Origin of the sequence: Streptomyces sp. ADI95-17 (assembly GCF_003846175.1) — a bacterium.
In the GTDB taxonomy this organism is placed as follows: Bacteria; Actinomycetota; Actinomycetes; order Streptomycetales; family Streptomycetaceae; genus Streptomyces; species Streptomyces sanglieri.
In genome coordinates this window covers 301,705-358,680 of the sequence record NZ_ML123045.1, presented here as the reverse complement: position 1 = coordinate 358,680, position 56,976 = coordinate 301,705, and the positions used below count along the sequence as shown (strand labels likewise).

The following is a 56,976-nucleotide window of genomic DNA, read 5'->3' as shown; positions in this document are numbered from 1 at the left end:
GAGCCGACCCGGCGGTCGCCGCGCGAGAGCAGGCCCTCGACGATGCCGGGCTTGCCGTCGTGGTAGCGGAAGCCGATGGAGCGGCCGTACTTCTTGTCGCCGCGGATCTTGTCGCGGAGCTTGGTCAGCCGGGCGTCGGTCTCCTCGGCGCTCAGCTGCGGGGCCCACTGGAACGGGGTGTGCGGCTTGGGCACGAAGCCGCCGATGGAGACGGTGCAGCGGATGTCGTTCTGTCCGGAGACCTCGCGGCCCTTGGCGATCACGTTGACCGCCATGTCGCCGATCTGGAGGACGTCCTCGTCGGTCTCGGTGGGCAGGCCGCACATGAAGTACAGCTTCACCTGGCGCCAGCCGTTGCCGTACGCGGTGGCGACGGTACGGATGAGGTCCTCTTCCGAGACCATCTTGTTGATGACCTTGCGCATCCGCTCGGAGCCGCCCTCGGGGGCGAAGGTGAGACCGGAGCGGCGGCCGTTGCGGGTCAGCTCGTTGGCCAGGTCCACGTTGAACGCGTCGACGCGGGTGGAGGGCAGCGAGAGGCCGATCTTGTCCTCGGTGTACCGGTCGGCGAGGCCCTTGGCGATCTCACCGATCTCGGTGTGGTCGGCGGAGGAGAGCGAGAGCAGGCCGACCTCCTCGAAGCCGGTCGCCTTGAGACCCTTCTCGACCATCTCGCCGATGCCGGTGATGCTTCGCTCCCGCACGGGGCGCGTGATCATGCCGGCCTGGCAGAAACGGCAGCCGCGGGTGCAGCCGCGGAAGATCTCGACGGACATCCGCTCGTGGACGGTCTCGGCGAGGGGAACGAGGGGCTGCTTCGGGTACGGCCACTCGTCGAGGTCCATGACGGTGTGCTTGGAGACCCGCCACGGCACGCCCGACCTGTTCGGTACGACGCGGCCGATGCGGCCGTCCGGGAGGTACTCGACGTCGTAGAAGCCCGGGACGTAGACGCCGCCGGTCTTCGCGAGGCGGAAGAGCACCTCCTCGCGGCCGCCGGGGCGGCCCTCGGCCTTCCAGGCGCGGATGATCTCGGTGATCTCCAGGACGGCCTGCTCGCCGTCGCCGATGACCGCGCAGTCGATGAACTCGGCGATCGGCTCGGGGTTGAACGCGGCGTGGCCGCCCGCGAGGACGATCGGGTCGTCGATCGTGCGGTTCTTGGCCTCCAGCGGGATGCCCGCGAGGTCGAGTGCGGTGAGCATGTTGGTGTAGCCGAGCTCGGTGGAGAAGCTCAGCCCGAAGACGTCGAACGCCTTGACCGGGCGGTGGCTGTCCACGGTGAACTGCGGGACCCGGTGCTCGCGCATCAGCTCTTCGAGGTCCGGCCACACGCTGTAGGTGCGCTCCGCGAGCACGCCCGGGCGCTCGTTGAGTACCTCGTAGAGGATCATGACGCCCTGGTTGGGGAGCCCGACCTCGTAGGCGTCCGGGTACATCAGCGCCCAGCGGACGTCGCATTCGTCCCACGGCTTGACGGTGGAGTTCAGTTCACCGCCGACATACTGGATGGGCTTCTGCACATGCGGGAGCAGAGCTTCGAGCTGTGGGAAGACCGAATCGACAGACATCGCGAACTTTCGAGAGCCGGCAAGGGTGACCATCAAGCGTACCCCGATGCTCAGCCTCCCAGTGCCGCCCGGAGTTCCGCCCGCGACGCCCGCTCCCAGACCTCCGGCAGCTCCCGCTCACGGGCGGCGGCGGCCGCTTCCTCCCACCCGTACAGCAGTCCCCAGGTGAAGGCCGGCTCCCCCGCCGCGTGCGCCTGGACGGCCAGGGCGCGCAGTGCCTCGCGGGCCACCACGCTGTCCTGGTGGTCGCCGAGGAGGCTCTGGACGGCCTTCATCCGTTTGGCGAACCGCTTGGCGGGCCTGCCGAGCGCGGGCCGGGCCGCCTCCGCCGCGTACCGGGCTCGTTTGGCGGCCTTGCGGGCCTCGTGCACGGCCAGGTCCCGGCCGTGGCCGGGCGGCAGCTCCAGGGCGCGGCCGATCCGGGCCGCGAGGCGCCGGTACTCCTTCAGCACCGCGCGGGGCAGGGCCCGCTCCGGGGCGCGGGACGCGGCGGGCAGCAGGGGCGGGGCGGCGAGGAGGGCGTCGAGGCTCTCCAGGAGGGCCAGGTACCGCTCCCCGTCGAGCAGGGCGAGGGTGCGGCGGCGGGAGCCGTTGCGGCGGGCCACCGACCAGATGCGCAGCCTGCCACGCACCGGGCCGAGGGCCAGAGTGCGGGGCAGGGCGTCGAGGCCGGAGCGCAGCCGGGCGTCGAGCACCTCCTGGTCGCGGTCGATGCCCAGCTCGGCGGCCAGCCATTTCAGCTCGGCCCCCACCGGGTCGGTGACGTCGCGGTCGAGGATCTTCCGGTACGTCCGCAGCGCGCTGCGCAGCCTGCGGGTGGCGACCCGCAGCTGGTGCACGGAGTCGGGGAGGTCGCGGCGCACGGCGGGGTCCAGGGCGACGATCGCCTCGGCCTGCCGGCGGACGTACGCGAGGACGTGATCGCCCGCGGTGGGCTTCTGCCGGGGCTTGCCCGCTGGGCTCTTCTTCCGGCCCGTGGGGGCTTCCTCCCGGCCCGCCCGGCTCTTCCTCCGCTTCGGCGCGGTCTCGGCGAGCGCCCTGGACAGCTTGGACGGGGACGCGGACGGGCGGATCCCGGCCTTGCGCAGCCGGCGTTCCACGGCGTCGAGGAACGCGGGGTCGCCGTCGTCCGCGAGTTCCGCCTCGATCTCGGTCCAGGCGGCCGTGCCGACGCCGCCCGTCAGCCGTTCGGCCCGCACCCGGTCGACGCTGACCTCGGCGAGCAGGGCGCCCTCCGCGTCGAGCAGGTGGTGGACGTCGCGGGCGGAGACCAGCCGGACGACGGGGACGAGGGCGCGGTCACGGACCCGGGAGCGCAGCAGCCCCGCGAAGGAGCGGGGCAGGGCCTCGGAGAGGGGTTCTCGCAGCTCGTCCCGGATGCCGGAGGCGACCGGGAACTTGAGGTGCCAGCCGGCGTCGCTCCCGCCGGTGCGGCGGCGCAGGGTGAGGGAGGCCGCCGCGAGCCGGAGGTCCTCGGTGTCGTAGTAGACGGCGTCCAGTTCGGTGACGCCCCGGTGGGCGACGGCGACGACCCCGGCCACCCGGCTCAGGTCCGGGAGCCGGGTGGCCGCGGTGGCCTCGTACTTCCGCTCGATCTCACGCTTCGAGTCCGCCATGACCCGAATCTAGACGTGATGTGCGCGAATGGGCAGTGCTGCGGTACCGGCTCAGGCGCTTATCGGCCGTTGCACCCTGATCGACTGGAGCAGTCCGACGGCCACCCAGACGGCGAACATCGAGGATCCTCCGTACGACACGAACGGCAGCGGGAGCCCGGCGACCGGCATGATGCCGAGCGTCATCCCGATGTTCTCGAAGGCCTGGAAGGCGAACCAGGCGATGATTCCGGCGGCGACGATCGTGCCGTACAGCTCGCTCGTCTCGCGGGCGATCCGGCAGGCGCGCCACAGGACGACTCCGAGCAGTACGAGGATCAGGCCGGCGCCGAGGAAGCCGAGTTCCTCGCCCGCGACGGTGAAGACGAAGTCGGTCTGCTGCTCGGGGACGAACTGGCCGGTGGTCTGGGTGCCGTGGAAGAGGCCCGTTCCGGAGAGTCCGCCGGAGCCGATCGCGATGCGTGCCTGGTTGGTGTTGTAGCCGACGCCCGCCGGGTCGAGCGCGGGGTTGGCGAAGGCGGCGAAGCGGGCGATCTGGTACTCGTCGAGCAGGCCGAGCTGCCAGATCGCGATCGCGCCGGCCACGCCCGCGCCGAGCAGTCCGGCGATCCAGCGGTTGGAGGCGCCGGAGGCGAGGAGCACGCCGAGCACGATGACGACCATGACCATCACGGAGCCGAGGTCCGGCATTCCCATGACGACGGCCATCGGGACGGCCGCCAGGCCGAGGGCCTTGGCGACGGTCCGGTGGTCGGGGTGGAGCTGGTCGCCGGCGTCGACGCGCTCGGCGAGCAGCATCGCCATGACCAGGATGATGGTGATCTTGGTGAACTCGGACGGCTGGAGCGAGAATCCGCCGCCGATGATGATCCAGGCGTGGGCGCCGTTGACCGTGGCGCCGAGCGGGGTGAGCACCGCCAGCACCAGCAGCACCGAGAGGCCGTAGAGGATCGGGACGGCGCCGCGCAGGGTGCGGTGGCCGAGCCAGATCGTGCCGACCATCAGGGCGAAGCCGATGCCGGTGTTCAGAGCGTGCCGGAAGAGGAAGTAGTACGGGTCGCCGTGGGTGAGCGAGTCGCGCCCCCGGGTCGCCGAGTAGACCAGCAGCGAACCGATGAAGGAGAGCGCGATCGCGGACCCGAGCAGCGGCCAGTCGAGTTTGCGTACGACGGAGTCGCGGGCGGTGAGCTTGCCCCAGGCGGACCGCTCGGGGGCGTACCGCTGGACGGAGAAGCCGGCCATCAGTCACGCCTCCCCAGGATCGCGGCGAGGGTCTGTTCTTCCGGGGCCTTCTGCGAGGCCGGGTTGTACGGCTTGATCTCCGGGGCGTCGATCGAGCCGTCCTGCTGGATCTTCGGCAGGGACTTCTGCGGGGTGGGCAGCAGCGCCTTCTTCAGGTCCTGCTTGCCGGAGTCGTCGAGACCGTAGAGGGAGTCGTAGATGTTGCGCACGGCGGGCCCGGACGCGCCGGAGCCCGTACCGCCCTGGGAGATCGTCATGACGATCGAGTAGTCCTTGGTGTACGTGGCGAACCAGGAGGTCGTCTGCTTGCCGTAGACCTCGGCCGTACCCGTCTTGGCGTGCATCGGGATCTTGTCCTGCGGCCAGCCGCCGAATCGCCAGGCGGCCGAACCGCGGGTCGCGACACCCGCGAGGGCGCCGTCTATCTCGTTGCGGGTCTTGCGGCTGAAGGGCAGCTTGCCGTGCGACTTGGGCTCGATCTCCTGGACGGTCTTGCCGTCGCCGCTGACGACCGCCTTGCCGACGGTGGGGTCGTAGAGGGTGCCGCCGTTGGAGATCGCGGCGTAGATGGTGGCCATCTGGATCGGGGTGACGAGGGTGTCGCCCTGTCCGATCGAGTAGTTGACGGAGTCACCGGCGCGCATCTTGTCGCCTTCGAGGCAGTTCTCGTACGCGATCTGCTCGACGTACGTGCCGCCCTTCTTGCCCTGCTTGCACCAGGCGTCCTTGTTCGCCTTGTAGAAGTCCTGCTTCCACTTGCGGTCGGGGACCCGGCCGCTGACCTCGTTGGGGAGGTCGATGCCGGTCTCCTTGCCGAGGCCGAACTGGTGGGCGGTCCTGTAGAACCAGTCCTTGGCGTTCTTCTTGGGGCTCATCCCGCCGTCCTTCAGCCACTCCTTGTGCGCGATGCCGTAGTACACGGTGTCGCAGGAGACTTCGAGGGCCCGGCCGATGGTGATGTCGCCGTAGCCCTGGGACTCGAAGTTCTTGAAGGTCTGCCCGCCGACGTTGTACGAGCTGGGGCAGGGGTAGTGGCCGTCGAAGGGGTATCCGGCGTTGACCGCGGCCGTCGAGGAGATGACCTTGAAGATCGAGCCGGGGGCGGCCTGGCCCTGGATGGCCCGGTTCAGCAGCGGGAAGTTGGAGTTCTTGCCGGTGAGCTTGGCGTAGTCCTTGGCGGAGATGCCGCCGACCCAGGAGTTGGGGTCGTAGTTCGGCAGGGAGGCCATCGCGACGACGCGGCCGGTCTTGGCCTCCATGACGACGACGGCGCCGGAGTCGGCCTTGTAGTTCTCTCCGGTGTTCTTGTCGAAGGACTTGCGGGCCTCCTTCATGGCCCCGTTGAGCTCGTACTCGGCGACGGCCTGGACCCGGGCGTCGATCGAGGTGACGACGCTGGAGCCGGGCTCCGCCTTGTCGTTCTTGGCCTGGCCGATGACCCGGCCAAGGTTGTCGACCTCGTAGCGGGTGACCCCGGCCTTGCCGCGCAGTTCCTTGTCGTAGGTGCGCTCCAGGCCGGAGCGGCCGACCTGGTCGGAGCGCAGGTACGGCGAGTCGGTGTCCTGGGCCTTGGTGATCTCGTTGTCGGTGACCGGCGAGAGGTAGCCGAGGACCTGGGCGGTGTTGGCCTTGCCGGGTGCTCCGTACCGGCGTACGGCGGTGGGCTCGGCGGTGATGCCGGGGAAGTCCTCGGCGCGTTCGCGGATCGTCAGGGCCTGCTGGGTGGTGGCCTCGTCGGTGACCGGGATCGGCTGGTACGGCGAGCCGTTCCAGCAGGGCTGCGGGGTCTTGGAGTCGCAGAGCCGGACCTTGTCGAGGACTTCCTTGGGCTTCATGCCGAGGACGCCGGCGAGCCGGGTCAGGACGCTCTTGCCGTCGTCCTTCATCTTCATCAGCTCGGTGCGGCTCGCGGAGACGACGAGACGGGTCTCGTTGTCGGCGAGCGGCACACCGCGCGCGTCGAGGATGGAGCCGCGGACGGCGGGCTGGACGACCTGCTGTACGTGGTTGTTCTTCGCCTCGTCGCTGTACTCCTGGCCGTTGCGGATCTGGAGGTACCAGAGGCGCCCGCCGAGGGTGAGCAGCAGGGAGAAGACGAGGACCTGGATGACGATGAGCCGGATCTGGACCCGCTGGGTCCGGCCGGTCTCGGGGATGTTGGTCACGGGGCGCCCCCGGTGGTGGTCGGGCCGGGGGTACGCGCGGTGTCCCGCCTGCGGTGCGGCCTCACAGTCGCTTGACCCCCTTGATCCGTCCGGCGCGGGAGGCGCGGTTGCGGGCGGCCTTGACGCGCAGTCCGCCGCGCTGGCTGCCGATCCGCAGTCCGGTGCCGGAGGCGAGCCAGCCCGCGGCCACGTCGCCGCCGCCGGAGGAGTCGGCGAGCGGGTCGTTCACCGTGCGTCTGGCGATCGCCATGACCAGCGGCACGACGAAGGGGGCGAGGAGCAGGTCGTAGACGGCCGCGGTGAACAGCAGGCTGCCGAGGCCGACATGACGGGCCGCCGTGTCCCCGACGAGCGCGCCGACCAGCGCGTACAGCAGGGTCGAGCCGATCGCCGCGGCGACCACCCCGATCATCGGGACCATCGCCGACTTCAGCTGCCCGTTCTCCGGCTTCGCCAGTCCGGCGAGGTAGCCGATGACGCACAGGACCAGTGCGTAGCGTCCGGCCGCATGGTCGGCGGGCGGTGCCAGGTCGGCGAGGAGTCCCGCGCCGAAGCCGATGAGGGCGCCGCTGACGTGCCCGTACACGAAGGCGAGGGCGAGGACGACGAGAAGCAGCAGGTCGGGCACGGCGCCGGGGAGTTGGAGGCGGGCGAGCACGGAGACCTGGACGACGAGGGCGACGACGACCAGGACGGTGGAGAGCAGAATCCGGTTCAGACGCATGGGAATCAGCTCTACCTCTGCTCGTTGACCGCGTTGCCGGCGTTCGGTGTGGCGTCCGGACCGCCGCTCGGGTCCGGGCCGCCGCTGGGATCCGGGCTCTCGTGGATGTTCCCGACCACGTTCCCTTCGGTGTCGACGATGTCGCCGTTGGGCGAGATGGTGACGGTGACCGTGGGGGTGGGCTTCGGCTTCGCCGGCTTGGCGGGCTGCTTCGGCAGGACCATGTCGCGGGGGTCCTCGCGCGGGGCCTGGACCACGACGCCGACGATGTCGAGCTTGGTGAAGCCGACGTACGGGCGGACGTAGACGGTACGGGTCAGGCCGCCGCCGGACGGGTCCACCCGGACGACCTCGCCGACCGGGACGCCGGGCACGAAGGGCTTGTCCTTGCTGGAGCCGAAGGTGACCAGCCGGTCGCCCTTCTTCACCTTGGCCTTGCCGTTGAGGAACTGGACGGACAGCGGCTGGGAGCCCTGGCCGGTGGCGAAGCCCAGTTCGTCGGTCTTCTCCATGCGGGTGCCGACAGTGAAGTCGGGGTCGTTGGCGAGGAGCACCGTGGCGGTGTCCGGGCCGACGGTGGTGACCCGGCCGACCAGGCCGTCACCGTTGATCACCGTCATGTCGCGCTTGATTCCGTCGCTGGAACCCGCGTCGATGGTGACCGTCCAGGAGAAGCCCTGGGCCGCTCCTATGGCGATGACCTCGGCGCCCTTGATGCCGTACTGACCGGCGGCCGACTTCTTCAGCATCCGGTCCAGCTCGCGGACCCGGTTGCGGTTGCGGTCGTCGCTGCCGAGCTTCGTCTTGAGCGCGGCGTTCTGCTGTTCCAGCTGGGCGATCCGGTTGTGCCGTTCACCGGAGTCGCGTACCGCCCCTATGGCGTTGCCCACCGGGTCGACGGCGGCCGCGACGCCGTTCTCCACCGGCCCGAAGGCCGCTGCGGCGGCCCGCCGGGCGCCGTCCACCGGCGACTCCTCGCCCCCGCGGATATCCACCGTGATCAATGCGAACGCGATGGCGATCAGCAGCACCAGGAGCAGCCGGCTCTCTCGTGTGTCCCTCACGTGCGGCGGCCGTGCCTTCCTCGTCGGAATATTCGTGCCTGTATATCAACGATCGGCCGTACGGAACGGCAGTGTTCCGTACGGCGGACCGATGGTGTTGTTCACCCGCGGAATCGCTCACCTGCGGGGCTGGGCGTCCAGCACCTGCTGGAGCGCCTCGAACTCCTCGACGCACTTGCCGGATCCGAGCGCCACCGAGTCCAGCGGGTCCTCCGCGATGTGGATCGGCATGCCGGTCTCGCGGCGCAGCCGCTCGTCCAGTCCGCGCAGCAGCGCGCCGCCGCCGGTGAGGACGATGCCGCGGTCCATGACGTCGCCGGAGAGCTCCGGCGGGCACTTGTCGAGCGTGGTCTTCACGGCGTCGACGATCGCGTTGACCGGCTCCTCGATGGCCTTGCGGACCTCGGCGGCCGAGATGACCACGGTCTTGGGCAGCCCGGAGACCAGGTCGCGGCCGCGGATCTCGGTGTGCTCGTCCTTGTCCATGTCGTACGCCGACCCGATGGTGATCTTGATCTGTTCGGCGGTGCGCTCGCCGAGGAGGAGCGAGTACTCCTTCTTGACGTGCTGGATGATCGCGTTGTCCAGCTCGTCGCCGGCGACGCGGATCGACTGGGCAGTGACGATTCCGCCCAGCGAGATGACCGCGACCTCGGTGGTGCCGCCACCGATGTCGACGACCATGTTGCCGGTGGCCTCGTGGACCGGCAGCCCGGAGCCGATGGCCGCGGCCATGGGCTCCTCGATGATGTGCACCTGGCGCGCACCGGCCTGCGTCGATGCCTCGATGACGGCGCGTCGCTCGACCCCGGTGATGCCGGAGGGCACGCAGACGACGACCCGCGGGCGGGCCAGGTAGCGGCGCTTGTGGATCTTCAGGATGAAGTAGCGGAGCATCCGCTCGGTGATCTCGAAGTCGGCGATCACGCCGTCCTTCAGGGGCCGTACGGCAACGATGTTGCCCGGTGTACGCCCGATCATCTTCTTGGCCTCGGAGCCGACCGCCAGGATGCCGCCGGTGTTGGTGTTGATGGCCACGACGGACGGCTCGTTCAGGACGATGCCGCGCCCCCTGACGTACACCAGCGTGTTGGCAGTCCCGAGGTCGATAGCCATGTCACGGCCGATGAACGACATTGATTTCCCCTTGTTCCCCATTGAGGATGCGTCGGGCCTTCCGAGAAAGCGATGTGGCTTGTTCTGGACGGCGAGGTGAGCGCTGCGGGCGTGGAAGATTCCATCGTAGTGCCGTATTGACGGACACCGCGCGAGGGTCCTTCGCCATTGTGGGCGGAACGGGTGGCCGTTCCACTCATGGTGACGTTACGTCGGAGGGATGCGTTCCCGCGATCTGGGACCCTATACCGAAGGGCGACCGAATTAATTCGGTCGCCCCAGGTCATGAGCGCTGTTCGGCTGATCGCGGATCAGACGAGTCCGGGGAAGAAGAGCTTCAGTTCCCGCTCCGCGGACTCCTCGGAGTCCGAGGCGTGGATGAGGTTCTCCCGGGTGATGGTGCCGAAGTCGCCCCGGATGGATCCGGGCGCGGCGGCGATCGGGTCGGTGGGGCCGGCCAGCGTACGGATGCCCTCGATGACCCGCTCGCCCTCGGCGACCAGCGCCACGATCGGGCCGGACTGCATGAACTCGACGAGCGGCTCGTAGAACGGGCGGCCGACGTGCTCGGCGTAGTGCTGCTCCAGCGTGGCGCGGTCGAGGGTACGCAGCTCCAGTGCGGTGATCCGCCAGCCGGCCTTGCGCTCGATCCGCCCGACGATCTCGCCGACCAGTCCGCGCCGGACCGCGTCGGGCTTGAGGAGAACGAGGGTGCGCTGGGTCATGGTGTGCGGCTCCTTGCAGGCATGCGGGTGCGGTGAACCGAGGCTACAGGGGTACGGGGGCGGCCCGGCGGCCGGGTTTGGCCACCGGGCACCGGGTCAGCCGCCGGCCGGCGCCCCGGCGGCTTCCTGCGCGGCCGCCCAGCGGGCCTTCGCCTCGTCGATCTTGCGGCCGTAGTGCACCGAGGCCCACCACAGACCGGCGAAGACCACGCCGAGGATGAACATCATCGGGACGACGAAGCCGCTCAGCACCAGGGCGATCTGCAGCGCCCAGCCGAGCTGCACCCCGCCGGGACGGGTGACCATCCCGCAGAGCAGCACGGACAGCAGCATGCCGATGCCGCAGACCGTCCAGACCGTGGCACCGGTCAGGTCGTCGGACTTCATCGCGACGAGTCCGGCGAAGCCGATCACGAAGAACTCACCGATCAGAGTGGATGCACAGAGCGTACGCATGCGGTCAGCGCCTTCCCAGAAGCAGCCGGGCCTCGCCGACCGTGATCACGGAACCGGTCACCAGCACCCCGGCGCCCGCGTACTCGTCCTCCTCCTCGGCGAGGGTGATCGCCGCCTCCAGGGCGTCGTCCAGGCGCGGCTCCACCTGGACCCGGTCCTCGCCGAAGACCTCGACCGCGACGGCGGCCAGCGCGTCGGCGTCCATCGCGCGGGCGGTGGAGTTCTGCGTGACGACGACCTCGGCGAAGATCGGCTCGAAGGCTTCGAGGAGCCCCTTGACGTCCTTGTCGCCGCTGGCGCCGACCACACCGATCAGCCGGGAGAAGCCGAACGCCTCGGAGAGGCCGTCGGCGGTGGCGCGGGCGCCCGCCGGGTTGTGCGCCGCGTCGAGGACGACGGTGGGGCTGGAGCGGACGACTTCGAGGCGGCCCGGGGAGATCACCGAGGCGAACGCCCGGCGGACCGTTTCGACGTCGAGCGAACCGGGCTGCTCGGCACCGATCCCGAAGAACGCCTCCACCGCGGAGAGCGCCACCGCCGCGTTGTGCGCCTGGTGGGCGCCGTACAGCGGAAGGAAGATCTCCTCGTACTCGCCGCCCAGGCCGCGCAGCGTCAGCAGCTGGCCGCCGACCGCGATCTCGCGGGAGACGACGCCGAACTCCATGCCCTCGCGGGCGACCGTGGCGTCGACCTCGACGGCCTTCTTCAGCATGACCTGCGCGGCGTCCACCGGCTGCTGGGCCAGGATGACCGTGGCGCCCTGCTTGATGATCCCGGACTTCTCACCGGCGATCTCGGCGGGCGTGCTGCCGAGCCGGTCGGTGTGGTCCAGCGAGATGGGGGTGACGACGGCGACCGAGGAGTCGATGACGTTGGTCGCGTCCCAGCTGCCGCCCATGCCGACCTCGACGACCGCGACGTCGACCGGCGCGTCGGCGAAGGCCGCGTAGGCCATGCCCGTCAGCACCTCGAAGAAGGAGAGCCGGTAGGGCTGCTGGGCGTCGACCATCTCGACGTACGGCTTGATGTCCTGGTACGCCTCGATGAACCGCTCGGGGTCGATCGGGGAGCCGTCCAGGCTGATCCGCTCGGTGATCGACTGGACGTGCGGCGAGGTGTAGCGGCCGGTGCGCAGGTCGAAGGCGCCGAGCAGCGCCTCGATCATGCGGGCCGTGCTCGTCTTGCCGTTGGTCCCGGTGATGTGGATCGAGGGGTACGCGCGCTGCGGCTCGCCGAGCACGTCCATCAGCGCGGCGATGCGCGCGACGGAGGGCTCCAGCTTGGTCTCGCCCCAGCGTCCGGCGAGCTCCTGCTCCACGGCGCGCAGCGCCTTGTCCACCTCGGGGTCGGCGGGGCGGGCCGGGACCTCGTCGCCCTGCGGGGGGCCCGAGCGGGTGCGCAGCGTGCGGCTCCCGGCCTCGATCACCGCCAGGTCGGGGTCGCGCTGGGTCTCTTCGTCGACGATCTCCGCGAAGGTCTCGTCGGGATCGGAGTCGTCATGCCGGTCGGAAGGGCGGGGCTCACTCACGGGGCCAGTCTACGGATGGGCACGGACATCGCACGCAGCGCCCGGTGGCGGGCCCTGTTCACCCACGCGGGGAGCGCCGTCGGCATGACGCGCCGGGCGGGCGCATGGTGGAGATGTGCGCCCCCGACCACTGATCCTGATCGCCGCACCCGACGGCCTGCATCCGGCGCTCGCCCGGGTGAGTGCCGACCCGCAGTACGAGACGCTGGTCGTCCACACCGGTGAGGGCGCGCTGCGCGCCCTGTACAAATACCGCCCGGACGGGCTGATCCTCAGCCTCCGGCTGCCCGGCCTCGATCCGTGGGAGGTACTGAGCCGGGTGCGGGACATGAGCGATCTGCCGATCGCGGTGGTGGACCTGACATACCGGGTGGCGGACGCGGCCCGCGCCCTGGAGGCCGGGGCCGACGACTATCTGACGCCCGGACTCTCGGAGCAGCTGCACGGGCCGATGCTGCGGGCCCGGCTGCGGCGCACCGCCGACACCCCGCCCGATACCGCGTCCGTCGTCGAGGACGGTCTGCTCACCCTGGACGGACGCATGTCGCCGACACCTGGGTCTCCCAGGAGGCACTGCCCAGCGCCCGCCGGCTGCTGACCCAGCGCACCCGCTGGGCGCAGGGCAACCTGCAGTGCGTGCGTTACGCGCCCCGGATCGTCTCGTCCCGTCACATCCCGGGCCGCGGGGTGCTGGAGACCCTGTACACCTTCGTCCAGCCGTTGGCCCATCTGGTGACCCTGGCGCTGACCGTGCTCGTGTTCGGCGCGCTCGCCGTGGGCCTGGTGCGGGGGCAGGGCGCGGACGAGGTGGTGGCCCTGCTGGACCACTGGCCGCTGATCCTGGTGCTGGCGGCGGTGTCGGTCACCCCGTTCGTCCTGTGGGGCCCGGTCTACCGCCGCGACCACGCCCCGGACGCCTCGTTCGCCCGGTCGCTGGTGTGGGGCCTGGCGCTGTGGCTGTACGCGTACCACCTGTTCGTCGTCTCGGCGCGGGCCTTCGTGCGGATGCTGCGCGGCCGCAACGGCTGGGCGAAGACGCGGCGCAACGCCGAGCCGGTGACCGCGGGCCCGGTGGCGCTGGAGTCCTGATCCGCGCGGAACGGGCGAAGCCCCCGTGCCCCTGGTCGGTCAGGGGTACGGGGGCTTCGTGCTCAGGTCATCAGCTCTGCGGCAGGTTCGCCAGCTGACCGGCGATCCGCTCGATGTCGGCCTCGGCCTTGGCGAGCCGACCGCGGATCTTGTCGACCACGTTGTCCGGGGCCTTGCCGAGGAACGCCTCGTTGGAGAGCTTGCCGAGGGCCTGGGCCTTCTCCTTCTCGGCGGCGCCCAGGTCCTTCGTCAGGCGCTTGCGCTCCGCCTCGACGTCGATGGTGCCGGAGAGGTCGAGCGCGACCGTGGCCCCCGCGACGGGCAGCGAGGCGGTGGCGTGGAAGCCCTCCTCGGCGGGCTGGAGACGCAGCAGCTGGCGGATGGCCGCCTCGTGCGGGGCGAGCGGCGTGCCGGTCAGGGTGAGCTGGGCCGGGACCTTCTGGCCGGGCTGCAGACCCTGGTCGGAGCGGAACCGGCGGACCTCGGTGACGACCTGCTGGACGAGCGCGATCTCCTGCTCGGCCGCGTCGTCGCGGAAGCCCGAGTCGGTGGGCCAGTCGGCGATGACGACGGACTCCCGGCCGGTGAGCGCGGTCCAGAGCGTCTCGGTGACGAACGGGACGACCGGGTGGAGCAGTCGCAGCATCACGTCGAGGACCTCGCCGAGGACCCGGCCCGAGACCTCGGCCGGGCGGCCGCCCGCGAAGAACGTGGTCTTGGACAGCTCGACGTACCAGTCGAAGACCTCGTCCCAGGCGAAGTGCCGCAGCGCCTCGCTGAGCTTGGAGAACTGGAAGTCGTCGTAGTACGCGTCGACTTCGGCGACGGTCCTGTTGAGGCGGGACAGGATCCAGCGGTCGGTCACCGACATCTCGTCGGCGGCCGGCAGCTCGCCCTCGATCGTCGCGCCGTTCATCAGGGCGAAGCGGGTGGCGTTCCAGATCTTGTTGGAGAACTTCGCGGAGCCCTGGACCCACTCCTCGCCGATCGGGACGTCGACGCCGGGGTTGGCACCGCGCGCCAGCGTGAAGCGGAGCGCGTCGGAGCCGTACTTGTCCATCCAGTCCAGCGGGTTGACGACATTGCCGAAGGACTTCGACATCTTCTTGCCGTGCTCGTCGCGGACCATGCCGTGCAGGACGATGGTCTCGAACGGCGGGACGCCGTCGTTGACGTACAGGCCGAACATCATCATCCGGGCGACCCAGAAGAAGAGGATGTCGTAGCCGGTGACCAGGACGGAGTTCGGGTAGAACTTCGCGAGGCTGTCGGTCTGTTCGGGCCAGCCGAGCGTGGAGAACGGCCACAGGCCCGAGGAGAACCAGGTGTCCAGGACGTCGCTGTCCTGCGTCCAGCCCTCGCCGGTGGGGGGCTCGTCGTCGGGGCCGACGCAGACCATCTCTCCGTCGGGTCCGTGCCAGACGGGGATGCGGTGCCCCCACCACAGCTGGCGCGAGATGCACCAGTCGTGGAGGTTGTCGACCCAGTCGAAGTACCGCTTCTCCATCTCCTGCGGGTGGATCTTGACCTTGCCGTCGCGGACGGCGTCACCGGCCGCCTTGGCGAGCGGGGCGACCTTGACCCACCACTGCATGGACAGCCGGGGCTCGACGGTGGTCTTGCAGCGCGAGCAGTGGCCGACGGAGTGGGCGTACGGCCGCTTCTCGGCGACGATCCGGCCCTCGGCGCGCAGCGCGGCGACGATCGCGGAGCGGGCCTCCAGCCGGTCCAGGCCCTCGAACGGACCGGGGACGGTGATGACCGCGCGCTCGTCCATGACCGTGAGGAACGGCAGGTCGTGGCGCGCGCCGATCTCGAAGTCGTTCGGGTCGTGCGCGGGAGTGACCTTCACGGCGCCGGTGCCGAACTCCGGGTCGACGTGGTGGTCGGCGACGACGGGGATCGTGCGATCGGTCAGCGGCAGCCTGATCTGCTTGCCGACGAGGTGCTTGTAGCGCTCGTCGTCGGGGTGGACCGCGACGGCGGTGTCACCGAGCATCGTCTCCGCGCGGGTCGTGGCGACGACGATGGTGTCGTCCCCGTCCCCGTACGTCATCGAGACCAGCTCGCCGTCGTCGTCCTGGTACTCGACCTCGATGTCCGAGATCGCGGTCAGACAGCGCGGGCACCAGTTGACGATGCGCTCTTTGCGGTAGATGAGCTCTTCGTCGTACATCCGCTTGAAGATGGTCTGGACGGCGGTGGACAGGCCCTCGTCCATGGTGAAGCGCTCACGGGACCAGGCGACGCCCTCGCCGAGCCGGCGCATCTGGCCGGAGATCTGGCCGCCCGACTCGTTCTTCCACTGCCAGACGCGCTCGACGAAGGCCTCGCGGCCCAGGTCGTGGCGGGACTTGCCCTCCTTGCCGAGCTCGCGCTCGACGACGTTCTGGGTGGCGATGCCGGCGTGGTCCATGCCGGGCTGGTAGAGCGCCTCGAAGCCCTGCATGCGCTTGCGGCGGACGAGGGCGTCGATCAGCGTGTGCTCGAAGGCGTGCCCGAGGTGCAGGCTGCCCGTGACGTTCGGCGGCGGGATGACGATGGAGTACGGCGGCTTCTCGCTGTGCTCGTCGGCTTCGAAGTAACCCCGCTCTACCCAGCGCTCATACAGCTTCCCCTCTACCTCGGCCGGTGCGTACTGGGTCGGCAGTTCGGGGTTGCTGGCTGGCGTCTGCTGAGTGTTCTCGGTCACGGGGGACAGTTTAGGGCCGTCACAGTCATGCACTGAAACCGGTTTGTTGAGTAACGGTGTGACTCCCGGTGCTCCATCCGGGCGGGCCTTCCGCCAGGATGTTCGGAACGCATAAGCATTCCGAACAGGGGACACCGCAGATGAGCTACAACCAGCCGGGCCCGTACGGCGGCCAGCCGCCCCAGGGCCAGCCCGGACCCTACGGTGGCCCGCCCCAGGGCCAGCCGGGACCGTACGGCCAGCAGCCCCAGGGCCAGCCCGGACCGTACGGCCAGCAGCCGGGCCCGTACGGCCAGCAGCCCCCGCAGGGCCAGCCCGGTTACGGCTACCCCCAGCAGGCCCCCCAGGGTGTCCCGCCCCAGCAGCAGCCCCAGCCGGGCTACGGCTACCCCCAGGCCCAGCAGCCCGGCCCCTACGGCCAGCAGCCCCCCACTCCCCCGTACGGCGGCCAGCCGGCCTACGGCACGATGCCGATGCCCCCGGCCGAGCCGAAGAAGAAGACCGGCCTGATCATCGGCGGCGTGATCGTGGCACTGGCGGTCATCGGCGGCGGTGTGTACTTCCTGACCGGCGGTGGCGGCGGTCTCAGCGACGACGGGCCACACACGCTGACGACTCCGGCGACGGTGCTGAGCGAGTACAAGCGCGCCAGCAAGGACGGCGCGAGCCAGCAGCAGGACAACAAGGTCACGAAGGAACTGACGAACAGCGGCATCGAGAACGGCAGGACCGTCACCGGGATCTACTCGACGGCGGATCTCACCAAGCTCGACCCCAACAACCCCAACGACCCGAGCCTCCTGACCGCGAAGGGCATCTCCTTCATCGGCGCGTACGGCAAGATCAGCGATCCGGCCAAGGCGCTGGACGCGTTCTTCGCCACTCTGCAGAAGAGTGCGTCCGAGAACAAGGACAACAAGACCGAGCTCATCGGCAGCCCGGAGGAGGTATCCCCGTCCGGGTTCGAGAACGGCATCATGAAGTGCCAGGCCGCCACGGGCACGGACGTCATGACCAAGAAGCTGAAGACCGACTGGTTCTGCGCCTGGTCGGACTACAGCACCATGGCGATGGTCTCCCCCGGCAATGTCGGGGGGAGCGTGGACAAGGACACCGCCGCCAAGATCACGACGGACCTCCGCAAGGAGATCCGCGTCAAGAAGTAGCTGTCACAACACGGAAGGGGCACCCGCCAGTTCACCTGGCCGGGCGCCCCTTTTCCGTATGCCTACCGCTACGCGGACTTCTCGTGCCGCCCGCCGTCGCCCTTGCCGATCGTCCGCGGCTCGCGCGGGACCAGGGTCGGGTTCACGTTGTTGCGGACGACGTCGGCCGTGATGACGACCCGGGCGACGTCCTTGCGGGACGGCACCTCGTACATCACGGACTGGAGGACCTCCTCCATGATGGCCCGCAGGCCCCGCGCGCCGGTGCCGCGCAGGATCGCCTGGTCGGCGATGGCCTCCAGGGCCGGGCGGTCGAAGTCCAGCTCGACGCCGTCGAGTTCGAAGAGGCGCTGGTACTGCTTCACCAGCGCGTTGCGCGGCTCGACCAGGATCTGCAACAGCGCCTCGCGGTCCAGGTTGTGGACCGAGGTCAGGACGGGCAGCCGGCCGATGAACTCCGGGATCATCCCGAACTTCACCAGGTCCTCCGGCATGACCTCCTGGAACTGGTCGCTCGCCTCGATCTCCCGCTTCGAGCGGATCGTGGCGCCGAAGCCGATGCCCTTGGCACCCGCCCGGGACTCGATGATCCGCTCCAGGCCGGAGAAGGCACCGCCCACGATGAACAGCACGTTCGTCGTGTCGATCTGGATGAACTCCTGGTGCGGGTGCTTCCGGCCGCCCTGCGGCGGTACGGAGGCGGTGGTGCCTTCCAGGATCTTCAGCAGGGCCTGCTGGACGCCCTCGCCGGAGACATCGCGGGTGATCGACGGGTTCTCGCTCTTGCGGGCGACCTTGTCGATCTCGTCGATGTAGATGATCCCGGTCTCGGCCTTCTTGACGTCGTAGTCCGCGGCCTGGATCAGCTTCAGCAGGATGTTCTCGACGTCCTCGCCGACATAGCCGGCCTCCGTCAGCGCCGTCGCGTCGGCGATGGCGAACGGGACGTTGAGCATGCGGGCCAGCGTCTGCGCGAGCAGCGTCTTGCCGGAGCCGGTGGGGCCCAGCAGCAGGATGTTGGACTTGGCCAGTTCGATGGCGTCGTCACGGCCCTGCGCGCCGCCGTTCTCGCCCGCCTGGACCCGCTTGTAGTGGTTGTACACAGCGACCGAGAGGGCCTTCTTCGCGGGCTCCTGCCCGACGACGTACCCCTCGAGGAACTCGTAGATCTCGCGCGGCTTGGGGAGTTCCTCCCACCGCACTTCGGAGGTCTCGGCGAGCTCCTCCTCGATGATCTCGTTACAGAGATCGATGCACTCGTCGCAGATGTACACACCGGGTCCCGCGATGAGCTTCTTCACCTGCTTCTGGCTCTTTCCGCAGAACGAGCACTTGAGCAGGTCGCCGCCATCACCGATGCGTGCCACGAGGTGCTTCCCCTTCGCCTGGGAGCAGCTTGGTTCAGCGGCTCCTGGTGCCTCTATCCGACGGTACCTTGCCTTGCCCCCTGTTCGGGCCCCCCTTGGCACGGTTCACACGGCAGAGACCGGGCGAACATGGTGTGCCAAGGGGTGAAGGCGGACGTCAGGCGGCCGCTCCGGCCGCGCTCTTGCGGGTCGACACGATCTGGTCGACGAGACCGTAGGCGAGGGCGTCCTCGGCGGTCAGGATCTTGTCGCGCTCGATGTCGTCGCGGATCTTGTCGATCGGCGTGGTGGAGTGCTTGGCCAGCATCTCCTCCAGCTGGGTGCGCATCCGCAGGATCTCGTTGGCCGCGATCTCCAGGTCGGAGAGCTGCTCACGGCCGGTCTGCGAGGACGGCTGGTGGATCAGCACACGGGCGTTGGGCAGCGCCATCCGCTTGCCGGGCGTACCCGCGGCGAGCAGCACCGCGGCGGCGGAGGCCGCCTGGCCCATGCAGACCGTCTGGATGTCCGGCTTCACGAACTGCATCGTGTCGTAGATCGCGGTGAGCGCGGTGAACGAGCCGCCGGGGCTGTTGATGTAGATCGAGATGTCCCGGTCCGGGTCCATCGACTCCAGGCACAGCAGCTGCGCCATGACGTCGTTGGCGGAGGCGTCGTCGATCTGCACGCCGAGGAAGATCACGCGCTCCTCGAAGAGCTTCGCGTACGGGTCGTACTCACGCACGCCCTGCGAGGTGCGCTCCACGAAGCGCGGCACGATGTAGCGGTTGTCCACCTGCGGGCCGGTGTAGAGGCCGCTCGCGGAGGCGCCGGGGAAGTTGTTCATGTGGGTGTTCACCATCCTGGTGGCGTTCTGTGGCTGGGTGTCTCGGCGTACGAGAGGTGTGCGGGGCGGTGGGGCCGGATCCGGTGACCGGATCAGGCGCCGGTGCCGCCGCCGCCCGGAACGCCCGATGCGATCGTGATGATCTCGTCGATGAGGCCGTACTCCTTGGCCTCCTCCGCGGTGTACCAGCGGTCGCGGTCGCCGTCGCGGATGATCGTCTCGACGGTCTGGCCGGAGTGACGGGCGGTGATCTCCGCCATCCGCTGCTTGGTGCGCAGCAGGTACTGGGCCTGGATCTTGATGTCCGAGGCCGTGCCGCCGATGCCGGCCGAACCCTGGTGCATGAGGATGTCGGTGTTCGGGAGCGCGAAGCGCTTGCCCGCGGTGCCGCCGGTGAGCAGGAACTGGCCCATCGAGGCCGCCATGCCCATTCCGATGGTGACCACGTCGTTCGGGATGTACTGCATGGTGTCGTAGACCGCCATGCCGGCCGTCACCGAACCGCCGGGGCTGTTGATGTAGAGGTAGATGTCCTTCTCGGGCTCCGCGGCGAGAAGAAGCAGCTGCGCGGTGATCTTGTTGGCGATGTCATCGTCGACCTGCTGACCGAGGAAGATGATGCGCTCGCCGAGCAGCCGGCTGTAGACCTGGTCACCGAGGCCTCCACCGAGGGACGGCTCTCCGGCGGCGTAGGGCATCAGATTCGTCACGTATCCACCTGCTCGTCTCTGACGGCTCCGGCCGTCTCAGCGTCTTCGTACCGGGTGGGCGGGGACTCCCCTGCCCTTCCTATTCATGGACCCTAACGCGCAGGTAGGACAACGCCATCCCGCTTCCGCAACTGTTCGCTGGGAGCGCAAGGTCCGCAGTCCGCACAAGGGTTGTGGGGCACCGTATGCCATACGGCGACGGGCTCCGGACGCACATGCGTCCGGAGCCCGTCGTTCGGGTTCAGCGCGAGGCTCAGGCCTCGTTCTTCTCCTCGGCGGCGTCGGCAGCGGCCTCGGTGGTGCCCTCGGCGGCCTCGACGGCCTCGATGGCCTCCTCCGCCACGTCCTCGTCGTCCTCCAGCTCGACGAGCTCACCGTTGGTGTCGACGACCTTGGCGGCCTCGACGACCACGGCCAGCGCCTTGCCGCGGGCGACCTCGCCGACGAGCATCGGCACCTGGCCGCCCTCGACGACGGCCTGGGCGAACTGGTCGGGGCTCATGCCGGAGGAAGCAGCGCGCCGCATGAGGTGCTCGGTGAGCTCCTCCTGGTTGACGTTCAGCTTCTCCTTGTTGACGATCTCGTCCAGGACGAACTGGGTCTTGATGCCCTTGACCGCCTGCTCGGAGGTCTCGGCGTCGAACTCCTCGGCCGTCTTGCCCTGGATCTCCAGGTACTTGTCGAGGGTCAGGCCCATCTGGCCGAGCTGGTGGTGCTCCAGGTTGTGCTTGCGGGTCTGGACCTCGTCCGCGAGCAGCTTCTCCGGGATCGGGACCTCGGCGAGCTTGAGCAGCTCCTCCAGGACGCGCTCCTGGGCCTGGGTGGCCTGGTCGTACTGCTTGGTGCTCTCCAGGCGCTTGCGGCTGTCCGCCTTGAGCTCGTCGAGGGTGTCGAACTCGCTCGCCATCTGGGCGAACTCGTCGTCCAGCTCGGGGAGCTCACGGGCGGCGACGGTGGCGACCTTGACGGTGACCTCGGCCTCCTTGCCCTCGGCGGAGCCGCCCTTCAGCTCGGAGGTGAAGGTGGCCTCGCCACCCGCCTCCAGGCCGGTGACGGCGGCGTCGATGCCGTCGAGGAGCTCTCCGGAACCGATGGTGTACGAGACACCCTCGGCCACGCCGTCCTCCAGGACCTCGCCGTCGACCTTGGCCTGCAGGTCGATCGTCACGACGTCGCCCTCGGCGGCGGCGCGCTCGACCGGGTTGGTGGAGGCGAAGCGCTCGCGGAGCTGCTCCACGGCCTTCTCGACGTCCTCGTCGCTGACCTCAAGGGCGTCGACGGTGACCTCGATGCCGGAGTAGTCCGGAATCTCGATCTCGGGGCGTACGTCAACCTCGGCGGTGAAGGCCAGCAGTTCGCCGTCCTTCAGCTCGGTGATGTCGACCTCGGGCTGGCCGAGGACGTTCAGCTCACCCTCGTTGACGGCCTCGGTGTAGAACTTCGGGAGGGCGTCGTTGACGGCCTCCTCCAGCACCGCACCGCGGCCGAAGCGCTGGTCGATGACCCGGGCAGGGATCTTGCCTTTGCGGAAGCCCTTCACCGTGACCTGCTGGTTGATCTTCTTGTACGCCGCGTCGAGGCTGTCCTTGAGCTCCTCGAAGGGCACCTCGACAGTGAGCCGAACCCGGGTCGGGTTCAGGGTCTCCACGGCGCTCTTCACGGTTCGGTCTCCTTGTGGCTGACTTCTTGGGGTTCTGCTCCACCGCACTGGAGGCGGCTTCGCGGACCGAGCCCGGTACATCAGACACACGGGCACGCATTTTGCATAGTAACGGCAAGGAGTCGGACTCCCACAATGCGATCTTGCCCGTGGTCTGCGATCTTGCGGGTGGCCCCTGGATCCTGCTCGGTCCTGCTTGCGATGGTCCCTGGATCTTGCCGGTGGTCGGGGTGGCCGGATTCGAACCGACGACCTTCCGCTCCCAAAGCGGACGCGCTACCAAGCTGCGCCACACCCCGTCGGTGCGACACGTAGGGTACATGCAGTCGGGCAGTGCATCGGCCGATTTGCGCGGGCGTCACCGAACACGACACCGGGTGGCCGCGATCGGGTGTGCGGGCAGCGTCCGCGACCCGCTACGATGCTTCACGTGCCGCCGGTCCCCGGACCTGCGGTGCGGCTTTGCGGGCGTAGCTCAATGGTAGAGCCCTAGTCTTCCAAACTAGCTACGCGGGTTCGATTCCCGTCGCCCGCTCCATGCTTGGGCCCGGTCCGGCGAATTCCTCGCCGGACCGGGCCTTTTGCGTTCCGTATGTGCTTCGCCCGTGCGCGGTCCGCCGCCCGCGCCGGAGCGCGGGCGGCGGACCGGCCGGAGTCAGAAGGAGATCTGGTTGATGGTCTCCGCTATCGAGTTCATGAACCTGTTGATCGACGGCGCCATGCCGGTCGATGCCAGGAAGAAGCCGAAGAGCGCCGCGACGATCGCCGGCCCGGGCTTGATCGAGCCGCCCCGGATCAGGACCACCAGGATGATCGCCAACATCAACACCACAGACAGTGAAATGGCCACGACTGCTCACACCCTTGGTCGGTCCGCCTTGCCGGCCCGGAGGTGTGCGGCCGAGCACTCCTCCGTCCCGTCCATCGTGCCACCAACTCCCCTGTGGTCGCTGCCGGGTGACGGATCGAAGTGACGGGATCGCGCCATCCTTGCGCCCCCGCGCACACCCGGGGCGCACAACCGCACGAGGGGTCGCACGGCGCTCCGCCCCTGCCCCGCGGGCCCGCGCGCAGCGTTCCGCATTCCTGTGAGTGAACTGTGGATCGATCATTCGCAATGACTTGCGAATGTGACGGTTTCCATACCCACACACTTCATTCACATGCAATTTCAAGCTTCAAGTGCGATTAAATTCACGCACCTCAACTGCCTGCCGATATGCGCCATTTAAGGTGGATGAATCGGTGCATAGCGGGCGGTTGCCGGTGGTTTCGCTTTCGATTCGGGCAGGAACACTCGATATCTCCGAGCGGTTTTACGAATTGCAATCGGGGCGTCTAGGGTGCATGAGATGTTCCACGCTCCGAACGAATTTCAGAGGGCCCCGCTCCCATCGGCGACCCGGGAGTCGGAGCCCAGACACCGAGGGACGACGACAGCCACCGCGCCACCCCCCGCGCCGGTGGCGAACAAGCCGCCGGGCGCCGCGCCGGCGAAGCGGCGTGATGCCTACTTCGACAACGTCAAATATCTGGCCATCGTGCTCGTCGCGGTGGCGCACTCGTGGGAACCGGTGATGGACGGCAGCCGGACCGCCCGGGCGCTGTACATGGTGGCGTACACCTTCCACATGCCGGCGTTCATCATCGTCTCCGGCTACTTCTCCCGCTCCTTCGACATGTCCGCCGCGAAGGTGAAGCGCCTGGTCACCGGCGTCGCCGTGCCCTATGTGGTGTTCGAGACGGCGTATTCCCTGTTCAAGGGGTACGCGGACGACACGGCCGATCGGTCGATCAGCCTGCTCGACCCCTGGTACCTCACGTGGTTCCTGATCGCGCTGTTCGTCTGGCGGCTCACCACGCCGATCTGGCAGGCGCTGCGCCATCCGCTGCCGGTGGCCCTGGTCATCGCCGTGCTCGCCTCCCTCTGCCCGACGATCGGCGACGACCTCGATCTCCAGCGTGTCCTGCAGTTCCTGCCGTTCTTCGTGCTGGGGCTGCGGCTGAAGCCCGAGCACTTCGAGCTGGTGCGCCGGCGTGAGGTGCGGATGGCCGCGCTGCCGCTGTTCGCCGGGGCCCTGCTGTTCGCGTACTGGGTGGCGCCCCGGATGCAGCTGGGCTGGTTCTACCGCAGCAACAGCGCGCAGGAGATGGGCGCGCCGTGGTGGTCCGGTGCCGTGATGACCCTGGCTATGTTCGGCTGCGCGCTGCTGCTCACCATCGGCTTCCTGGCCTGGGTGCCGCGCCGCCGCATGTGGTTCACGGTGCTCGGCTCCGGCACGATCTGCGGCTATCTGCTGCACGGCTTCCTGATCAAGGGAGCCGGGTACGCCGGGGTGTTCGACGTCTACGACTGGCTCGCGGCCCCCGTCGGCCTGGTCCTCGTCTCGGTGGTCGCGGCGGTCGCGGTGACGCTGATGTGCACGCCGCCGGTGCGGCGGGTGCTGCGCCCGGTGACGGAGCCGGACATGGACTGGGCGTTCCGGCGGGCCTCCGCCCGGCTCTGAGCCGGGCGGAGAAGTGGATCAGTCCTTCGCCGTGTTGGCTTGAACCGATTGCTCGGCGGGCGATTCGCCCGGGGTGAGCCCCAGCATCGTCCGTACCTGCGCATACTTCTCGGTCAGCCGGGTACGGGTCGCCGGTTCCAGCACGGCGAGGCGGGCCGGGTCCGCGTTGTGCGCCAGGTCGGACTCCTTGACCAGCAGGGCGCCCGGGGTATCCAGGATGCGCCGGGTGTACGCACGGAGGTCCTCGCCGTCACGTCTGGTGACGGCGAGGACCATGTCCTTCACCTGCTGCGGCAGCGCCGCCTCCGCGAGCCACCGGGCCGACAGCGCGTCGTCCTCGACCGCGTCGTGCAGCCAGGCCGCGGCGATCTGTTCGTCGCTGCCGCCCCGGATCCGTACTCCCTCGGCGACCGCGGCAAGGTGCTCGGTGTACGGGCGTCCCGCCTTGTCCCGCTGCTCGGCGTGGGCCTCGCGGGCGATCGCCTCGACTTCGGCCAGGGTCAGGTGTGCGTGCGGCTCGGTCATGGGCCGACTCTACGGACGGGCGGCCGATGTGCGCAGGGCCGCCCGGGCCGGGATCAGGGCGGCGGCGAGGCCGAGGCCGACGGTCGCGGCGACGAAGGTCCCGAGCAGGGCCGGCGGGATGTACGGCGACTCGCCCGTCAGGCCCTTCATCATCGGGAAGAGCGTGGCCAGTGCGATGGCGATACCGAGCGCGGCGCCGGCCACGGTGACCAGCAGCGCCTCCCAGCGGATCATGCCCATGACCTGGCGGCGGGTGGAGCCGACCAGGCGCAGCATGGTCAGTTCGCGGCGGCGGTCCAGGACGGTCATCACCAGGGTGTTGACGGCGGCGACGGCGGCGAATCCGCCGAGCACCGCGGCCATGACGGTGTTGGCCCAGGCGTTGAGCTCGCGGTTCTTGTCCTGTGCGGCGGCGTAGCCGGAGCGGTCGGTGACGGTGCCCAGCGCGGTGAGTTTCTGCGCTGCGGCGGGGGTGGCCCGTACCAGGATGTCGGAGGCGTAGGGCGAGGTCAGGTGGGCCTTCAGGTCGGCCGCGGGGAACGTGACGAGGCTGGTGCCGAGGCCGCGTCCGTAGACGGCGACGATCTTCGGGTTCGCCTTGGTGCCGTCCGGGAGGCGCAGGGACAGCCGGTCGCCGGTGCCGACCTTCGTGGAGCCGGCGAGGGTGGTGTCGATGGCGACGGTGCCGGGCCGCAGGCCGGTGAGCGATCCGGTCCTGACGTCGAGGTCCTGGACCTCGGCGAGGTCGCTGCCGGAGCCGGTGATCCCCTGGGCGGAGGTGCTCTGGAGCGTGCGGTCCCCGCCCGATCCGATGGGCACCAGGACGGAGCTGCGGAGCAGCCCGACGGCGGTCGTGACACCGGGTGTGGCGGCGGCCCGTTCGGTCGCGTCGGAGGCGAGTGGGCCCGGGGCGGAGACGATGTGGTCGGCGGTGATGGCGTCACGCTGCTGGTGAGCGATCACCCGCTCCTCACTGGTCTGCATGAAGACGAGCGTGGAGGAGAAGGCCATGGCGAGCACGATCGGGGTGATCGCGGAGGCCAGGCGGCGCGAGTTCGTCCGGGAGTTGGCGGCGGCCAGTGAGCCCGACGCGCCTGCCGCGCGCAGTGGGAGGCCGATGACGGCGGCGCAGATCCGGGCGATCAGCGGGCCGAGCAGGCCCACCGCGAGCATGAAGAACATGACGACGCCGAGTGCGGCGTTCGCCGCGTCGCCGCCGCTCGTGGACGCGGCGACGCCTGCGAAGATTCCGCCGCCGACGAGGGCGGCGATGCCGAGCGGGGTGCGGATCCAGCCGAACGGGGGGCGTTCCACGGCGGACTGCGCGAGGGCCTGCCCCGGCTTGCTCTTCGACGGCTTGCGGGCGGCGAAGTATCCGGCGCACAGCGCTGTGAGCATCGTGGCGGCCGTGGCGATGGCCGGCGGCAGCCAGGAGACGTGCAGATCGACGGGGCCGGGGATGGCTCCCCGGTCCTGGAGCTGCCCGAACCACCAGTGGGCCAGGGCGATTCCGGGCAGGCAGCCGAGTGCTCCGGCAAGCGGGGCGATGAGCAGGGATTCGGTGGCGATGGAGCGGCGCAGTTGGCGCGGGGTGGCGCCGATGGCGCGCAGCAGGGCGAACTCGCGGCTGCGCTGGCCGACGGAGAGGGCGACCGTACCGGCGGCGGTGAAGACGGCGACCATGGTGGCGACGCCGCCGAAGGATCCGCCGAGGCCCACGAGGAGTTCCGTGGCGCCCGCGAGTTCCGCGTCCTCGACGGCGCCCCGGCCGTCACCGGTGTGGACCTCGGCACGGGCGGTGTGGCCGACGGCCTCGCGCACCTGGCCGGCGAGGGTGTCGGTGGCGGTGCCCCGGGTGGCGAGCACGGCGATGGCGTCGACCCGGCCGGGGTGGCCGGAGAGCTCGACGGCCTGGCGGTCGGCGAACCAGGCGGTGGCGTCGGTGGCGGTGGTGCCCGCGACGCGGAACTCCCGTGCGCCCGCGGGGGTGTCGAGGGTGATCCGCTCGCCGACCCGGGCCTCGGTGCCGGTGGGGACGACGACTTCGCCGGTCCCGGGCGCCTCGCCGGTGAGCAGCCGTGTGCCGGTGAGGGCGGCGGAGCCCCAGCCGTGGGCGGTGAGGGGGGTGCCGCCCTGTCGTACGGGGTAGCTCACGTCCCCGATCGCGGCCGCCGCGCCGGAGGCCGAGGCGGCCTTGCCCACCAGGGATTCGGGGAGTCGCGCGGTGTCCGGTACGGGGGTGGCGGCGTCGTACGCGCCGTCGCCGCTGCCCACCGTCATGTGGATCTGCTGGTCGGCGGCGACCACCACGGGGGCCTTGGCGTAGCGGTCGGCGGGGACGGAGGCGCGCAGGCCGGTCTCCAGCAGGATCCCGCAGGCGGAGACGATCGCCGCAGCCAGCAGGAGCGCGACGAAGGTCCCGATGAACGACGAGGGTTTGAAGCGGACGGCCGCGCGGGCGAGGCCGTTCGGGGCGTGCGGGCTGAACATCAGGCTGCTGCTCCTGCGTGGGCGGGGACGGTCCGGGCGGTCAGTGCGGCCATCCGGGCGGCGATCTGCCCGGCACCGGCGCGCGGCAGGCGGTCCGCGATCGCGCCGTCGGCGAGGAAGAGCACCTGGTCGGCGTAGGCGGCGGCGGCCGGGTCGTGGGTGACCATGACGACGGTGGCGCCGAGGCCGTCCACCGCGTTGCGGAGCAGGGCGAGGATCTCGGCGGCGGTGGTGGTGTCGAGGGCGCCGGTCGGCTCGTCGGCGAAGATCACGTCGGGGCGGGTGACCAGGGCGCGGGCGACGGCGACGCGCTGCTGCTGGCCACCGGAGAGCTGGGCGGGGCGGCGGCCGCCCTTGTCGCCGAGGCCGACCCGGGTGAGCATCTCGGTGGCTTCGCGGCGGCTGCGGGCGGAGCCGGTGCGCAGGCCGGCCAGGCGCATCGGCAGGACGACGTTCTGCTCGACCGTGAGGGACGGCAGCAGGTTGAAGGACTGGAAGACGAAGCCGAGGCGGGTGCGGCGCAGTTCGGTGAGCCGGTTCTCGCTCATGCCGGTGATCTCGGTGCCGCCGAGGCGTACGGAGCCCTCGGTGGGGCGGTCGAGTCCGGCCGCGCACTGGAGGAAGGTCGACTTGCCGGAGCCGGAGGGGCCCATCACGGCGGTGAAGGTGGCGCGCGGGAGGGCGAGGTCGATGCCCCGCAGCGCGTGGACGACGGAGCCGCCGCGGCCGTACTGCCTGCGGACACCGCGCAGTTCGACGGCGAGGTCCACGGGCACGGGCCCGTGGTGGAAGTCCGCCGTGTACTGCCCGCCCTGCGCGCGCTGCCTGCTGCGTCGCAGCCCCATGGTGTCCGCCTTTCGTTGCTCGACGGCCGCTTCTTCGACCGTGATTCGAACCTACGGATCCGGGCGGATCGGGAACATGGCGGCTGCTGGCGGATCGGGGGTGGGGAAAACCCCAGGTCCGCCCGGGGGGAGGCGGATCCGCGCAGGTCGGGGCGGGGGTCCTGGGGCCGGCGTCTTGAGGGGGTACACACTTGCAAGGTCAATCATTCGGTAAACTAATTACTGACGCTTTCTTGACACTCTCTTGACCTAACGAAGGGCCGGGCTCATCGGACACGCAGACACGCTCATCGCCATGGGAGGCGCCTTCCTGGCTGCCGCCGTTCTCGCCCGCGTCGGCAGCCGCATCGGACTGCCGACCATCCCCTTGTTCATCCTGGCCGGAATCCTGCTCGGCCCGCACACCCCCGGGATCGTGCTCGTCGCCGACCCGCACGAGCTGGAGATGCTCTCCGCGCTCGGTCTGGTGCTGCTGCTCTTCTACCTCGGTCTCGAATTCCACCTCGACGACCTCAAGACCGGCGGCCGCAAGATGGCGATCGCCGGTGGCACCTATCTCGCCCTGAACGTCGGCGCCGGGCTCGGCTTCGGCTTCGCTCTCGGCTGGGGCACGTCCGAGGCGCTGGTCCTCGCCGGTGTGCTCGGCATCTCGTCCTCCGCCATCGTCACCAAGGTCCTGGTCGACCTGGGCCGGATCGGCAACCCGGAGACCAAGCCGATCCTCGGCATCATCGTGGTCGAGGACGTCTTCCTCGCCCTCTACCTGGCCGCCCTCCAGCCCATCCTGTCGGGCGCCGACAGCCTCTCGGCCGCGGCGGTCGACGGCGGCAAGGCCTTCGGCTTCCTGCTGCTGCTCGCGCTGGCCGCCCGGTTCGGCACCAGGGTCATCGGCAAGCTGATCAACACCCGGGACGACGAACTCCTGGTCATCTCCTTCCTCGGCGCCGCGGTCCTGGTGGCCGGCGTATCGGAGTGGTTCGGGGTCGCGGACGCGATCGGCGCCTTCATGGTCGGCCTGATGCTCGGCAGCACGACCTCCGGGCCACGCATCCTCAAGCTGGTCCACCCGCTGCGGGACGCCTTCGGCGCGATCTTCTTCTTCGCCTTCGGGCTCTCCATCGACCCGGGCGATCTGCCGACCGTGCTGTGGCCGGTGCTGGCCGCCGTCGCGGTGACCCTGGTGATGAACGTATGCGCCGGAATCGCCGCCGCGAAGGTCTACTCGTTCGGTCCGCAGGCCACCGCGAACATCTCCACCACGCTGGTGGCGCGCGGCGAGTTCGCCCTGATCCTCGCCACGATGGCGGCGGCCGCCGGGCTGGACGAGCGGCTCTCCCCGTTCATCGCGGGCTACGTACTGCTCCTCGCGGTGCTCGCACCGCTGGCGGCCGGGCGCTCGCACTGGCTGGCCCGCGTCCTGCCGGGCGGGCGGGGCCGGGGTGAGGACAGTGACAGCGAACCCGGGAAGCTCTCGGTCCCTGCCTGAGCCGGCACCCGTGGCGTTCCGGGTACGGGGGGGGCGGGCTTCGGCCCGGTCGGCCCGTGCCCGGAGGCGCCGGTGTCCCGCGGTTCAGGATCTGCGCGAGAGCAGCAGCAGCGCCCGGTCGTCGTTGACGTCCTTGGCGCACGCCTCGATCAGATGCCAGGCCGCGCCCTCGAAGCCGGTGGCGACATAGCGGTCGGCCTCGCCGGTCAGCCGGTCGATGCCCTCCGCGATGTCCCGGTCGGACGCCTCGACCAGGCCGTCCGTGAACAGCATCAGCACGTCGCCGGGGGCCAGCGAGCCCTTCACGGCGTCGAACTCAGCCCCGTCGTACACCCCCAGCAACGGCCCCTCGGCCGCCTTCTCCTCCCACTGGCCGCTGCCCGAGTGGAGCTGGAGGGCCGGCGGGTGCCCGGCCGACAGGAGTTCGTAGTCGCCCGAATCGAGGTCCAGGACCAGATGGATCGAGGTGGCGAATCCCTCGTCCCAGTCCTGGCGCAGCAGATAGCCGTTGGCCGCCGGCAGGAAGCCGTGCGGGGGCAGCGAGCCGAGCAGCCCGCCGAAGGCGCCGGACAGCAGGAGGGCGCGGGAGCCCGCGTCCATGCCCTTGCCGGAGACATCGGTGAGTACGGCCTCCAGGGTGCGTCCGCCGTTGGTGCGGGCGGCGACGACGAAGTCCCCGGAGAAGGACTGCCCGCCCGCCGGGCGCAGCGCCATCTCGCGGTGCCAGCCCTGCGGCAGCCGGGGCAGGGCGCTCTGTACCCGGATGCGTTCGCGCAGGTCGAAGAGCATGGTGCCGCCGCGCCGCCACGGCACCCCGACCCTGGCCCGGAACTGGGCGAGGATCAGCCCGAAGAAGCCGCAGGCCGCGACCACCAGGACGATGCCGGGGGTCACCCGGGCCGGGCCGTCGCCGTACGGGCCCAGCGCGACCGACTCCACGATCAGGGCGGTGGCGGCGGTCGCGTACAGGCCCAGCAGGCTGGCCGGGCGCAGCAGCAGGCCGCCCGCGACGATCGGCAGGACGAGCGCGGCCGGGGAACACCACACCGCGTCGAAGAGGGTGGCGCAGGTGATGGCCGGGATGGTGAGCAGCAGACCGGCCAGCGCGATCCAGTCCGATCCGTCGCCGCGGAAGTAGTCGACACCGGATTTGCGCAGCGCGACGCGTGCCCGGTGCGCCGATTTCCGCAATCGGGCCGGGTACGTGTCTGCTCCTGCGCGACGGGCCATTGCGGGGACCTTATCCACCCGGCGGCCCGAGGTGCAGGGGGACCCCATGACAATGCGTTCGAAATCGGGTCGCCCGCAGTGCCTCGCCCCTGGTAGGCATGGCCCATGACTACTGAGCTTCGCGTACTGCGTCCGTCCGAATGGAACCGATGGTTCGAGTGTCTTGAGCTGGCGTTCGGCGGGGACCCGGAGACTCCCGAGGAGCGCGAGCTGTTCGAGCAGTTGACCGAGCACGAGCGGTCGCTCGGCATCTGGGACGGTGACGACGTGGTCGGCACGGCGGGGGCGTTCAGCTTCCGGGTCGCGGTGCCGGGCGGGGCGCTGGTGCCCGCCGCCGCGATCACGATGGTGAGCGTCGCCTCCACGCACCGCAGGCGTGGGCTGCTGACCTCGATGATGCGACGGCAGCTGGACGACATCCGTGCGCTGGGCGAGCCGTTCGCCGTACTGACGGCCTCGGAACCGGCGATCTACGGCCGGTTCGGCTACGGCGCCGCCTCGCGGCAGATGTCCATGACGATCGAGAAGGACCGGATCCGGCTGGACGTGCCGCCGGGCACGGACGAGGTGCGGCTGCGCCACGCGAAGCCGGACGAGGCGATGGCCGCGTGCGAGAGCGTGTACGAGCGGCTGGTCTCCGGCCGTCCCGGTGTCCCGGTCCACGCGCCCGGCTGGGAGCGCAAGCCCATGGTCGACCCGGTCGCCAACCGTCAGGGCTCCTCACCACAGCAGTGCGTGCTGGCGGAGCGGGACGGGGAGATCGTCGGCAATGTGACGTACCACATCAAGCCGGAGTGGGAGCCGTCCGGCCCCAAGGGCACCGTCGTGGTCAACGACCTGGCCGCCCTGGACCCGGCGGCGTACGCGGCGCTGTGGCGGTTCGTCTTCGAGATCGACCTGATGACGACGGTCGTGGCCCGCAACCGGCCGGTCGACGACGCGGTGCTGCACCTGGTGTCGGACGTGCGGCGGTGCAACATCCGGGTCCGCGATTCGCTCCATGTGCGCCTGGTGGAGCTGGGTGCGGCGCTGGAGGCCCGGACGTACCGGGGCCCGCTGGACGTGGTGTTCGAGGTGGAGGACGCGTTCTGCCCCTGGAACGAGGGGCGTTGGCGGCTCACGGCCGACGAGAAGGGCGTCGCGTCCTGTCGCCGGACCGATGACCCGGCCGATCTGGAGCTCTCGGTAAGGGAGTTGGGCTCGGCATATCTGGGCGGCGAGTCGCTGAGCTCGCTGGGTCTGGCCGGGCGGGTGCGGGAGTTGCGGGAGGGCGCGCTGGCGGAGGCGTCGTCGGCGTTCCTGTCCGACGTGGCGCCGTGGCTGCCGCGCGGGTTCTAGTACCGGGAGGGGCACCAGGAGCCTTCTACCGCTTCTGGCACCCCGGGCACCAGAAGAGATTGCGGGCGGCGAGGTCGGCGGTGCGGATCTCGCCGCCGCAGATGTGGCAGGACTGCCGGGCCCTGCGGTAGACGTACACCTCGCCGCCGTGGTCGTCGACGCGCGGCGGGCGGCCCATCGCCTCCGGCATGTGCTCGGGGCGGACCGTGTCGATCCGGTTGTTCCGCACGCCCTCGCGCATCAGCACCGCCAGGTCCGCCCAGATCGCGTCCCACTCCGCGCGAGTGAGGTCCCTGCCGAGGCGGTACGGGTCGATCCCGTGCCGGAACAGCACCTCCGCGCGGTAGACGTTGCCGACCCCCGAGATGATCTTCTGGTCCATCAGCAGGGCCGCGACGGTGATCCGGCTGCGCGAGATCCGCCGCCAGGCCCGCTCGCCGTCCTCGTCGGTCCGCAGCGGGTCCGGTCCGAGGCGCTCGTGTATCGCGCGCTTCTCCGGCTCGGTGATCAGCGCGCATGCCGTCGGGCCGCGCAGATCCGCGTGGTGCTCCTCGTTCAGCAGTCGCAGCCGGACCGTGTCGGTGGGCGGCGGGGCCGGGACCGTACCGAATCCGAGCTTGCCGAACAGGCCCAGGTGGATGTGGACCCAGTCGGCGCCCCCGAAGCCGAGGAAGAGGTGCTTGCCGTGGGCGTCCACGTCGGTGAGGGGCCGGCCGTCGAGCAGCGCGGCGCCCGCGGCGAACTTGCCCTGCGGGCTGCTCACCCGCACCGGGCGTCCGGCGAACCTGTCCCGGTGGTCGTCCGCGAGGCGGTGGATCGTGTGTCCCTCGGGCACGGCGGCGGCTCTCCTCGATCGGATACGGGGGCGGACATGGCTGTGCCGCCGGGGGCGCCGGCGGCACAGCGAGCGGGTGGGTGGGCCGGTCAGCCCTGCTGCGGGTGGTGGGCCGGGATCGGGGGGAGCTCGCCGGTCGTCTCGTACGCCGTCAGCATCTCGATGCGGCGGGTGTGACGCTCCTCGTTGGAGTACGGGGTGGCGAGGAAGATCTCGACGAACTTGGTGGACTCCTCCACCGAGTGCATCCGGCCGCCGATGGCGACCACGTTGGCGTTGTTGTGCTCGCGGCCCAGGGCGGCGGTCTGCTCGCTCCAGGCCAGCGCGGCACGGACGCCCTTGACCTTGTTGGCGGCGATCTGCTCGCCGTTGCCGGAGCCGCCGATCACGATGCCGAGACTGTCCGGGTCCGCGGCCGTCCGCTCGGCGGCACGCAGGCAGAACGGCGGGTAGTCGTCCTGGGCGTCGTAGATGTGGGGGCCGCAGTCGACGGCCTCGTGGCCCTGGGCCGTGAGCCACTCGACGAGGTGGTTCTTGAGTTCATAGCCGGCATGGTCCGAGCCGAGGTACACGCGCATGTTCCGAGTGTGGCACGTGCGACACGGGGCAGCCGCCATCGGGGTCGGAACGTTCCGGCCGGTCCGGCCGGGACCTGCGGCGACTCCGTGTGACCGCGCTGCGCGGATTCCGTGTGAGCGGGGCCACATGGGCAACGATCGGGTCAACGATTCGGAAGAAGGGGTTCCGCTTTTACCGTTCGCCGGGCTTCAATGCATCACTCGCCGTCGCACCCCACTGCGGCGGCCGGGCGCTCATCGCGTGATCCGAGAACGTAAGGATTCGATCCATGACGTCGCAGACGACCACGGCCGGACCGGTCGACCGGCCTGCCGAGCCGGACTCCCCCCACTCCCCGGACGGCCTCAAGCCGGGGCTCAAGAACCGCCATCTCTCGATGATCGCCATCGGCGGCGTGATCGGCGCGGGTCTCTTCGTGGGCTCCGGCGCCGGTATCGCCGCCGCCGGACCCGCCATCCTGCTGTCGTACGCGCTGGTCGGCCTGATGGTCGTCTTCGTGATGCGGATGCTCGGTGAGATGGCCGCGGCCCGCCCCAGCTCGGGCTCCTTCTCCGCCTACGCCGACCAGGCGCTGGGCCGCTGGGCCGGTTTCTCGATCGGCTGGCTGTACTGGTTCTTCTGGGTCGTGGTGCTCGCCGTCGAGGCCACGGCGGGTGCCAAGATCCTGGAGGGCTGGGTACCGGGCGTCCCGCAGTGGGCGTGGGCGCTGATCGTGATGGTGGTGCTGACCGCGACGAACCTGGTCTCGGTCGGGTCGTACGGCGAGTTCGAGTTCTGGTTCGCCGGGATCAAGGTCGTGGCGATCGGCGCCTTCGTGGTCGTCGGACTGCTCGCCGTCTTCGGGCTGCTGCCCGGTTCGGACAACCCCGGCGCGGGACTCGCGCACCTCACCGACACCGGCGGGTTCTTCCCCGAGGGGCCGGGCGCCATCCTCACCGGTGTGCTGATGGTCGTCTTCTCCTTCATGGGCAGCGAGATCGTCACCCTCGCCGCCGGCGAGTCGGAGAACCCGCAGCGCGCCGTCCAGAAGGCCACCAACAGCGTGATCTGGCGGATCGCCGTCTTCTACCTGGGCTCGATCTTCATCGTGCTCACGCTGCTGCCGTGGAACGACGCGTCGATCGTGAAGGACGGCAGCTATGTCGCCGCCCTCAACTCCATCGGCATCCCGCACGCCGGACAGGTCATGAACGTCATCGTTCTCACCGCCGTGCTGTCGTGCCTGAACTCCGGCCTCTACACGGCCTCCCGGATGGCCTTCTCGCTCGGCGGCCGCGGGGACGCGCCGAAGGCGTTCGCCCGGACGAACAAGCGGGGCGTGCCGCAGGCCGCGATCCTGTCCTCGGTGGTCTTCGGCTTCGTCGCGGTGTTCTTCAACTACAAGTGGCCCGACACCGTCTTCCAGTTCCTGCTGAACTCCTCCGGTGCGGTCGCGCTGTTCGTCTGGCTGGTCATCTGCTTCACCCAGCTGCGGATGCGCGGCATGATCCTGCGCGAGTCGCCGGAGAAGCTGGTCGTACGGATGTGGCTCTTCCCGTACCTGACCTGGGCGACCATCGCGATGATCTCGTTCGTCCTGGTCTACATGCTGACCGACGACAGCGGACGTGAGCAGGTGCTGCTCTCGCTGCTCGTCGCGGCGCTGGTGGTGGCGATCGCGCTGGTCCGCGAGGCCCTGGGCCGCCGGAACCGGGCGGCCGGGAAGACGCCCGTCAATACCTGACGGCCGTTGTCAGGTTTACCGGAAAGGCTCTCCCCTGCAACGCCACCGAGCGAGCGATCGGAGAGCCTTTCCATGACCACCACCGCCCCGTCCGGCTTCCAGACCGGTTTCGCGATCCGCCCCGACCTCGTCGTGGAGGCCGCCCGCGCCGAGGACGTACGCGCCGCCGTGGCCGACGCCGCCGCGCGCGGCCTCCCGGTCCACGTCCACGCCACCGGCCACGGGCAGCCCGGCGCCATCGAGGGCGGGGTCCTGATCAGCACCCGCCGGATGGACTCCGTCGAGATCGACCCGGTCCGCCGCACCGCCCGGATCGGCGCGGGCGTCACCTGGGGGCAGGTGATCGAGGCCGCCGTGCCGTACGGCCTCGCCCCGCTGAACGGATCGTCCCCGTCGGTCGGCGCGGTCTCCTACACCCTCGGCGGCGGGCTCCCCGTCCTGGCCAGGGAGTTCGGATACGCGGCCGACCATGTGCGGGCGCTGGACGTGGTGACGGCCGACGGGGTGCTGCGCCGGGTCTCCCCGGCCGGCGAGCCCGATCTGTTCTGGGCGCTGCGCGGCGGAGGCCACCGGCTCGGCGTGGTGACCGCCATGGAGATCGGCCTGGTGGAGGCCGAGCGGCTGTACGGCGGTTCGATCGCCTTCCACGGGGACGGGACCGCCGCCGAGGTGGCCGGCCGCTATCTGGAGTGGACCCGGACCGTGCCCGACACCCTGACGTCCTCGCTGGCGGCGATCGGCTACCCCGACCTCCCGCAGCTGCCGGAGCCGCTGCGCGGGCGGTACGTGATCTCGGTACGGGTCGCGTACACCGGCAGCGCGGCCGAGGGCGAGCGGCTGGTCGCGCCGCTGCGGGCGATCGGTCCGGCCGTCGCGGATTCGCTGCGGGAGATGGCGTACGCCGACAGCCACACCATTCACAGCGACCCGCCGTTCCCGCACGCCTACTACGGCGACAGCGTGGTGCTCGACGGCCTGGACGGGGACCTCGCCGCACGCGTGCTGGAGCTGACCGGTCCGAAGGCACCGATGATGACCGTGGTCCAGCTCAACCACCTGGGCGGCGCGCTCGCCGCCCGGCCCGCCGTGGACAACGCGGTGCCCTACCGCGAGGCCGGGTTCCTGCTGCGGCTGCTCTCACCGCTGGACGGTACGGACGTGGCGTCGGTGCGGGCCCTGTACGCGGAGGTGGCCGGGCTGCTCGCCCCTGGCGCCCTGGGCCGGTCGCTCGGCTTCTCCTTCGGCGGCGGGGACCGGACCGAGGGCTTCCACGACGCCCGGACACAGAAGAGGCTCGCCGGTCTGGTGTCGCGTCACGACCCGGCGAGCCTCTTCGGAGGGAGCTACGGGATCAGCCCCGGCGGCCGATGAGCTTCCAGGCCGCGGGCAGCGCGCCCATGGCCAGCGCGGCCTTCAGCGCGTCACCGAGCAGGAACGGCACCAGGCCGGCCGCGATCGCGGCGCTCGCCGACATGCCGGTGGCCAGCGCCAGGTACGGGACGCCGACCGCGTAGATGATCGCGGAGCCCAGCACCATCGTGCCCGCGGTGCGCAGCACGGAGCGGTCGCCGCCGCGGCGGGCGAGGCCGCCGACCACGGAGGCGGCGAGCAGCATGCCGAGGACGTAGCCGAACGAGGGGAAGCCCATTCCGGAGGTGCCCTCGGAGAACCACGGCATGCCGGCCATGCCCACCAGCGCGTACACCGCGAGGGAGAGGAAGCCGCGGCGGGCGCCGAGCGCGGTGCCGACGAGGAGCGCGGCGAAGGTCTGGCCGGTGACCGGTACCGGGGAGCCGGGGACCGGCACGGCGATCTGGGCGGCGATGCCGGTGAGCGCGGCGCCACCGAGGACCAGGGCCGTGTCGACGGCGTAACGGTGCCTGGCGGCGGGCAGCAGGTCGGCGAGGACCGCTCCGGTGCGGGCAGGGGCGGCGGCAGCAGTGCTCATCGGGACTCCGCGGGGTGAGGGCAGGTGGGGACAGACTGAGCCCGACGTTAGCCCACGGGTTAACGCCCGATCACCATCAGTGGCCCACAAAGCGTTGACCTGGGCGTTGGTGGGGTCCGCACAAAGAGCGGTACGCAATCGCGCGACGGCGTGATGCTCGTCACTGAGCTGGGGGCGGAGCGGCCCGGATCCGGGCGGGCAGGGCCGCCGGGGCGGACTGTAGGTTCCCGCCAATTCCGTCCGGGCCGGCCGGCCGCCGCCACCCGGGGCGGGCCGGCGGAGGCACCGGGGCCGCCCCGGCCGGATCCCGTACTGCCGCCCCACGTGTCCAGGTGTGCACCTTGTGTGAGCATCGTGCCCGTATAGCGGACAGTGGTTCCCCCTCGGCGGGGCGCGTGCTCAGACTGTGCGCGCACGTCCCCCCACGTACCACCGTGCGTCCCCCACGTCTCACCGATCGAACAGAGCTTGTCCATGTCTCGGAATTCCGCGTCTCCCCCCACCGGCTCCCCGGCCGCCGTCTCCGACGCCGCGGCCGATTCGGCTCTCACCCACGGGCTCAAGCAGCGTCATCTGTCGATGATCGCCCTCGGCGGGGTCATCGGCGCCGGGCTCTTCGTCGGCTCGGGCGCGGGCATCGCCGCCGCGGGCCCGTCGATCATCATCGCGTACACCGTCTCCGGGCTGCTGGTCATGCTCGTGATGCGCATGCTCGGCGAGATGTCGGCGGCGAACCCGGCGTCCGGCTCCTTCTCCGTCCACGCGGAGCGGGCGATCGGCCCCTGGGCGGGGTTCACCGCCGGCTGGGCGTTCTGGGTGCTGCTCTGCGTCGCGGTCGGCCTGGAGGGCATCGGAGCCGCGAAGATCGTCACCGGCTGGCTGCCCGGCACCCCGGAGTGGGCCTGGGTCGCGCTGTTCATGGTGGTCTTCCTGGGCACCAACCTGGCCTCGGTGACGAAGTTCGGCGAGTTCGAGTTCTGGTTCGCCGCCCTCAAGGTCGTGGCGATCACACTCTTCCTGGTCCTCGGCGTGCTGGCGATCCTGGGCGTACTGCCCGGCACGGACGCCCCCGGCACCGCCAACCTCAGCGGTGAGGGCGGGTTCATGCCGAACGGCGCCGAGGGCCTGGTGATCGGGCTGCTCGCCTCCGTCTTCGCGTACGGCGGTCTGGAGACCGTCACCATCGCCGCGGCCGAGTCCGAGAACCCGGTGCAGGGCGTCGCCAGGGCCGTGCGGACGGCGATGTGGCGGATCGCGCTGTTCTACGTCGGCTCGATGGCGGTCGTCGTCACGCTCGTCCCGTGGGACGACCCGAAGGTCGTGGAGGTCGGCCCGTTCTACGCGGCACTGGACCACCTCGGCATCAACGGCGCGGCCGAGATCATGAACGTGGTCATCCTGATCGCCCTGCTCTCCGCGATGAACGCCAACATCTACGGCGCCTCGCGGATGGCCTGTTCGCTGGTCGGCCGCGGCCAGGGCCCGAAGCGGCTCGGCCGGATCTCCTCGGGCGTCCCGCGCACCGCGGTGCTGGTCTCGTCCGTGTTCGGTTTCCTGTGCGTGCTGCTCAGCTACTGGCGTCCCGACGACGTGTTCCCGTGGCTGCTCAACATGATCGGCGCGGTGATCCTGGTCGTCTGGATCTTCATCGCCGTCTCCCATCTGATTCTGCGCGCCCGGCTGGAGCGCGTGGCGCCCGATCTGCTGGTGGTACGGATGTGGTTCTTCCCGTTCCTGACGGTGGTGGCGCTCCTGGCCATGGCCGGCATCTTCTTCCTGATGCTCCGCCAGCCGGACACCCGTGACCAGCTGCTGGCCACCGGCGCCATGACCCTCGTGCTCTGCGCCATCGGTGTCGTACGGCAGCGTCGGGCGGCGGCCGTCAGGGGCTGACGCCGGGTGCCTCCGGTGCGCAGGGCACGTTGAGGGAGAGCAGCGCACCGCCCTCCTCCCCGATCCGCACCTCGCTCACCGCCGCGTTCCGCAGCTGCGGGAAGACCCGGCGGTAGGAGCCAAGCGGAATCGACAGCAGTTCGCACAGCACCAGTCGCAGCAGGGTGTTGTGCGCGACGACGAGCACCCGCTGCCCCGGGTGCCCGTCCGCGATCCGGCGCAGCGCCGCCGTCCCCCGGGCCGCCGCGGCCCGGGGGTCCTCGGCCCCCGGAAAGGGGTGGGCCACCGGGTCGGCGCGGTACTCCCGGGCCCGTTCCGGCTGCTCGGCCGCGAACTCCGCCAGGGTGCGCCCCTCCACCTCGCCGAAGTCGCATTCGCGCAGCTCGTGTTCGCGCCGGGGGACGAGGCCGAGCGCCTCGCACGCGGGCTGCGCGGTCTCGATCGCCCGGCCGACCGTGGACGTCCAGATCGCGTCGACCCCGTTCCGGGGCGCCCAGTCGCCCAGCTGCCGGGCCTGGCGGCGGCCCTCGTCGGTGAGGGCGATGTCGCTGACCCCGGCGTAGCGGTTCTCCGCGTGCCAGACGGTCTGCCCGTGGCGGGCGAGCAGCAGGGTGGCCGGGCTCCTGGTCATGGCTTCTCCGTTCGGGGCCGGGCGGTCATGACCGCTCCGTTCGGGTCCGGGCGTGGGCGGCGACCGGGCCGGGGAGCCAGCCGCGTCGCTCCAGTTCGTCCACCAGCGTGAGGTACGGCTCGGCGTACCACGCGGTACGCACCGGATGCGGGTGCAGCACGTGGCGCAGCCGCACCATCGCGCCCGCCGTCCTGGCCAGACCGGCCCCGGCCCCCGCACCGTACGCGGCGAGGATCGCCATGCCGAGGGCGGGTTCGCTGTACTGCGGGATGTACACGGGCCGGCCGAGGATGTCGGCGCGCAGTCTGCTCCAGTAGCCGCTGCGGGCCGCGCCGCCGGTGAGGGTGAGCCGGCCGTAGTTCTGGGCGCCGAGCAGGTCGAGGTAGTCGAAGCAGAGCCGTTCGACCAGGCCCACGCCGGTGAGCAGGGCCAGCCAGTGCTCGGCGTCGGAGGCGGGCTCGCCGAGCAGGAAGCCGGTGGCCTCCGGCGCCACGAACGGGAACCGCTCCCCCGTCGCCACCAGCGGGTACGCCACCACCCGAGCCGGTTCGTGGTCGCGGGCCAGCGCGTCCATGCGGATCGGGTCCACCGCAGGGAAGGCGGCGGTCAGCACCCCGCCCCCGACCCCCGAGGCGCCGCCCGGCAGCCAGCTCCCGTCCGGCGCGCGGTGGTTGTAGACGACCCCGGCCGGGTCCTCGACCGGCGACGAGGTGACCCCTTTCAGGACCAGCGTCGTGCCGAGCACCGAATTCCAGGAGCCGACGGCCAGCGAACCGGAGGCGAGCTGCGCCGCGCACCCGTCCGTCATCCCGGCCACGACGGCGGTGCCCGCCGGGATCCCGGTCTCCTCGGCCGCCGCCCGCCCCACCTCGCCGATCCTCGTGCCCGGCCGCACCACGTCCGGGAAGATCCCGTCGGGCAGGCCCAGCTTCCCGAACCTGCGCCGCGGCCAGTCGTTCCGCTCCAGGTCGTAGCCGGTCTTCAGGGCATGGCTGGAATCGGTGGGCAGCGGCGTCCCGGCGAGCCGGGCCAGGACCAGATCGGCCTGGTGCATCACCCGTACGGCGTCGCCCGCCCCTGCCCCGTACTCCTTCAGCAGCCACATCACCTTGGGCAGCGCCCAGCTCGGCGGGGCCTTGGCCCTGGCCGCCTCCGCGACGGCCCGCCCGTCGTCGTACATCACCCCCGGGGTCAGCGGCCGCCCCTCCCGGTCGCCGAGCAGCACGGTGCCGGAGGTGGCGCAGACGGCCAGCGCGCGCGGGGCGGGGCAGTCGCGCAGCGCCTGACGGCTGGCCGCGCACAGCGCCGTCCACCAGTCGAGGGGCCGCTGCTCATGCCGTACGCCGTCACGTCTGCCCGTGAGCGGGGCGGAGCCGCTGCCGAGGATCTCGCCGTCGTCCGCCGCCACCACCGCCCGGACGCTCTGCGTGCCGAGATCGATGCCCATCCACATATCGGTCCCCTCTGTGAAGTTCTCACTCTGCACCGAGAATTTCCGTTGCGCGAGGGATTGACGGCCAACTTGCGTTGTTCCAAGCTCTGTTAACCAGTCGATTCAACGTGTGAACGGGCACCCCCCACCCATCTCCGGCCGGACCGTGGAGGTCACGGATGGACATGCACGCGCACGACCGGCGACGGTTCCTCGCCCTCGGTGCGGCCGCTGCCGCGTCCGCCGCCCCGTTGCTGACCGCCTGCGGCACGGGCTTCGGCGGTGGCGGTCCGAAGGGCGGCGGCTCCGCGGCCGACGACGTCACCGGCCCGTTCGACTGGAAGCGGGCCGAGGGCCGGACCGTCAAGGCGCTGCTCAACAAGCATCCGTACACCGATGCGCTGATCGCCGACCTGAAGGCGTTCACCGAGAAGACCGGGATCAAGGTCGAGTACGACGTCTTCCCGGAGGACAACTACTTCGACAAGCTCACCGTCGACCTGTCCAGCGGGCGCGCCTCCTACGACGTGTTCATGCTCGGCGCGTACATGGTGTGGCAGTACGGGCCGCCGGGCTGGCTGGAGGATCTCGGCCCCTGGATGCGCAACGCCTCGGCCACCGGGGACGACTGGGACCGGGAGGACTTCTTCCCCAACCTGCTGGCGGCCGACCAGTGGTCGCTGGAGGCGGGCGCGCCGCTCGGGCAGGGCGGGCAGTACGCGCTGCCGTGGGGCTGGGAGACCAATGTCGTCGCGTACAACACCGAGGTGTTCGAGAAGCTCGGCCTGAAGCCCGCCGAGACCTTCGACGAGCTGCGCGAGATCGCCGGGGCGATCACCCGCCGGGCGCCGGGGGCGGGCTTCGACCGGATGTACGGGGTCGCGGTGCGCGGCTCGCGCAGCTGGGCGACGATCCATCCCGGCTTCATGACGATGTACGCCCGCAACGGCCTGAAGGACTTCACCGTCGAGGGCGGGAAGGTGAAGCCCGCGATGAACTCCCCGGAGGCGGTCGCGTTCACCCGGGACTGGGCGGAGATGGTCAGGAAGGGCGGGCCGCCGTCCTGGACCTCGTACACCTGGTACCAGTGCTCCGGCGACCTCGGGGCGAAGAAGGCGGGGATGCTCTTCGACGCGGACACCGCCGCGTACTTCCAGGCGGTGAAGGGGGCCTCGCCCGCCTCCGGGAAGATCGCCTTCCACCCCGGTCCGAAGGGCCCCGGCGGCTCGCTCGCCACGAACATGTGGATCTGGTCGCTCGGCATGAACGCCCGCAGCCGCAACAAGTCCGCCGCCTGGCTGTTCCTCCAGTGGGCGACCGGCAAGGAGCATCTGCGCAAGGGCGCGATCGAGCACAACCACATCGACCCGGTACGCAAGTCGGTGAGCCAGGACGCCGCGTACAAGGACAAGATGCGGGCGATCCCCGGGTTCATCGAGACCTTCGAGACGGTCGTCGACGAGACCAGGATCCAGTTCACCCCGCAGGAGCAGTTCTTCGACGCGACGACCAGCTGGGCCGCCGCGCTCCAGGAGATCTACGGCGGGAAGAACGCCTCGTCGGTGCTGAACGGCCTGGCCGGCGATCTGGCGTCGAAGGTCGGCTGACCGGTGCCGGGACGCGCGGCCACCGTGCCGGAGACCGGCCACGGGGCGGCCCCCGGCCCGGGGCCCGGGAAGCCGGCGGTACGGGCGGTGCCGGCGTGGCGCCGCTCGCTGCGGCCGTATCTGCTGATCGTGCCCGCGCTGCTGCTGACCGGCGGGATCCTCTACCCGTTCGGGCTCGGCCTCTACTACACGCTGTTCGACTTCGCGGCGAGCAGGCCGCAGCCCGACCTGGTGGGCATCGAGAACTACCGGCAAATCCTCACTCGGCCGGCGTTCTGGGACTCGGCGCGGGTGACGGTGGCGTACGCGGTCGGCGCGGCGGCCGTCGAGACGGTGCTCGGGGTGTCCGTGGCGCTGCTGCTGCACCGGTCGAGCCGGGTCGGGCGGGTGCTGGAGAAGATCCTGATCCTGCCGCTGATGATCGCGCCGGTGATCGCCGCGATCATGTGGAAGCTGATGCTCCAGCCGTCGGTCGGGGTCGTCAACCATCTCCTGGAGCCGTTCGGCCTCGGCGGTGTGCAGTGGACGGACACCCCGACGGGCGCGCTGCTCTCCTCGATCACGGTGGACGTGTGGGTCTACACCCCGTTCGTCGCGATCCTCGCGCTGGCCGGTCTGCGCTCGCTGCCCGCCTCGCCGTTCGAGGCGGCGGCGGTCGACGGGGCGGGCTGGTGGTTCACCTTCCGGCGCCTCACCCTGCCGATGCTCTGGCCGTACGTGCTGGTCGCCGTGATCTTCCGGTTCATGGACTCGCTGAAGGTCTTCGACATCATCTACGCGCTGACCGAGGGCGGGCCCGGCGACTCGACGATGGTGCTCCAGATCCGGGCCTATCTGGAGGCGATCCGCTTCCAGCGCTACTCGTTCGGGATCAGCTACATGATCGTGCTCTGGGCCGTGGTCTACCTGGTCACGATGGTGCTGGTGCGCTATCTGGGCCGGATCCAGAACCGGGCGGCGGAGGTGCCGGGATGAGGCGCAGAGTGCTCTCCGTCGCCGCCGATCTGGCGCTGATCGGCTACTTCGTCTTCGCGCTGTTCCCCGTCGCCTGGATGGTGGTCCTGTCGCTGAAGCCGACGAACGAGCTGTTCAGCACGTACTTCTCGTTCACCCCGACCCTCGACTCGTACCGCACGGTGCTGGGTGCCGGGGGCGACCAGGGGGTGCCGTTCCTCCGGTTCTTCGTGAACAGCCTCGTCGTGTCGCTGGGCGCGGTCGCGCTGTCGCTGGTGATCGGGCTGCCCGCCGCGTACGCCGCCGCGCGGTGGCGGTTCCGCGGCTCGGAGAACCTGATGTTCACCCTGCTCTCGTTCCGCTTCGCGCCCGAACTCACCGTGATCATCCCGCTGTTCGTGCTCTACCAGCAGCTCGGGCTCTTCGACACCTACGTCGGCATGGTGTGGGTGCTGCAACTGGTGACGCTCCCGCTGATCGTCTGGATCATGCGGTCGTACTTCTCCGATCTCTCCCCCGAGCTGGAGCAGGCGGCGCTGCTGGACGGCTACACCCGCAAGCAGGCGTTCTTCAGGGTCGCGCTGCCGCTGGTGAAGCCGGGGATCGCGGCCGTCTCGCTGCTGGCGTTCATCTTCGCGTGGAACAACTTCGTCTTCCCGCTGATCCTCACCTCGTCGAACGCGCAGACGGTGACGGTCGGGGCGTTGTCCTTCCTTGGCGGCGACCGGCCCAAGTACAACCTGACGGCCGCCGCGGCGCTGGTCTCGGTGGTCCCGCCGCTGCTGCTGGCGCTCACCATCCAGCGGTATCTGGTGCGCGGGCTGTCGTTCGGGGCGGTGAAGTCATGACCGGCCCGGCGGCGATCGCGCTGCGCGGGGTCGGCAAGCGGTACGGGAAGCAGACCGCGCTCGACGGCCTGGACCTGGAGGTGGCCGAGGGCGAGTTCTTCTGTCTGCTCGGCCCGTCCGGCGCCGGGAAGACGACCACGCTCAAGACGATCGCGGGCCTGGAGCAGCCGCAGGCCGGGACGGTCGAGCTGGGCGGGGCGGACATGGCGGGCGTGGAGCCCTACGACCGGGGCGTGGCCATGTGCTTCGAGTCGTACGCGCTCTACCCGCACCGCACCGCGTACGACAACCTCGCCTCCCCGCTCCGCTCGCCGCGCCATCGCCTCCCCGCGAACGAGGCGCGCGAGCGGATCGGGGAGATCGCCGAGCTCCTGGGCATCGGCGCTCTGCTGGACCGTCAGGTGGGCCGGCTCTCCAACGGCCAGCGGCAGCGGGTGGCGCTCGGCCGGGTGCTGGTGCGGCCGGCCAGGGCGTTCCTGCTCGACGAGCCGCTGTCGCACCTGGACGCGAAGCTGCGGCAGGCGATGCGCGCGGAGCTGCGGGCGATCGGTGCGGTGCGGCGCACCACCACGCTGTACGTCACCCACGACTCGGTGGAGGCGCTGGCGCTCGGCGACCGGATCGGGGTGATCAGGGACGGCCGGATGGTGCAGACCGGCACCCGCGAGGAGCTGTGGCACCGCCCGTACGACACCTTCGTCGCCCGGTCCTTCGGCCGGCCGCGGATCAATCTGCTGCCCGGCACGGTGACGCCCGAGGGGCACTTCCGGTCGCCGGACGGGGCGTACGAGCTGCCGCTGGCGGTGCCCGCACCGCCTGGCACCGCCGTCCAACTGGGCGTACGGCCCCGGGACATCGGCTTCCGGGGCCCGGCGGCGGGCGGCGGCGGGCGCCCGGACCTGGAGCTGACCGGCGCCGTCCATGTCACCGAGCTGCTCGGCCGGGCCACCGAGGTGACCGTACGGATCGGCGGGCAGCGGCTGTCCCTCGTCGTCCCGCGCGCCGAGGCGGCCGGCCTGAGTCCCGACCGTCCGGTCCGGCTCTCGGTACCGCCTGAGAGTCTGCTGCTGTTCGAGGCCGACCGGCCGGCACGTCCAGGACGAAGGATCAGCACGTGAGCAACGTTCCGCAGCGGGGCCCCGCCCCGCGCCAGGCATCCATAGCCGAGTACGTCCTCGCGCAGGGCGAGGTGAGCGCCGCAGAGCTGGCGGAGCGCTTCGACGTCAGCCTGATGACCATCCACCGCGATCTGGACGAGCTGGAACGGCAGGGCATCGTCCGCAAGTTCCGCGGCGGCGTCACCGCCCAGCCGTCCGGCGTCTTCGAGTCGAACGTCTCCTACCGGCTGAAGACGATGCGGGCCGAGAAGGCCGCCGTCGCCGAACGGGCCCTGAAGCTCATAGAGCCGGGCATGGCGGTGATGCTCGACGACTCGACGTCCACGCTGGAGATAGCGCGCCGGCTGCGCTCCATCACCCCGCTGACCGTCGTCACCAACTTCCTGGAGGCGATCAACCTGCTGTCGCAGGAGCGCGGGATCCATCTGATGGGCCTCGGCGGGGACTTCGACCCGCTGCACTCCTCGTTCCTCGGTGTCTCCTGCGTGGAGGCGGTGCAGTCGCTCCAGGTCGACATCTGCTTCACCTCCACCTCCGCCGCGTCCGGCGGCTTCGCCTACCACCAGGAGCAGCACATCATCGCCGTGAAGCGGGCGATGCTCGACTCGGCGAGCCGCAATGTGCTGCTGCTGGACCACTCGAAGCTGGGCCGGGTCGCCCTGCACCGGCTGGCTCCGCTCTCCCGCTTCGATCTGCTGCTGGTCGACGACGGGGCGTCCCCGCAGGCGCTGCGCGAGCTCGACGAGCACAAGGTGCCCTACGAGGTCTGCTCCACCGGACGGGACTCCGGAGCGGGGGACGGCGATGACGGGTGACGGTGAGACGGCGGTGACGGATGACTGAACTGGCCCTGCGCGCGCTGCGCAAGACCTACACCGGGCGGGGCCGGGCGGCCGTCGAGGCCGTCCGGTCCATCGACGTCGAGCTGCGCTCCGGCGAGCTGCTGGGGCTGCTCGGCCCGTCCGGCTGCGGCAAGTCCACCACCCTGCGGATGATCGCCGGCCTGGAGACGGTCACCGGCGGCGACATCCTCATCGGCGGCTCGTCGGTGGTGCCGCTCCCGGCCCGGCAGCGCAACATCGGGGTGGCGTTCGAGAACTACGCGCTGTACCCGCCGCTGACGGTCGCGGAGAACCTCGGTTTCGGGCTGGCCGCCCGGGGCGGGTGCGGCCGGGCCGAGATCCGCCGCCGGGTCGCCGCAATGGCCGAACGGCTCGGGATCACCGACCTCCTGGACGCCCGCCCGGCCGGGCTCTCCAGCGGCCAGAAGCAGCGGGTCGCGCTGGCCCGCGCGCTGATCCGGGTGCCCGACGTGCTCCTCCTGGACGAGCCGCTCTCCCATCTCGACGCCGGCCAGCGGGACACCACCCGGCGCGAGCTGAAACGGATCCAGCGCGACAGCGGCCACACCACCATCCTGGTCACCCACGACCAGGAGGAGGCGCTGTCGCTCGCCGACCGGATCGCGGTGATGCGGGACGGCGAGATCCAGCAGCTCGGCACCCCCGAGGAGATCTACGACGCCCCGGCGAACCTGTTCGTCGCCGACTTCGTCGGGGAGCCGGCCGTCAATCTGCTGCCGGGCACGGCCACCGGCTCGGGCGAGGTCCGCCTCTCGGACTCGGTGCGCGTTCCCGTACCGCACCGGATCGCGGCGGGACGCGCGGTGGTGCTCGGCATCCGCCCGGAGGATGTGCGCCTGGACGACACTGGTGCACGGGCCCGGGTCGCCGCCCATGAGCCCCTGCTGGAATCCGGCATCGCCACGCTCTCGCTCGACGGGGTGGCGGAGCCGCTGGTCGTCGTGACCGGTCCGGAGGTACGGCTCGACCGGGACGACACCGTACGCATCACCGCCGATCCCCGGCACGTCCATGTCTTCGACGCCCAGACAGGAGACGCTCTGCGATGACCCGCCCCCAGACGGTCCGCCCCGCCACGAGGATTCTGCTCGCCGGTGACCACTTCGTCCGCAACTCGCTGCTCGCCGAGGCCCTGCACCAGGCGCTCGGCCCGACCGGCACGGAACCGCAGCTCGCCGAACTCACCCTGCCCTGGCCCCTGGAACCCTTCGGCAAGGTCGCCGAGGTCGACGAGGCGAGCGACGCCGAGGACGCGCTGATCGCCGCCCTGGACGGGGTCGAGGTGTGCGTGACCCAGATGGGCCCGTTCACCGAGCGGGTGCTGGCCGCCGCCCCCGACCTCCGGCTGATCGTGGTCTGCCGGGGCGGCCCGGTCAATGTGAACGCGGCCGCCGCACGTGCCCGGGGCGTACGGGTGTGCTTCGCGCCGGGGCGCAACGCGGCGGCGACCGCCGAGTTCACCGTCGGGCTGATCCTCTCCGTGCTGCGCCGCATCCCCGAGGCCCACCGCTCCCTCGCCGCGGACGGCCGCTGGGACGCCACCCACTACACGTACGAGAACTGCGGCCTGGAGCTGGAGGACACCCCGGTCGGCCTGATCGGGTACGGCGCGGTGGGCAGCCGGGTGGCCCGGGTGCTGTCCGCGTTCGGTGCCGAGGTCGAGGTGTACGACCCGTATGTGCGCGGCGACGTCCACGGCATGCGCGCCGCGTCGCTGGAGGCGCTGCTGTCCCGCTCCCGGGTCCTCACCCTGCACGCCAGGCTCACCCCGGAGTCCCGGCATCTCATCGGCGCCCGCGAGCTGGCGACGCTGCCGCGCGGCGCGGTGCTGGTGAACGCGGCCCGGGGCGGGCTGCTGGACACGGACGCGCTGTGCGACGCCCTGGACTCGGGGCAGTTGCGGGCCGCGGCGCTGGACACGTACGAGCAGGAGCCGCCGCCGGCCACTTCGCGGCTCTTCCGTACCCCGCATCTGCTGATGACCCCGCACGTGGCGGGGGCCAGCCGGGCCGTCGCGCAGAAGGCGGCCCGGATCGCGGCGGCCGAGGTGGCGCGCTACGTGCGGGACGAGCCGCTCGCCCACGCGCTGTGAGAGGAGCCGTGACGATGACCGGAAGCACGACGAGGTACATCGGCATCGATGTCGGCACGTCCGTGGTGAAGGCCGCCGCCTTCGACCCGGGCGGCCGCACGCTGGCCGTCGAGTCCCGCCCGGTGGGGCTGGCGATCCACGACGGGTCCGTGGAGCAGGACATGGACGAGGTGTACGGCGCGGTCCGCGAGGTGCTGGCCGCGCTCGGCTCCGACGGAGTCGGGTTCGTCGGTCTCACCGGCCAGGGCGACGGCGTCTGGCTGGTCGACGCGGCGGGCCGGCCGGTCCGCAAGGCGATCTCCTGGATGGACGGCCGGGCCCATGAACTGGTCGACTCCTGGCTGGCGTCCGGGGTCTTCGAGGCCGTCTACCGGCGCACCGGCAGCGCGATGTTCCCCGGCTGTCCGGGCCCGCTGCTGGCCTGGCTCGACCGGCACGAACCGGCCTCGCTCGACGCCGCGGCGACCGCCCTGTACTGCAAGGACATGGTGTTCCAGCGGCTGACGGGGGTCCGGGCCACGGACGTCTCCGACGCGTCGATGCCGTTCCTGGACCCGGTGACCCGCTCGTACGCCCCGGATGTGGTGGCCGCCCTCGGCCTCGCCCACCGGGCACCGCTCCTCGCCCCGGTCAGCGACCCGGTGGCCACCGCCGAACTCCCCTCCGGATCAAGGATCTCCAACGGCCCCTACGACCTGCCGGCCTGCGCGCTGGGCGCGGGCGTCACCCGCCCCGGCGACGGACTGCTGATCGTCGGCACCTGTCTGGCCGCGCTGGTGGCCACGGAGCGGCTCGACCTGGACGGCGAACCGGCCGGCCTGCACATCTCCACCGACCGCCCCGGCCACTGGCTGCGCGCCATGCCCGCGATGGTCGGCACCGCGGCCCTGGACTGGGTCCTGACCACCACCGGCGTACGCCACACGGAGGTCGACGCGCTGCTCGCCACCACCGCGCCGGGCGCGAACGGGGTCCGGGTGCTCCCCTACTTCGCCCCGTCCGGCGAACGCGCCCCGTTCGTCGAGCCGAGGCTGCGCGCCGAGTTCACCGGGGTGTCCCTGGAGACGACCCCCGCCGATCTGATCCGCGCCGTCTGCGAGGGCATCGGCTTCGCCGCCCGGCACTGCCTGGAGGCCGCGGGCCTCACCGGCACCCTCGCCCTGTGCGGCGGCGGCACCCGCTCCCCCGCGTGGATGCGGCTGTTCGCCGATGTGCTGGGCCGGCCGGTCCGGATCGTGGAGGGAGAGGTCGGAGCACGCGGCGCGGTGCTGGCGGCGGCGGAGCGCTTCGGCGTGGAGCTGGACACGGCGACGTGGACGGCCCCGACCGCGGTCGTCGAACCGGACCCGGCGCACGCGGCGCACTACGCGAAGGCGTACGAGGACCACCTGAACCGGCTCGCGGAGGCCCGCACGCACGCCCGCGCGTGAGGACGCGTCCCGGTCCTACGTCGAAGGGCTGATCACCATCGACCCCTCCTGCTGTTAGCCTGCTCTTGCATATAGGTTGCAATAACAACAGGGCAGCAGCTGGAGGGTTCGACCACATGGCCACGTACACGCTTCCGGAACTCCCGTACGACTACGCGGCGCTCGAACCGGTCATCAATCCGCAGATCATCGAGCTCCACCACGACAAGCACCACGCCGCCTATGTGAAGGGTGCGAACGACACCCTGGAGCAGCTGGCGGAGGCGCGCGACAAGGAGGCCTGGGGGGCGATCAACGGGCTTCAGAAGAGCCTCGCGTTCCACCTCTCGGGTCACATCCTGCACTCGATCTACTGGCACAACATGACCGGTGACGGCGGCGGCGAGCCGCTCGCCGCGGACGGTGTCGGCGACCTGGCGGACGCGATCACCGAGTCGTTCGGCTCGTTCGCCGGCTTCAAGGCCCAGCTGACGAAGGCCGCGGCCACCACGCAGGGCTCCGGCTGGGGCGTCCTGGCGTACGAGCCGGTCAGCGGCAAGCTGATCGTCGAGCAGGTCTACGACCACCAGGGCAACGTCGGCCAGGGCTCCGTCCCGGTCCTGGTCTTCGACGCCTGGGAGCACGCCTTCTACCTCCAGTACAAGAACCAGAAGGTCGACTTCATCGAGGCGATGTGGGCCGTCGTCAACTGGCAGGACGTGGCGAAGCGTTACGCGGCCGCCAAGGAGCGCGCCGACGTGCTGCTGCTCGCCCCCTGACCGGGAGGCGCCCGGACGTCCTGCCTCGTGATCGTCTTCTCAACCTTCACCGGGCAGGCGGATGAAGGGAGAACCCCCGCCTGGACGTGCAGGCGGGGGTTCTTCTGTGTATTCGAGGAGTCAGGCTGCCGCGGCGCGCTCCAGCAGCGTGCTCAGCACCTGCCCGGCGTGCGTCCAGAGCACCGCCCCACCGGCCTCCGGCACCAGGTGCCGGACCGCGCCCGGGATGCGCATGGCCAGTCCGGCCCCCTGGTCGGGCGAGTGGCCGGTGTCCTGCTCCCCGTACCAGAGGTCGACGGGTACGGCGATGTCCGCCAGCCCGATCCCCCAGCGCCCCATGGCCAGGACGGTGTCCCGGGCATAGCCGGCCGCTCCCTGCGCGAAGGCCTCGTCCAGCGCACGCCGGTAGGCGGCCGCGAACGCCGGCTGCTGATAGACGGCGAGATCGCACTCCGGGCTGCCGGACATGACCATGTCCCACATCGCCTGCGAGCCGAACCCGGCGAAGGCCTGCTCGGCGGCGACCGGGTCGAGCACGGCGAGGTCGACGAGCCGCCGCAGTTCGCCCGGCAGCGCGTCGGCGAAACGCGGCTCGGCGATCTCGTCCCCGCCGGAGACCACCGCGAGCGCCCGGACCGCTCCGGCTGCGGCGCACGCCAGCGCGAACGGCGCCCCTTGCGAGTTGCCGACCATCAGGGGCCGTCCCAGACCGCGCAGACCGGCGAACGCGCGGATGTCGTCGACGAAGTCGTCGAAGGTGCGGCCGGGCCGAGGCGAGGAGGCGCCCAGGCCGGGGCGGTCGACGGAGATCAGCCGCACGCCGAGCGCGTCCAGCTCCTCGCAGCCGAACCCGAGGTGCCTGCTGGTGGCCGCCCCCGGCGAGAACAGCACCGGCACCCCGTCCACCGGCCCCCACTCGGCCCAGCCCAGCGACCGCCCTCCTGGCAGCTGCTCCGTACCGATACGAACCGGGTCGATCACATACAAATTCATGCACCCGATCATGGCCGGATCCATTGCCCGCGTCCAAGAGATTTCCCACCCACCGCCGAACGCCGACCGCCGAGTGCCGTGGTCGGCCGTCAGTCACTCGACGGACACGTTCATCCCCTTCACCTCTTCGGCGCTCACGATGTCCGCACGGTTGGGCGGCTTCACCCGCACCGGCTCGTCGTAGTCGCCGAGTTCGAGCAGCGCCGGGGCATCGCCGAGAGCGAAGTCGATGCCGTGGGGCACCGACCCCGCCTTCTCCGGCACGTGCACCGACACCTCATCGCCGCCGGAACCATGCGTGAGCTGAACGGTTCGCTCACCGCCCTTGGTACGCGGATTGCCCTTCTCCTCCGCGCTGCTCACCGTTCCGGGCAGCTTCGCGAACGCCCGGCCGAGATCGCACAGGTTCAACCCCGGGTACTGCAACAACTCACGGGCCGGATACTCGACGTACTTCCCACGGGCCTTCCCGATCGCTTTCTCGACGGCGGGGAGCTGGTCCGGCGCGTAGGTCTTCGCGAAAGCGCGCGTGCTCTCCAGATTCTTGTCGCCGTACAGCACCCAGCCACGGTCGCCGATGACGACCACCTCGTTGGTCGCTCCCAACTCCTCGTACGTACCGACGCAGTTGCCGCGCCGATCGGCGTGCAGGTCGACCGTCCTCACTACTTCGCCCCTGACTTCGCCCTTCAGCCCGAGGGAGCGGTAGCCCTTGAGCAGGGTGAGCGATTCGCTCATCCGCCGGGCATCGGTCACAGGGGCCGGGGCGGACGGTTCGCCGTCCGCCCCGGCCCCGCCGTCGTTCCCCGCGCACCCCGCTGTCGCGCCCATCACCGCGACAGCGAAGAACGCCGCCCAATTCCTTCTCCCGAACCCCACCCTGAACACTCCCCACCTCTTTGACCGCTCGCAATGATCACTACGAGCATGTCAGAGGGGTCTCAGCCGGTGACCCCGGAACGGCAGGAAGGAATCGTCAACCGGGCAGCGGGCCACCGAGGTTCGGCATGGGGACGACTTTGCCGGGGTCCGGAGCCTTCGCCCGCACCGGCTTCCCGTGGTCCGCCAGATTCATCGTCGCCTTGACGCCCGCCGCCCCCATGGGCCAGTCGAGCCGGGTACGCACGATCCGCCCGTTCCGGTCGATCCAGGCATCCGCGTACACGGTGATCGCACCGAGCTGTTCTCGCGCGGCATCGATCTTGACCCGCATGTCCTTCGCCATCCGCAGCGTGACCGCGTCATCGGTGAGCACACCGCGATAGTGGACCGCGGGCGCGCCGTTCACGGCCTCCTCGCCGACCTTCGAGATCCGGCGCATCAGGGCCACTTGGCGCAGGACGTGCTCGGGGTCGTTCATCGGCGCCCGCAGCACATAGTGGGCCTCGGCCCTGTTCCGGTGAATCGATCCCCAGGAGCCTTCCATCTCGGCGAATCCGCCCATGTAGACGGTGTCGCCGTCGAAGATCTCCTCCATACGGGGCGAGGTCTTCCCGGCTGTCGCCGCGTTCCGGAGGGAAACCGCGAGGCGTCCCCTGGCGCCCGCCCAGTCGAAGTCCCCCTTGATCGAGACGACGTACTCGGTGGTGCCGTCCCCTATCTCGATCCGCTCATCGATCCGGGCGCTGCTCTTCTTCGTCGCGGCCACCGCGGCCCGTACCGCTGCCCCGTGGTCCGCCACCGCCGAGCGGGACGGGGAGGCGTTCCCGGGCTTCTCCGCCTCTCGCGCCGATCCCGATCCCGATCCCGCCCCCGACTCCGACTCCGGCTCCCCGGAACATCCGGCGCACAAGAGTGCCGCGGCGACGACGAGCGGGACGAGGGGATGGCGCTGCACAGTCTCTCCACGGGGTGATGGCCGGGCGCCGAGGCATCACCGACGTCGAACGCGCGATCGTATCAACGCGATTCCGGGGCCTACCCGGTGACCAGCGCCATCATCAGCCCGTCGTACCCCTTGCTCCCGACGGTCTGCAGCGCGGTCGCGCTCAACGTCGGCTCGGCCGCGACGAGTTCGGTGAACCGGCGCACACCCTGCACCTTCGGGTCGTCGCTGGTGCCGTCGACCACCTCTCCGTCGCGCACGACGTTGTCGGCGACGATCAGGCTCCCGGGCCGGGTCAGCTTCAGGGACCAGGCAAGGTAGTCGGGGTTGCTCGGTTTGTCGGCGTCGATGAACACGACGTCGAAGGGCCCGTACCCCTCCGCCGCGAGCTCCGGCAGCGTGTCGAGCGCCCGGCCGACCCGGATCTCGACGACATCCGCGAGCCCCGCCCGCTCGATGTTGGCCCGCGCCACCTCCGCGTACGCCGGATCGGCCTCCAGCGTCACGACCTTGCCGCCCTCCGGCAGCGCGCGGGCCAGCCAGATGGTGCTGTAGCCGCCCAGGGTGCCGATCTCCAGCACGGTGCGCGCACCCTGGAGCCGGGCCAGCAGGTTCAGCAGCTTGCCCTGGTTGGCCGCGACCTGCATCGCCGGAAGACCTGCCCCGTCACTGGCCTCCACGGCCGCGTCCAGGGCTTCGTCCGGGCCCACCAGCAGACCGTTGAAGTAGTCGTCGACCTCGGTCCATCGCGCCAACGTCACGGCACACCCCTCTCTCGCTTCTGTTAGTTCCCTAAAGGAACTTACATCATGCGAGGTGGATGCGATGATGAGCCCCATGAACCCAGTCCCCGCCGACCCCACCGTCCTGCACCCGATGCCCGGCCAGCCCCGTGTCGTGCTGCTGAAGCCCCTGGTGAAGTCCGAACTGATCGAGGTCGGGGACTTCTCGTACTACGACGACCCGGACGACGCGACCGCGTTCGAGACGCGCAACGTGCTGTACCACTACGGCCCGGAGAAGCTCGTCATCGGGAAGTTCTGCGCACTGGGGACCGGGACGCGGTTCATCATGAACGGCGCCAACCACCGGATGGACGGCCCGTCCACCTTCCCGTTCCCCTCCATGGGCGGCTCCTGGGCCGAGCACTTCGACCTGCTCACCGGACTGCCCGGCCGGGGCGACACGATCGTGGGCAACGACGTCTGGTTCGGCTACAACGCCATGGTGATGCCGGGCGTACGCATCGGACACGGCGCGATCATCGGCGCCGGCTCCGTCGTCACCTCCGACGTACCCGACTACGGCATCGTCGGCGGCAACCCCGCCCGCCTCATCCGCACCCGCTACGACGAGGAGACCGTCGCCCGGCTCCTCGCCGTCGCCTGGTGGGACTGGCCCACCGACCACCTCACCCGACACATCCGCACCATCATGTCCGGCAGCGTCGACGACCTCGAAGCGGCTGCCCCGGAGGGGACACCATGACGATCACCGTCCGCGAACTGGCCTACTACCCGGTCAAGGGCTGCGCCGGGACCACGGTCGACTCCGCGCAGGTCCTCGGCACGGGCCTGGAACACGACCGTACGTTCATGGTGGTGGACGCGGCCGACGGCTCCTTCCGCAGCCAGCGCACGCACCCCGCGATGGCCGCGATCAGGGTCGGAGTCCTGGACGGCGGGGCGGCCCTGGCCCTGACCGCCGAGGGCGTCGAGCCGTTGCGCCTGGACGTCGACGGGGACGGCGCGCGCCGCGACGTCAGCATGTTCGACCGCCCCCTCGGCCCGGCCGCCGACCAGGGGGACGAAGTCGCGGAGTGGTTCTCCGACGCGCTCGGTGTGAAGTCCCGCCTGGTACGAGTGGTTCCCGGCTTCGACCGGGACGGCTGGGGCGACACCCCCGGCAAGGTCAACTTCGCGGACGCGCACGCGGTGCTGGTCACCTCGACGGCCTCCCTGGACGACCTCAACGCCCGCATCACCGCCCGGGGCGACGCGAAGCCCGTCCCCATGAACCGCTTCCGCCCCAACATCGTCCTGACCGGTGACGACGAGCCCCACTTCGAGGACCGGGTACGCCGGATGACCATCGGTTCCGTCGAACTCGCCCACTCGGTACGGGCGATGCGGTGCGCCGTCCCCATGGTCGACCAGGCCACCGGCCACCGCGCGGGCCCGGAACCGATCCGCACCCTGTCGACCTACCGGCGCGAGCCGGAGTACGGGAACAAGGTCAGCTTCGGCGCGAAGAACGCCGTGGCCTGCGAGGGCACGGTGAGCGTCGGGGACGTGGTCGAGGTCGCGGAGTGGCTCGGCGTGTGAAGGCCCCGGACTCCACCGCCCCCGCGGGACCTTGGCTGCCGAGCCTGGACATCGTGATCCCGCTCTTCGACCGCTTCGAACCGCTCGACGCGATCGGTCCGTACGAGATCCTCGCGTACGTGCCCGGCGCCACCGTCAAGTTCGTCACCGTCGAACCCGGCCTGGTGCAGGACGTGTTGGGTTCCCTGCTGGTGCACGTCCCGACCCGGTACTCCGACGTGGAACGCTGCGACGTCCTGCTGGTCCCGGGCGGGGGCAGCTTCCAGACCATGGTGAACGACCCCGCGTTCCTCGACTGGGTACGCCGGATCCACGCCGGCACCCGCTTCACCACCTCGGTCTGCACCGGTTCCCTGGTGCTCGGCGCGGCCGGCCTGCTGAACGGCCTGACCGCCACCACCCACTGGGACGCGTCCTCCGACCTGGAGTCGTACGGCGCCGTCTACACCCCCGAACGGGTCGTACGGCACGACCGGGTGATCACCTCGGCCGGAGTCTCCTCCGGCATCGACATGGCCGTCCGGCTGGCCGCCCTGCTCACCGACGACGTGACCGCCCAGGCGATCCAGCTCTACACCGAGTACGACCCACAACCCCCCTTCGACACCGGCTCGGCGGCCAAGGCCCCGGCCGAAGTCCTCGAACGGGCCCGCACCCTGGGCTGAGTTGTTTCGTTCGGATCGTCCGGCAGACCGGAGTCCGGGCGCCGCTCTTGTTCCCTTGTGGGTTACGGCAGATTCAGCCTCCTCGTGGTGAGGCGAGTGGGCCACCCGCCCAGCAGGCAGAGGGGCGAAGGCGACCAAACGGCGATTTTTGGTTTATCTCTGTAGCCAATCGGTATATCAGGCCGTTTGGGTGGCCCCTCCGAGCAGCAAGATTCCCCTCGCAAGGTTCGAGGTAAGGGGACAGGAACATGGCTGACTGGAAGAACGTCTCCGGTGGTCTCACTTCGATCTCGGTCGGGTCCAGGACTCATGTCTGGGGT

50 protein-coding genes and 2 tRNA genes (1 of these 52 only partly in view) are annotated in these 56,976 nt (G+C 70.6%); 22 read left to right on the top strand and 30 right to left on the bottom strand.

The annotated features are described in order from the left end of the window. The 10 genes from EES42_RS09695 to EES42_RS09650 form a co-directional block, all read right to left on the bottom strand. Positions 1–1,571, bottom strand: the 5' portion of a protein-coding gene (locus tag EES42_RS09695; protein WP_124717734.1) for a TIGR03960 family B12-binding radical SAM protein. It extends 355 nt beyond the left edge of the window; 1,571 of the gene's 1,926 nt are visible here — the first part of the coding sequence; the start codon lies at positions 1,569–1,571; its stop codon lies off the left edge, out of view. 50 nt (positions 1,572–1,621) lie between these two features. After that, positions 1,622–3,187, bottom strand: coding sequence for a CYTH and CHAD domain-containing protein (locus EES42_RS09690; protein ID WP_124717733.1), 1,566 nt, complete (start codon positions 3,185–3,187; stop codon positions 1,622–1,624). Positions 3,188–3,238: 51 nt separating this feature from the next. Next, entirely contained in the window at positions 3,239–4,429 is a 1,191-nt protein-coding gene (gene rodA, locus EES42_RS09685) for a rod shape-determining protein RodA (protein ID WP_124717732.1), read from the bottom strand. Then, the gene (mrdA, locus tag EES42_RS09680; RefSeq protein ID WP_124717731.1) at positions 4,429–6,594 is read right to left on the bottom strand and encodes a penicillin-binding protein 2; all 2,166 of its coding nucleotides are present in this window, start codon (positions 6,592–6,594) and stop codon (positions 4,429–4,431) included. The genes rodA and mrdA overlap by 1 nt, the downstream gene beginning before the upstream one ends. A 61-nt stretch (positions 6,595–6,655) precedes the next feature. After that, positions 6,656–7,318 carry a rod shape-determining protein MreD gene (gene mreD / locus EES42_RS09675; RefSeq protein WP_124717730.1) on the bottom strand — a complete coding sequence of 221 codons (663 nt, stop codon included), beginning with the start codon at positions 7,316–7,318 and terminating at the stop codon, positions 6,656–6,658. 11 nt (positions 7,319–7,329) lie between these two features. After that, positions 7,330–8,382, bottom strand: a complete 1,053-nt coding sequence (gene mreC / locus EES42_RS09670; RefSeq protein ID WP_124717729.1) for a rod shape-determining protein MreC — start codon at positions 8,380–8,382, stop codon at positions 7,330–7,332. A 117-nt stretch (positions 8,383–8,499) separates the two neighbouring features. Beyond that, on the bottom strand, positions 8,500–9,519 hold the full coding sequence (locus EES42_RS09665) for a rod shape-determining protein (protein WP_124717728.1): 1,020 nt from the start codon (positions 9,517–9,519) through the stop codon (positions 8,500–8,502). 290 nt (positions 9,520–9,809) lie between these two features. Next, a complete protein-coding gene (ndk, locus tag EES42_RS09660) occupies positions 9,810–10,223 on the bottom strand; it encodes a nucleoside-diphosphate kinase (RefSeq protein ID WP_124717727.1) in 414 nt (137 codons plus the stop codon). 96 nt (positions 10,224–10,319) lie between these two features. Next, positions 10,320–10,679: a DUF4233 domain-containing protein gene (locus EES42_RS09655; RefSeq protein ID WP_124717726.1), complete on the bottom strand. Its 360-nt coding sequence runs from the start codon at positions 10,677–10,679 to the stop codon at positions 10,320–10,322. Between the two features lie 4 nt (positions 10,680–10,683). Then, the gene (locus tag EES42_RS09650) at positions 10,684–12,207 is read right to left on the bottom strand and encodes a bifunctional tetrahydrofolate synthase/dihydrofolate synthase (RefSeq protein ID WP_124717725.1); all 1,524 of its coding nucleotides are present in this window, start codon (positions 12,205–12,207) and stop codon (positions 10,684–10,686) included. A 115-nt stretch (positions 12,208–12,322) separates the two neighbouring features. On the opposite strand from EES42_RS09650, the gene EES42_RS09645 reads away from it, so the two are divergent. Together EES42_RS09645 and EES42_RS09640 are read left to right on the top strand one after the other, a co-directional pair. Next, positions 12,323–12,805 (top strand): response regulator, encoded by a 483-nt coding sequence (locus EES42_RS09645; RefSeq protein WP_124717724.1) that lies wholly within the window; start codon positions 12,323–12,325, stop codon positions 12,803–12,805. Positions 12,806–12,843: 38 nt separating this feature from the next. Then, entirely contained in the window at positions 12,844–13,296 is a 453-nt protein-coding gene (locus EES42_RS09640; protein ID WP_241196339.1) for a hypothetical protein, read from the top strand. 70 nt (positions 13,297–13,366) lie between these two features. On the opposite strand, the gene EES42_RS09635 is transcribed toward EES42_RS09640, so the two are convergent. Continuing rightward, positions 13,367–15,988 carry a valine--tRNA ligase gene (locus EES42_RS09635; protein ID WP_124717723.1) on the bottom strand — a complete coding sequence of 874 codons (2,622 nt, stop codon included), beginning with the start codon at positions 15,986–15,988 and terminating at the stop codon, positions 13,367–13,369. Positions 15,989–16,128: 140 nt separating this feature from the next. Between EES42_RS09635 and EES42_RS09630 the strand changes: the two genes are divergently transcribed. Continuing rightward, positions 16,129–17,154, top strand: coding sequence for a hypothetical protein (locus tag EES42_RS09630; protein ID WP_124717722.1), 1,026 nt, complete (start codon positions 16,129–16,131; stop codon positions 17,152–17,154). Positions 17,155–17,222: 68 nt separating this feature from the next. On the opposite strand, the gene clpX is transcribed toward EES42_RS09630, so the two are convergent. The 5 genes from clpX to EES42_RS09605 form a co-directional block, all read right to left on the bottom strand. After that, positions 17,223–18,521, bottom strand: a complete 1,299-nt coding sequence (gene clpX, locus EES42_RS09625) for an ATP-dependent Clp protease ATP-binding subunit ClpX (protein WP_072483632.1) — start codon at positions 18,519–18,521, stop codon at positions 17,223–17,225. Between the two features lie 157 nt (positions 18,522–18,678). Continuing rightward, positions 18,679–19,362 (bottom strand): ATP-dependent Clp protease proteolytic subunit, encoded by a 684-nt coding sequence (locus tag EES42_RS09620; protein ID WP_124717721.1) that lies wholly within the window; start codon positions 19,360–19,362, stop codon positions 18,679–18,681. A 77-nt stretch (positions 19,363–19,439) separates the two neighbouring features. After that, positions 19,440–20,045: an ATP-dependent Clp protease proteolytic subunit gene (locus tag EES42_RS09615; protein WP_164495234.1), complete on the bottom strand. Its 606-nt coding sequence runs from the start codon at positions 20,043–20,045 to the stop codon at positions 19,440–19,442. A 265-nt stretch (positions 20,046–20,310) separates the two neighbouring features. Continuing rightward, positions 20,311–21,717, bottom strand: coding sequence for a trigger factor (gene tig, locus EES42_RS09610; protein ID WP_124717719.1), 1,407 nt, complete (start codon positions 21,715–21,717; stop codon positions 20,311–20,313). A 222-nt stretch (positions 21,718–21,939) separates the two neighbouring features. Beyond that, positions 21,940–22,016: transfer RNA gene (locus tag EES42_RS09605), tRNA-Pro, on the bottom strand. A 165-nt stretch (positions 22,017–22,181) separates the two neighbouring features. Between EES42_RS09605 and EES42_RS09600 the strand changes: the two genes are divergently transcribed. Then, positions 22,182–22,255 (top strand) — tRNA-Gly (locus tag EES42_RS09600). A 117-nt stretch (positions 22,256–22,372) separates the two neighbouring features. Here EES42_RS09600 and EES42_RS09595 read toward each other — a convergent pair. Further along, entirely contained in the window at positions 22,373–22,567 is a 195-nt protein-coding gene (locus tag EES42_RS09595; RefSeq protein WP_124717718.1) for a hypothetical protein, read from the bottom strand. A 502-nt stretch (positions 22,568–23,069) separates the two neighbouring features. Here EES42_RS09595 and EES42_RS09590 point away from each other — a divergent pair. Beyond that, complete coding sequence (locus tag EES42_RS09590) at positions 23,070–24,224, top strand: acyltransferase family protein (RefSeq protein ID WP_124717717.1); 1,155 nt, start codon at positions 23,070–23,072, stop codon at positions 24,222–24,224. An 18-nt stretch (positions 24,225–24,242) separates the two neighbouring features. On the opposite strand, the gene EES42_RS09585 is transcribed toward EES42_RS09590, so the two are convergent. The 3 genes from EES42_RS09585 to EES42_RS09575 are packed head-to-tail and all read right to left on the bottom strand — an operon-like array spanning position 24,243 to position 28,084. After that, positions 24,243–24,749, bottom strand: a complete 507-nt coding sequence (locus tag EES42_RS09585; protein WP_124717716.1) for an HD domain-containing protein — start codon at positions 24,747–24,749, stop codon at positions 24,243–24,245. Between the two features lie 9 nt (positions 24,750–24,758). Next, the gene (locus tag EES42_RS09580; RefSeq protein ID WP_124717715.1) at positions 24,759–27,239 is read right to left on the bottom strand and encodes an ABC transporter permease; all 2,481 of its coding nucleotides are present in this window, start codon (positions 27,237–27,239) and stop codon (positions 24,759–24,761) included. After that, positions 27,239–28,084 carry an ABC transporter ATP-binding protein gene (locus tag EES42_RS09575; protein ID WP_124717714.1) on the bottom strand — a complete coding sequence of 282 codons (846 nt, stop codon included), beginning with the start codon at positions 28,082–28,084 and terminating at the stop codon, positions 27,239–27,241. Before EES42_RS09575 ends, EES42_RS09580 begins: the two co-directional genes overlap by 1 nt. 295 nt (positions 28,085–28,379) lie before the next feature. Here EES42_RS09575 and EES42_RS09570 point away from each other — a divergent pair, with 295 nt between their 5' ends. Continuing rightward, positions 28,380–29,570 (top strand): cation:proton antiporter, encoded by a 1,191-nt coding sequence (locus tag EES42_RS09570; RefSeq protein WP_124717713.1) that lies wholly within the window; start codon positions 28,380–28,382, stop codon positions 29,568–29,570. An 84-nt stretch (positions 29,571–29,654) separates the two neighbouring features. Here EES42_RS09570 and EES42_RS09565 read toward each other — a convergent pair whose 3' ends face one another. Continuing rightward, positions 29,655–30,800 carry a PP2C family protein-serine/threonine phosphatase gene (locus EES42_RS09565; RefSeq protein ID WP_124717712.1) on the bottom strand — a complete coding sequence of 382 codons (1,146 nt, stop codon included), beginning with the start codon at positions 30,798–30,800 and terminating at the stop codon, positions 29,655–29,657. 105 nt (positions 30,801–30,905) lie between these two features. On the opposite strand from EES42_RS09565, the gene EES42_RS09560 reads away from it, so the two are divergent. After that, complete coding sequence (locus EES42_RS09560) at positions 30,906–32,138, top strand: GNAT family N-acetyltransferase (protein WP_124717711.1); 1,233 nt, start codon at positions 30,906–30,908, stop codon at positions 32,136–32,138. Between the two features lie 25 nt (positions 32,139–32,163). On the opposite strand, the gene EES42_RS09555 is transcribed toward EES42_RS09560, so the two are convergent. Beyond that, entirely contained in the window at positions 32,164–32,973 is an 810-nt protein-coding gene (locus tag EES42_RS09555) for an Fpg/Nei family DNA glycosylase (protein WP_124717710.1), read from the bottom strand. An 89-nt stretch (positions 32,974–33,062) separates the two neighbouring features. Then, positions 33,063–33,551, bottom strand: coding sequence for a ribose-5-phosphate isomerase (locus tag EES42_RS09550; RefSeq protein ID WP_072483643.1), 489 nt, complete (start codon positions 33,549–33,551; stop codon positions 33,063–33,065). 269 nt (positions 33,552–33,820) lie between these two features. Between EES42_RS09550 and EES42_RS09545 the strand changes: the two genes are divergently transcribed. Further along, the gene (locus EES42_RS09545; protein ID WP_124717709.1) at positions 33,821–35,275 is read left to right on the top strand and encodes an amino acid permease; all 1,455 of its coding nucleotides are present in this window, start codon (positions 33,821–33,823) and stop codon (positions 35,273–35,275) included. 72 nt (positions 35,276–35,347) lie between these two features. After that, the gene (locus tag EES42_RS09540; protein WP_124717708.1) at positions 35,348–36,646 is read left to right on the top strand and encodes an FAD-binding oxidoreductase; all 1,299 of its coding nucleotides are present in this window, start codon (positions 35,348–35,350) and stop codon (positions 36,644–36,646) included. Here the strand turns inward: EES42_RS09540 and EES42_RS09535 are convergent. Then, positions 36,627–37,223 carry a biotin transporter BioY gene (locus EES42_RS09535; protein ID WP_124717707.1) on the bottom strand — a complete coding sequence of 199 codons (597 nt, stop codon included), beginning with the start codon at positions 37,221–37,223 and terminating at the stop codon, positions 36,627–36,629. The genes EES42_RS09540 and EES42_RS09535 overlap by 20 nt on opposite strands. 474 nt (positions 37,224–37,697) lie before the next feature. Here EES42_RS09535 and EES42_RS09530 point away from each other — a divergent pair, with 474 nt between their 5' ends. Continuing rightward, positions 37,698–39,116, top strand: a complete 1,419-nt coding sequence (locus EES42_RS09530) for an amino acid permease (protein WP_124717706.1) — start codon at positions 37,698–37,700, stop codon at positions 39,114–39,116. On the opposite strand, the gene EES42_RS09525 is transcribed toward EES42_RS09530, so the two are convergent. Both EES42_RS09525 and EES42_RS09520 read right to left on the bottom strand, forming a co-directional pair. Next, the gene (locus EES42_RS09525; RefSeq protein WP_124717705.1) at positions 39,106–39,747 is read right to left on the bottom strand and encodes a histidine phosphatase family protein; all 642 of its coding nucleotides are present in this window, start codon (positions 39,745–39,747) and stop codon (positions 39,106–39,108) included. The two genes, EES42_RS09530 and EES42_RS09525, sit on opposite strands and share 11 nt — an antisense overlap. A 25-nt stretch (positions 39,748–39,772) precedes the next feature. After that, on the bottom strand, positions 39,773–41,200 hold the full coding sequence (locus EES42_RS09520) for an FGGY-family carbohydrate kinase (RefSeq protein WP_124718474.1): 1,428 nt from the start codon (positions 41,198–41,200) through the stop codon (positions 39,773–39,775). A gap of 158 nt (positions 41,201–41,358) precedes the next feature. Here EES42_RS09520 and EES42_RS09515 point away from each other — a divergent pair, with 158 nt between their 5' ends. The 9 genes from EES42_RS09515 (at position 41,359) to EES42_RS09475 (ending at position 50,849) form a co-directional block, all read left to right on the top strand. Beyond that, positions 41,359–42,786, top strand: a complete 1,428-nt coding sequence (locus EES42_RS09515; RefSeq protein WP_124717704.1) for an ABC transporter substrate-binding protein — start codon at positions 41,359–41,361, stop codon at positions 42,784–42,786. A 3-nt stretch (positions 42,787–42,789) separates the two neighbouring features. Then, complete coding sequence (locus tag EES42_RS09510) at positions 42,790–43,761, top strand: carbohydrate ABC transporter permease (protein WP_241196338.1); 972 nt, start codon at positions 42,790–42,792, stop codon at positions 43,759–43,761. Then, positions 43,758–44,588: a carbohydrate ABC transporter permease gene (locus EES42_RS09505; protein WP_124717703.1), complete on the top strand. Its 831-nt coding sequence runs from the start codon at positions 43,758–43,760 to the stop codon at positions 44,586–44,588. Before EES42_RS09510 ends, EES42_RS09505 begins: the two co-directional genes overlap by 4 nt. Beyond that, the gene (locus EES42_RS09500) at positions 44,585–45,706 is read left to right on the top strand and encodes an ABC transporter ATP-binding protein (protein WP_124717702.1); all 1,122 of its coding nucleotides are present in this window, start codon (positions 44,585–44,587) and stop codon (positions 45,704–45,706) included. The genes EES42_RS09505 and EES42_RS09500 overlap by 4 nt, the downstream gene beginning before the upstream one ends. Further along, a complete protein-coding gene (locus EES42_RS09495; RefSeq protein WP_241196337.1) occupies positions 45,703–46,521 on the top strand; it encodes a DeoR/GlpR family DNA-binding transcription regulator in 819 nt (272 codons plus the stop codon). Before EES42_RS09500 ends, EES42_RS09495 begins: the two co-directional genes overlap by 4 nt. Positions 46,522–46,541: 20 nt before the next feature. Next, positions 46,542–47,618, top strand: a complete 1,077-nt coding sequence (locus EES42_RS09490) for an ABC transporter ATP-binding protein (protein WP_124717701.1) — start codon at positions 46,542–46,544, stop codon at positions 47,616–47,618. After that, positions 47,615–48,661, top strand: coding sequence for an NAD(P)-dependent oxidoreductase (locus tag EES42_RS09485; protein WP_124717700.1), 1,047 nt, complete (start codon positions 47,615–47,617; stop codon positions 48,659–48,661). The genes EES42_RS09490 and EES42_RS09485 overlap by 4 nt, the downstream gene beginning before the upstream one ends. A gap of 14 nt (positions 48,662–48,675) precedes the next feature. After that, entirely contained in the window at positions 48,676–50,091 is a 1,416-nt protein-coding gene (locus EES42_RS09480) for an FGGY-family carbohydrate kinase (protein WP_124717699.1), read from the top strand. Positions 50,092–50,207: 116 nt separating this feature from the next. After that, positions 50,208–50,849 carry a superoxide dismutase gene (locus EES42_RS09475; RefSeq protein WP_093542517.1) on the top strand — a complete coding sequence of 214 codons (642 nt, stop codon included), beginning with the start codon at positions 50,208–50,210 and terminating at the stop codon, positions 50,847–50,849. A 120-nt stretch (positions 50,850–50,969) separates the two neighbouring features. Here EES42_RS09475 and EES42_RS09470 read toward each other — a convergent pair whose 3' ends face one another. The 4 genes from EES42_RS09470 to EES42_RS09455 form a co-directional block, all read right to left on the bottom strand. Further along, a complete protein-coding gene (locus EES42_RS09470; protein ID WP_206433425.1) occupies positions 50,970–51,842 on the bottom strand; it encodes an alpha/beta fold hydrolase in 873 nt (290 codons plus the stop codon). A 93-nt stretch (positions 51,843–51,935) separates the two neighbouring features. Then, the gene (locus EES42_RS09465; protein ID WP_124717698.1) at positions 51,936–52,580 is read right to left on the bottom strand and encodes a hypothetical protein; all 645 of its coding nucleotides are present in this window, start codon (positions 52,578–52,580) and stop codon (positions 51,936–51,938) included. Positions 52,581–52,818: 238 nt separating this feature from the next. Next, complete coding sequence (locus EES42_RS09460) at positions 52,819–53,679, bottom strand: SCO4651 family lipoprotein (protein ID WP_124717697.1); 861 nt, start codon at positions 53,677–53,679, stop codon at positions 52,819–52,821. Between the two features lie 80 nt (positions 53,680–53,759). After that, a complete protein-coding gene (locus tag EES42_RS09455) occupies positions 53,760–54,428 on the bottom strand; it encodes an O-methyltransferase (protein WP_206433424.1) in 669 nt (222 codons plus the stop codon). Positions 54,429–54,504: 76 nt separating this feature from the next. Here EES42_RS09455 and EES42_RS09450 point away from each other — a divergent pair, with 76 nt between their 5' ends. The 3 genes from EES42_RS09450 to EES42_RS09440 are packed head-to-tail and all read left to right on the top strand — an operon-like array spanning position 54,505 to position 56,656. After that, positions 54,505–55,155 (top strand): CatB-related O-acetyltransferase, encoded by a 651-nt coding sequence (locus EES42_RS09450; RefSeq protein WP_124717695.1) that lies wholly within the window; start codon positions 54,505–54,507, stop codon positions 55,153–55,155. Next, on the top strand, positions 55,152–55,991 hold the full coding sequence (locus tag EES42_RS09445) for an MOSC domain-containing protein (protein WP_124717694.1): 840 nt from the start codon (positions 55,152–55,154) through the stop codon (positions 55,989–55,991). Before EES42_RS09450 ends, EES42_RS09445 begins: the two co-directional genes overlap by 4 nt. Beyond that, positions 55,988–56,656 carry a DJ-1/PfpI family protein gene (locus EES42_RS09440; RefSeq protein WP_346775388.1) on the top strand — a complete coding sequence of 223 codons (669 nt, stop codon included), beginning with the start codon at positions 55,988–55,990 and terminating at the stop codon, positions 56,654–56,656. Before EES42_RS09445 ends, EES42_RS09440 begins: the two co-directional genes overlap by 4 nt. Positions 56,657–56,976 lie beyond the last annotated feature (320 nt).

Excerpts from the sequence above, each read along its gene's own strand:
- EES42_RS09690 (WP_124717733.1), bottom strand. The coding sequence starts at position 3,187 with ATGGCGGACTCGAAGCGTGAGATCGAGCGGAAGTACGAGGCCACCGCG.
- rodA (WP_124717732.1), bottom strand. The coding sequence starts at position 4,429 with ATGGCCGGCTTCTCCGTCCAGCGGTACGCCCCCGAGCGGTCCGCCTGG.
- mreD (WP_124717730.1), bottom strand. The coding sequence starts at position 7,318 with ATGCGTCTGAACCGGATTCTGCTCTCCACCGTCCTGGTCGTCGTCGCC.
- EES42_RS09665 (WP_124717728.1), bottom strand. The coding sequence starts at position 9,519 with ATGTCGTTCATCGGCCGTGACATGGCTATCGACCTCGGGACTGCCAAC.
- ndk (WP_124717727.1), bottom strand. The coding sequence starts at position 10,223 with ATGACCCAGCGCACCCTCGTTCTCCTCAAGCCCGACGCGGTCCGGCGC.
- EES42_RS09655 (WP_124717726.1), bottom strand. The coding sequence starts at position 10,679 with ATGCGTACGCTCTGTGCATCCACTCTGATCGGTGAGTTCTTCGTGATC.
- EES42_RS09630 (WP_124717722.1), top strand. The coding sequence starts at position 16,129 with ATGAGCTACAACCAGCCGGGCCCGTACGGCGGCCAGCCGCCCCAGGGC.
- EES42_RS09620 (WP_124717721.1), bottom strand. The coding sequence starts at position 19,362 with ATGGTGAACACCCACATGAACAACTTCCCCGGCGCCTCCGCGAGCGGC.
- EES42_RS09615 (WP_164495234.1), bottom strand. The coding sequence starts at position 20,045 with ATGCCCTACGCCGCCGGAGAGCCGTCCCTCGGTGGAGGCCTCGGTGAC.
- EES42_RS09590 (WP_124717717.1), top strand. The coding sequence starts at position 23,070 with ATGTTCCACGCTCCGAACGAATTTCAGAGGGCCCCGCTCCCATCGGCG.
- EES42_RS09585 (WP_124717716.1), bottom strand. The coding sequence starts at position 24,749 with ATGACCGAGCCGCACGCACACCTGACCCTGGCCGAAGTCGAGGCGATC.
- EES42_RS09580 (WP_124717715.1), bottom strand. The coding sequence starts at position 27,239 with ATGTTCAGCCCGCACGCCCCGAACGGCCTCGCCCGCGCGGCCGTCCGC.
- EES42_RS09575 (WP_124717714.1), bottom strand. The coding sequence starts at position 28,084 with ATGGGGCTGCGACGCAGCAGGCAGCGCGCGCAGGGCGGGCAGTACACG.
- EES42_RS09570 (WP_124717713.1), top strand. The coding sequence starts at position 28,380 with ATGGGAGGCGCCTTCCTGGCTGCCGCCGTTCTCGCCCGCGTCGGCAGC.
- EES42_RS09565 (WP_124717712.1), bottom strand. The coding sequence starts at position 30,800 with ATGGCCCGTCGCGCAGGAGCAGACACGTACCCGGCCCGATTGCGGAAA.
- EES42_RS09560 (WP_124717711.1), top strand. The coding sequence starts at position 30,906 with ATGACTACTGAGCTTCGCGTACTGCGTCCGTCCGAATGGAACCGATGG.
- EES42_RS09550 (WP_072483643.1), bottom strand. The coding sequence starts at position 33,551 with ATGCGCGTGTACCTCGGCTCGGACCATGCCGGCTATGAACTCAAGAAC.
- EES42_RS09545 (WP_124717709.1), top strand. The coding sequence starts at position 33,821 with ATGACGTCGCAGACGACCACGGCCGGACCGGTCGACCGGCCTGCCGAG.
- EES42_RS09540 (WP_124717708.1), top strand. The coding sequence starts at position 35,348 with ATGACCACCACCGCCCCGTCCGGCTTCCAGACCGGTTTCGCGATCCGC.
- EES42_RS09535 (WP_124717707.1), bottom strand. The coding sequence starts at position 37,223 with ATGAGCACTGCTGCCGCCGCCCCTGCCCGCACCGGAGCGGTCCTCGCC.
- EES42_RS09530 (WP_124717706.1), top strand. The coding sequence starts at position 37,698 with ATGTCTCGGAATTCCGCGTCTCCCCCCACCGGCTCCCCGGCCGCCGTC.
- EES42_RS09525 (WP_124717705.1), bottom strand. The coding sequence starts at position 39,747 with ATGACCAGGAGCCCGGCCACCCTGCTGCTCGCCCGCCACGGGCAGACC.
- EES42_RS09520 (WP_124718474.1), bottom strand. The coding sequence starts at position 41,200 with ATGTGGATGGGCATCGATCTCGGCACGCAGAGCGTCCGGGCGGTGGTG.
- EES42_RS09515 (WP_124717704.1), top strand. The coding sequence starts at position 41,359 with ATGGACATGCACGCGCACGACCGGCGACGGTTCCTCGCCCTCGGTGCG.
- EES42_RS09505 (WP_124717703.1), top strand. The coding sequence starts at position 43,758 with ATGAGGCGCAGAGTGCTCTCCGTCGCCGCCGATCTGGCGCTGATCGGC.
- EES42_RS09500 (WP_124717702.1), top strand. The coding sequence starts at position 44,585 with ATGACCGGCCCGGCGGCGATCGCGCTGCGCGGGGTCGGCAAGCGGTAC.
- EES42_RS09490 (WP_124717701.1), top strand. The coding sequence starts at position 46,542 with ATGACTGAACTGGCCCTGCGCGCGCTGCGCAAGACCTACACCGGGCGG.
- EES42_RS09485 (WP_124717700.1), top strand. The coding sequence starts at position 47,615 with ATGACCCGCCCCCAGACGGTCCGCCCCGCCACGAGGATTCTGCTCGCC.
- EES42_RS09480 (WP_124717699.1), top strand. The coding sequence starts at position 48,676 with ATGACCGGAAGCACGACGAGGTACATCGGCATCGATGTCGGCACGTCC.
- EES42_RS09475 (WP_093542517.1), top strand. The coding sequence starts at position 50,208 with ATGGCCACGTACACGCTTCCGGAACTCCCGTACGACTACGCGGCGCTC.
- EES42_RS09470 (WP_206433425.1), bottom strand. The coding sequence starts at position 51,842 with ATGAATTTGTATGTGATCGACCCGGTTCGTATCGGTACGGAGCAGCTG.
- EES42_RS09465 (WP_124717698.1), bottom strand. The coding sequence starts at position 52,580 with ATGAGCGAATCGCTCACCCTGCTCAAGGGCTACCGCTCCCTCGGGCTG.
- EES42_RS09450 (WP_124717695.1), top strand. The coding sequence starts at position 54,505 with ATGAACCCAGTCCCCGCCGACCCCACCGTCCTGCACCCGATGCCCGGC.
- EES42_RS09445 (WP_124717694.1), top strand. The coding sequence starts at position 55,152 with ATGACGATCACCGTCCGCGAACTGGCCTACTACCCGGTCAAGGGCTGC.